Source organism: Sphingomonas faeni (genome assembly GCF_040407565.1).
Lineage (GTDB): Bacteria > Pseudomonadota > Alphaproteobacteria > Sphingomonadales > Sphingomonadaceae > Sphingomonas > Sphingomonas faeni_F.
In genome coordinates, this window is the sequence record NZ_JAPZPR010000013.1 from 55965 (window position 1) to 98574 (window position 42610).

The 42610-nt window shown below is 60.8% G+C and carries 45 protein-coding genes and 1 pseudogene (1 of these 46 running past the window's edge); 17 read left to right on the forward strand and 29 right to left on the reverse strand.

Annotated features, from left to right (window positions below; genetic code table 11):
* Positions 1 to 37, forward strand: partial view of a 30S ribosomal protein S21 gene (gene rpsU / locus O6Y00_RS20310; RefSeq protein WP_056483632.1) — the end only. The gene continues 164 nt to the left of window position 1, outside the view; 37 of the gene's 201 nt are visible here — the last part of the coding sequence; the start codon falls outside the window, past its left edge; it ends in the stop codon at positions 35 to 37.
* Positions 38 to 453: 416 nt separating this feature from the next.
* On the opposite strand, the gene O6Y00_RS20315 is transcribed toward rpsU, so the two are convergent.
* The 4 genes from O6Y00_RS20315 to O6Y00_RS20330 form a co-directional block, all read right to left on the reverse strand.
* Positions 454 to 885: a DUF3768 domain-containing protein gene (locus tag O6Y00_RS20315; RefSeq protein ID WP_353444344.1), complete on the reverse strand. Its 432-nt coding sequence runs from the start codon at positions 883 to 885 to the stop codon at positions 454 to 456.
* Between the two features lie 142 nt (positions 886 to 1027).
* Positions 1028 to 2320, reverse strand: a complete 1293-nt coding sequence (locus tag O6Y00_RS20320; RefSeq protein ID WP_353444345.1) for a hypothetical protein — start codon at positions 2318 to 2320, stop codon at positions 1028 to 1030.
* A gap of 376 nt (positions 2321 to 2696) precedes the next feature.
* Positions 2697 to 3017, reverse strand: a complete 321-nt coding sequence (locus O6Y00_RS20325; RefSeq protein WP_353444346.1) for a DMT family transporter — start codon at positions 3015 to 3017, stop codon at positions 2697 to 2699.
* Between the two features lie 155 nt (positions 3018 to 3172).
* Positions 3173 to 3646: an Lrp/AsnC family transcriptional regulator gene (locus O6Y00_RS20330; protein WP_353444347.1), complete on the reverse strand. Its 474-nt coding sequence runs from the start codon at positions 3644 to 3646 to the stop codon at positions 3173 to 3175.
* 107 nt (positions 3647 to 3753) lie between these two features.
* On the opposite strand from O6Y00_RS20330, the gene O6Y00_RS20335 reads away from it, so the two are divergent.
* Together O6Y00_RS20335 and O6Y00_RS20340 are read left to right on the forward strand one after the other, a co-directional pair.
* Complete coding sequence (locus tag O6Y00_RS20335) at positions 3754 to 4623, forward strand: EamA family transporter (protein WP_353444348.1); 870 nt, start codon at positions 3754 to 3756, stop codon at positions 4621 to 4623.
* A 10-nt stretch (positions 4624 to 4633) separates the two neighbouring features.
* Complete coding sequence (locus O6Y00_RS20340; RefSeq protein ID WP_353444349.1) at positions 4634 to 5314, forward strand: B3/B4 domain-containing protein; 681 nt, start codon at positions 4634 to 4636, stop codon at positions 5312 to 5314.
* Between the two features lie 367 nt (positions 5315 to 5681).
* Here O6Y00_RS20340 and O6Y00_RS20345 read toward each other — a convergent pair whose 3' ends face one another.
* From O6Y00_RS20345 to hmpA, 5 genes are read right to left on the reverse strand one after another with little or no spacing between them, the layout of a single operon-like run.
* Entirely contained in the window at positions 5682 to 6407 is a 726-nt protein-coding gene (locus O6Y00_RS20345; RefSeq protein ID WP_353444350.1) for an HPP family protein, read from the reverse strand.
* Positions 6408 to 6444: 37 nt separating this feature from the next.
* The gene (locus O6Y00_RS20350; protein ID WP_353444351.1) at positions 6445 to 7362 is read right to left on the reverse strand and encodes an EamA family transporter; all 918 of its coding nucleotides are present in this window, start codon (positions 7360 to 7362) and stop codon (positions 6445 to 6447) included.
* Positions 7359 to 7748 carry a tautomerase family protein gene (locus O6Y00_RS20355; RefSeq protein ID WP_353444352.1) on the reverse strand — a complete coding sequence of 130 codons (390 nt, stop codon included), beginning with the start codon at positions 7746 to 7748 and terminating at the stop codon, positions 7359 to 7361. Before O6Y00_RS20355 ends, O6Y00_RS20350 begins: the two co-directional genes overlap by 4 nt.
* A complete protein-coding gene (locus O6Y00_RS20360; protein WP_353444353.1) occupies positions 7748 to 8821 on the reverse strand; it encodes an NAD(P)H-dependent flavin oxidoreductase in 1074 nt (357 codons plus the stop codon). Before O6Y00_RS20360 ends, O6Y00_RS20355 begins: the two co-directional genes overlap by 1 nt.
* 10 nt (positions 8822 to 8831) lie before the next feature.
* Positions 8832 to 10025 carry an NO-inducible flavohemoprotein gene (gene hmpA / locus O6Y00_RS20365; RefSeq protein ID WP_353444355.1) on the reverse strand — a complete coding sequence of 398 codons (1194 nt, stop codon included), beginning with the start codon at positions 10023 to 10025 and terminating at the stop codon, positions 8832 to 8834.
* An 86-nt stretch (positions 10026 to 10111) separates the two neighbouring features.
* Between hmpA and O6Y00_RS20370 the strand changes: the two genes are divergently transcribed.
* Positions 10112 to 10603, forward strand: a complete 492-nt coding sequence (locus tag O6Y00_RS20370; protein WP_353444356.1) for an RrF2 family transcriptional regulator — start codon at positions 10112 to 10114, stop codon at positions 10601 to 10603.
* Between the two features lie 148 nt (positions 10604 to 10751).
* On the opposite strand, the gene O6Y00_RS20375 is transcribed toward O6Y00_RS20370, so the two are convergent.
* A complete protein-coding gene (locus O6Y00_RS20375; RefSeq protein WP_353444357.1) occupies positions 10752 to 11060 on the reverse strand; it encodes a hypothetical protein in 309 nt (102 codons plus the stop codon).
* Positions 11061 to 11217: 157 nt separating this feature from the next.
* Positions 11218 to 12207 (reverse strand): alpha/beta fold hydrolase, encoded by a 990-nt coding sequence (locus O6Y00_RS20380; RefSeq protein WP_353444358.1) that lies wholly within the window; start codon positions 12205 to 12207, stop codon positions 11218 to 11220.
* Between the two features lie 107 nt (positions 12208 to 12314).
* On the opposite strand from O6Y00_RS20380, the gene O6Y00_RS20385 reads away from it, so the two are divergent.
* Positions 12315 to 13235 carry a LysR family transcriptional regulator gene (locus O6Y00_RS20385; RefSeq protein WP_353444359.1) on the forward strand — a complete coding sequence of 307 codons (921 nt, stop codon included), beginning with the start codon at positions 12315 to 12317 and terminating at the stop codon, positions 13233 to 13235.
* Between the two features lie 192 nt (positions 13236 to 13427).
* Here O6Y00_RS20385 and O6Y00_RS20390 read toward each other — a convergent pair whose 3' ends face one another.
* The 8 genes and pseudogenes from O6Y00_RS20390 to O6Y00_RS20425 all read right to left on the reverse strand — a co-directional run.
* Positions 13428 to 15389, reverse strand: a complete 1962-nt coding sequence (locus tag O6Y00_RS20390; protein WP_353444360.1) for a hybrid sensor histidine kinase/response regulator — start codon at positions 15387 to 15389, stop codon at positions 13428 to 13430.
* Positions 15390 to 15775: 386 nt separating this feature from the next.
* Complete coding sequence (locus tag O6Y00_RS20395) at positions 15776 to 17185, reverse strand: hypothetical protein (RefSeq protein WP_353444361.1); 1410 nt, start codon at positions 17183 to 17185, stop codon at positions 15776 to 15778.
* Positions 17186 to 17197: 12 nt separating this feature from the next.
* Entirely contained in the window at positions 17198 to 17713 is a 516-nt protein-coding gene (locus O6Y00_RS20400) for a hypothetical protein (RefSeq protein WP_353444362.1), read from the reverse strand.
* Positions 17714 to 17789: 76 nt separating this feature from the next.
* Entirely contained in the window at positions 17790 to 18089 is a 300-nt protein-coding gene (locus O6Y00_RS20405; protein ID WP_353444363.1) for a hypothetical protein, read from the reverse strand.
* 19 nt (positions 18090 to 18108) lie between these two features.
* Positions 18109 to 18405, reverse strand: coding sequence for a hypothetical protein (locus tag O6Y00_RS20410; protein ID WP_353444364.1), 297 nt, complete (start codon positions 18403 to 18405; stop codon positions 18109 to 18111).
* Positions 18406 to 18418: 13 nt separating this feature from the next.
* Complete coding sequence (locus O6Y00_RS20415) at positions 18419 to 19063, reverse strand: hypothetical protein (RefSeq protein WP_353444365.1); 645 nt, start codon at positions 19061 to 19063, stop codon at positions 18419 to 18421.
* A gap of 231 nt (positions 19064 to 19294) precedes the next feature.
* Positions 19295 to 19900: a DUF7007 domain-containing protein gene (locus O6Y00_RS20420; RefSeq protein ID WP_353444366.1), complete on the reverse strand. Its 606-nt coding sequence runs from the start codon at positions 19898 to 19900 to the stop codon at positions 19295 to 19297.
* A gap of 158 nt (positions 19901 to 20058) precedes the next feature.
* Positions 20059 to 20283, reverse strand: a pseudogene (locus tag O6Y00_RS20425) (thermonuclease family protein); the annotation flags it as partial.
* A 135-nt stretch (positions 20284 to 20418) separates the two neighbouring features.
* Here O6Y00_RS20425 and O6Y00_RS20430 point away from each other — a divergent pair.
* Genes O6Y00_RS20430 through O6Y00_RS20440 form a run of 3 tightly spaced genes read left to right on the forward strand, consistent with a single transcriptional unit; the run spans position 20419 to position 23809 of the window.
* Positions 20419 to 21564: a tyrosine-type recombinase/integrase gene (locus O6Y00_RS20430; protein WP_353444367.1), complete on the forward strand. Its 1146-nt coding sequence runs from the start codon at positions 20419 to 20421 to the stop codon at positions 21562 to 21564.
* Entirely contained in the window at positions 21557 to 23002 is a 1446-nt protein-coding gene (locus O6Y00_RS20435) for a hypothetical protein (RefSeq protein ID WP_353444368.1), read from the forward strand. Before O6Y00_RS20430 ends, O6Y00_RS20435 begins: the two co-directional genes overlap by 8 nt.
* 36 nt (positions 23003 to 23038) lie before the next feature.
* Complete coding sequence (locus tag O6Y00_RS20440) at positions 23039 to 23809, forward strand: site-specific integrase (protein ID WP_353444369.1); 771 nt, start codon at positions 23039 to 23041, stop codon at positions 23807 to 23809.
* 54 nt (positions 23810 to 23863) lie between these two features.
* Here O6Y00_RS20440 and O6Y00_RS20445 read toward each other — a convergent pair whose 3' ends face one another.
* Positions 23864 to 24274 (reverse strand): MerR family transcriptional regulator, encoded by a 411-nt coding sequence (locus tag O6Y00_RS20445; RefSeq protein WP_435368657.1) that lies wholly within the window; start codon positions 24272 to 24274, stop codon positions 23864 to 23866.
* 69 nt (positions 24275 to 24343) lie between these two features.
* On the opposite strand from O6Y00_RS20445, the gene O6Y00_RS20450 reads away from it, so the two are divergent.
* The 6 genes from O6Y00_RS20450 to O6Y00_RS20475 all read left to right on the forward strand — a co-directional run bounded on the left by O6Y00_RS20450 (position 24344) and on the right by O6Y00_RS20475 (position 31785).
* Positions 24344 to 25006: a cation transporter gene (locus O6Y00_RS20450; protein ID WP_353444371.1), complete on the forward strand. Its 663-nt coding sequence runs from the start codon at positions 24344 to 24346 to the stop codon at positions 25004 to 25006.
* A gap of 19 nt (positions 25007 to 25025) precedes the next feature.
* Positions 25026 to 25361 (forward strand): hypothetical protein, encoded by a 336-nt coding sequence (locus tag O6Y00_RS20455; RefSeq protein ID WP_353444372.1) that lies wholly within the window; start codon positions 25026 to 25028, stop codon positions 25359 to 25361.
* Between the two features lie 65 nt (positions 25362 to 25426).
* Positions 25427 to 26692, forward strand: coding sequence for a TolC family protein (locus O6Y00_RS20460; protein ID WP_353444373.1), 1266 nt, complete (start codon positions 25427 to 25429; stop codon positions 26690 to 26692).
* Entirely contained in the window at positions 26689 to 27858 is a 1170-nt protein-coding gene (locus tag O6Y00_RS20465; protein WP_353444374.1) for an efflux RND transporter periplasmic adaptor subunit, read from the forward strand. The genes O6Y00_RS20460 and O6Y00_RS20465 overlap by 4 nt, the downstream gene beginning before the upstream one ends.
* 3 nt (positions 27859 to 27861) lie before the next feature.
* The gene (locus O6Y00_RS20470; RefSeq protein WP_353444375.1) at positions 27862 to 31095 is read left to right on the forward strand and encodes an efflux RND transporter permease subunit; all 3234 of its coding nucleotides are present in this window, start codon (positions 27862 to 27864) and stop codon (positions 31093 to 31095) included.
* A gap of 3 nt (positions 31096 to 31098) precedes the next feature.
* Positions 31099 to 31785 (forward strand): ZIP family metal transporter, encoded by a 687-nt coding sequence (locus tag O6Y00_RS20475; protein ID WP_031393017.1) that lies wholly within the window; start codon positions 31099 to 31101, stop codon positions 31783 to 31785.
* Positions 31786 to 32028: 243 nt separating this feature from the next.
* Here the strand turns inward: O6Y00_RS20475 and O6Y00_RS20480 are convergent, their stop codons facing one another.
* The 6 genes from O6Y00_RS20480 to O6Y00_RS20505 all read right to left on the reverse strand — a co-directional run bounded on the left by O6Y00_RS20480 (position 32029) and on the right by O6Y00_RS20505 (position 37640).
* Positions 32029 to 32217 (reverse strand): hypothetical protein, encoded by a 189-nt coding sequence (locus tag O6Y00_RS20480; RefSeq protein ID WP_041394287.1) that lies wholly within the window; start codon positions 32215 to 32217, stop codon positions 32029 to 32031.
* A gap of 1163 nt (positions 32218 to 33380) precedes the next feature.
* Positions 33381 to 33536, reverse strand: a complete 156-nt coding sequence (locus tag O6Y00_RS20485; RefSeq protein ID WP_353444376.1) for a hypothetical protein — start codon at positions 33534 to 33536, stop codon at positions 33381 to 33383.
* Positions 33527 to 33718: a hypothetical protein gene (locus O6Y00_RS20490; protein WP_353444377.1), complete on the reverse strand. Its 192-nt coding sequence runs from the start codon at positions 33716 to 33718 to the stop codon at positions 33527 to 33529. The genes O6Y00_RS20485 and O6Y00_RS20490 overlap by 10 nt, the downstream gene beginning before the upstream one ends.
* Before the next feature lie 11 nt (positions 33719 to 33729).
* Complete coding sequence (locus O6Y00_RS20495) at positions 33730 to 34353, reverse strand: DUF6927 domain-containing protein (RefSeq protein WP_353444378.1); 624 nt, start codon at positions 34351 to 34353, stop codon at positions 33730 to 33732.
* 30 nt (positions 34354 to 34383) lie between these two features.
* Positions 34384 to 35292 (reverse strand): ArdC family protein, encoded by a 909-nt coding sequence (locus tag O6Y00_RS20500; protein ID WP_353444379.1) that lies wholly within the window; start codon positions 35290 to 35292, stop codon positions 34384 to 34386.
* Positions 35293 to 35387: 95 nt separating this feature from the next.
* A complete protein-coding gene (locus O6Y00_RS20505; RefSeq protein WP_353444380.1) occupies positions 35388 to 37640 on the reverse strand; it encodes a ParB/RepB/Spo0J family partition protein in 2253 nt (750 codons plus the stop codon).
* A 190-nt stretch (positions 37641 to 37830) separates the two neighbouring features.
* On the opposite strand from O6Y00_RS20505, the gene O6Y00_RS20510 reads away from it, so the two are divergent.
* On the forward strand, positions 37831 to 38328 hold the full coding sequence (locus tag O6Y00_RS20510) for a MucR family transcriptional regulator (protein ID WP_353444381.1): 498 nt from the start codon (positions 37831 to 37833) through the stop codon (positions 38326 to 38328).
* Positions 38329 to 38569: 241 nt separating this feature from the next.
* Here the strand turns inward: O6Y00_RS20510 and O6Y00_RS20515 are convergent, their stop codons facing one another.
* Positions 38570 to 39298 carry a hypothetical protein gene (locus tag O6Y00_RS20515; protein WP_353444382.1) on the reverse strand — a complete coding sequence of 243 codons (729 nt, stop codon included), beginning with the start codon at positions 39296 to 39298 and terminating at the stop codon, positions 38570 to 38572.
* 320 nt (positions 39299 to 39618) lie between these two features.
* Here O6Y00_RS20515 and O6Y00_RS20520 point away from each other — a divergent pair, with 320 nt between their 5' ends.
* Positions 39619 to 40038 carry a DUF6386 family protein gene (locus O6Y00_RS20520; RefSeq protein ID WP_353444383.1) on the forward strand — a complete coding sequence of 140 codons (420 nt, stop codon included), beginning with the start codon at positions 39619 to 39621 and terminating at the stop codon, positions 40036 to 40038.
* Positions 40039 to 40169: 131 nt separating this feature from the next.
* Here O6Y00_RS20520 and O6Y00_RS20525 read toward each other — a convergent pair whose 3' ends face one another.
* Entirely contained in the window at positions 40170 to 40742 is a 573-nt protein-coding gene (locus tag O6Y00_RS20525; RefSeq protein ID WP_353444384.1) for a hypothetical protein, read from the reverse strand.
* 63 nt (positions 40743 to 40805) lie between these two features.
* Entirely contained in the window at positions 40806 to 41681 is an 876-nt protein-coding gene (locus tag O6Y00_RS20530) for a hypothetical protein (protein WP_353444385.1), read from the reverse strand.
* Between the two features lie 376 nt (positions 41682 to 42057).
* On the opposite strand from O6Y00_RS20530, the gene O6Y00_RS20535 reads away from it, so the two are divergent.
* Positions 42058 to 42390: a hypothetical protein gene (locus O6Y00_RS20535; RefSeq protein ID WP_353444386.1), complete on the forward strand. Its 333-nt coding sequence runs from the start codon at positions 42058 to 42060 to the stop codon at positions 42388 to 42390.
* The last annotated feature ends 220 nt before the right edge of the window (positions 42391 to 42610 follow it).

Consider the following 42610-nt stretch of genomic DNA (forward strand, 5'->3'; position numbering starts at 1 on the left):
CAAGGCCGATCGCAAGCGCGCCGAAAAGGATCAGTAAGACCGGGGCCTGGTTAGACCGTCACCGTGTGAGTGCGTGCTGTTTGCTCAGGCGGCGAACGACGGAGACGAGCTTCGCCATCGCGGGTTCGCGGATCGGCTCGGTGAGCCGCATCTCCCGGCTTCGTCCGTCGATCGTCAGGCTAAGTGGACGGTCTGCAATTCTTTACATCCCGACCGACCGTTTCGCCGTTTTAAAGCATCAACCCTACTGGATCCCAACTTCGGGAGGCAGCGTCGTAACCGCGTTGCCACGCAGCGCGCAGACGACTGCCGCGCCGTCCGCTGGGGTTATCATTGCCCATGACGAAGCAGCGCCAGCCTGCTTTCTCGGCTTCCCAGTTTTCGTCGACCGGTCCGGGCGTCAGCAATGACATTAGATCCAGGCGGCGATTCTCCGGTGTTGGCGTGACCATGTCAGAGGTCCTCTCGAACTATGATCGTCAGCACACGCCGAGTGATGCTGGCATCGGCGGGATCTTCCGAGCCGTACTCGAACGCAGCGTCATAATAGTCGATCTTGAAGTAGACCGTCGTCCCCTCGAACTCGAAGTTGCCCCGGTCCCGTTCTGCCGCATCCGCATCGGCGAACACATGGTGGCGGATGGCGGCGTAGAGTCTCGCTTGAACGACGATCTCCATGGCACCGTCACCAGAAGCGAAGGTGCCAAGGCAGCTCCTCGTCACCATGATCCGAGCGGTACGGTCGAGGCCATGGCGACAACGGTCATTCAGACGGCCGATGGACGCCAGACGCGCTTCGGCGCTCGCCAGCGATCCGTTGAGCAGCCGGCCAACCTTGGCGGTGGTTTCGGGCGCGACGCTGGTAGCGATTGTGGCAGGGAGCATGCCGGTGTCCTCAGGCTCGGCAGGGCCATTCCCCGCATCTGCCTGTCACCTCCCCCTCCCTCTTTGGGCCTCGGGCCTACTTGGTCGGCCTGGGTAAACACCAATCGCGGCCTCTCTACCCGTTGCGCGGACGTTCCACCGCTCAGGCGTAGCGACACTCGTCGGATGCGAAGACCGACCAGAGGTGAGCCTCCGCATCGATCAGGTGGTCGAAGCTCCGGCTGGTGTTCCCGACGTCGACGATCCAGTCGGTCCCATGTGCTCGGACGAAGCCGACCGAGTAGACCCGGCCTGGGCTATCCGATGGTGGGATTGTCGCCAGATTGTGACCCGCCGCGGCAAGGCTCTGCACATCGCGCCCCGTTACACGCCAGGTGTCGAACCGGGCCGCCTCGTCCGAGGCCGTCAGGTAATAGCGGGTGGCGACTTCCCAGGCGGCGTTGACGTGAGCGAGGTCGGTGCCGAGTGCATCGGCATCGCCATTCCCGACGATCGCGGGCGGGCGTGTAGCTTGCCACGCCGCCAACATGACCATGTTGGCGTCGAGGAAGTCGTGCGACGCACAGACACCAGCTGCGATCGTCTGGTTCCGTAGGCGCATCTGGCGCCACTCATCCGGATCGAGCTGTTCTGCGAGACCGTGTGCGAATGCGCAGGCGAGTGTCTCGATCGCAATATGCCTAAGGGCCTCGGCATAGTCGTCGCCCGCATAGGCGACCGTCAGTTCGCCGACTGCGTCACGACGGCTAAAGGTGAACCTTGCGCTCTCCGGGAATTCGCGCATCGCCGCCTGTTCGTAGTCGATCCAGATCTGTGCGGCCTCGCCCATCGGACCGACGCAAGGTCCGAAGCTCGGTGCCGTTTCGTGCCGCCAGCTCATCTCGGACCATTCCGGCGGTATCGGCACCATCGTGTCGATCGCATAGTCGGGAAAGAACGACGGCCACGTCGGGATCACCTCATGGATGGTGAACCCGTGGGACAGGCAAACCAGACCTTCGGTAATGCCTAGCCGTCGGTATCCCTCGATCGTCTCGGCATCGCCATCCGCGCCGTCGATCAGCTCGGCCAGCACGTAGGGCCATGCCGAGACCGGCACCCTGACGTTGAGGAAGCCGTTCCAGTTCGTGTCATCAGTGACGCCGGGGAACGTGGCTCCCTCCCCGAACGACCACGCGATCGGGCGCAGATGATTGTCCTGTCGCGTTGTGTCCACGGCCTCTTGGCGGACGTCGAACTGGGCAAGCGCGCGGGCAAACGCCGTCCGGTGCTGAAAGTAGCCGAGCGCCGACAGGACGTCGACATAGGCAGAGCGTGCCTCGTCGGTCTGAAACTCGTGTTCGGTTGCATCGCGGGCGGAGAGATATTCCCGCGCAAGCGTCACCGGGTCGGTCCGGATCGTATCGGCGAAAGTTGCTATGTAGCGAGTGCGCATGGGGGAAGGATCCTGTCCGGCCTATTCCGGTCTCCCTCCTCTCACCCCTCTCCTCTCCTGCGCCGCCTTGGCTGATTAGCCGGGCGTCTCGCTCTTCAGCACCGCGGCGCGTGCGCGTTCTTCCTCGGCGGTGTCCATCACCAGCACCAGTATCGACGGTCAGTGAATCATCTTGGCGTCTCGAAGCCGGCCATCTGCCGTGCAGAAATATTCCCGCTTTCCCATATACGACGGCCTGTTTTGAGAAAACTCAATCGGGAACAGATTTCGAGAAAGTAGCTCCCCTGGGCGCATCAAGAGAACGATTCTGCCCGGCTTTCTCGCTGCGCCTTCCTTTTCGAGAAGCTTGAGTAAGCCGCTTGTTGAACGTCGAAGATCAAGCAGCCGAGGACAGCTTCATCAAGACGAGGCCACTGACGATAAGCAAGGCAGCTAGGAGGCGCATCGCGGTCATTGCCTCGCCGAAAACCATAATGCCGACAACAAACGCGCCAACCGCGCCGATGCCGGTCCAAATTGTGTAAGCCGTTCCCAACGGTAGAACACGCATTGCCGATGCAAGAAGGCCGAAGCTGATCAACATGCCTGCGCCGGTAATGAGGCTTGGCCAGAGCCGGGTAAAGCCATGAGATTGCTTCATGGCCGACGCCCAGACAATCTCGAACAAACCAGCAAAAACAAGTGCGATCCACGCCACAGCAGCCTCCATAAAAGCTGCCGGGCCGTCCCGGACTTCTAACCCAACTTCTGGGCCGGGAACGTTGTCACCGCACATTTAAATAATTGCAGATTCACGATATTTCAACGGCAGCTAGCAGGCACGGCTTAAGAGAAGCGCCATCATCAAGCTCATCACTCGACGGGAATGGGGCCGAGCGCTTTCACCTGCCGGATCACCACGAGAGTTTTGAAACTACGCACGCGCTCGTTCGCTGAAAACAGACGCTGCGCCAGTTCGTCGTAACTCTCCATGTCGCGAGCGACGATCCGCACTGCCAGGTCATGGTCGCCAGTGACGTTCCAAGCTTCGACCACTTCCGGCTCCCGGTCCAGTAAGTGCATCATTTCGCCAATCGTGCTCGGGCCTTCACGTTCGAGCGTGACCATTACAATCATGGACAGCGGCCAGCCAAGCGTTCGCGGCCGGACGATCGCTACCTCGCGCTCAATCACGCCTGTTTCGCGTAGGCGACGCAGGCGGCGGTAACAGGCCGGCGTCGAGAGCCCTATCGCCTCAGCAATTTCCGCCACGGGCTGCTGCGCGTCGATCTGTACCAGTTTCAGAAGCTTGAGATCAAAGCTGTCGAGTGAAACCGGTTTTTCCATCCCATGAAACTTAGTCGATAATCTTTATCGTAAGCGAGCCCATTTTGATCACCTTCGTTGACGGTTCTATTTAAACTCCTGGGCTCCCGCTTCTTCGTGAGACCTGCATGACCACATTCTCCATCGCGCGGCCGATTGGTCCGCGCGCTGATCTCGGCGCTATCGTCGCGCTGTTCTGTTCGCTTCTGTCGATCAGCGTCGGCGCGTCGTTCGCGAAGTGGCTTTTTCCTGCCATCGGACCGGAGGGTGCGACTGCCCTGCGCCTAATCGTAAGCGCGTGCGTCCTGACAGTCGTATTTCGGCCGTGGCGCGTCCTTAGCGCGTCGGATTGGCGTTCGCTCATACCTTACGGGGTCGCGTTGGGTGTCATGAACCTTGTCTTTTACAAGGCGATCACGTTCATTCCGTTGGGTATCGGGATCGCAATCGAATTCACCGGACCGCTAGCCGTCGCGCTGCTGACTTCGCGGCGCAAGACGGACTTCCTGTGGATCGCGCTTGCTGTTGCAGGCCTTGCCCTGCTGCTGCCCATCTGGGGAGGTGCCGCTCACCTCGATTGGCGCGGCATAGCCTTGGCGGGTGCCGCAGGAGCCTGCTGGGCTGTTTACCTCCTTAAAGGGAAGAAGGCAGGCGAAGATCATGGGATTGCCGCTGTCGCAGGCGGCATGGTGATAGCCGCTTTGGTCACTGCACCGGTCGGTATCCTTCATGCCGGAACCGCCATGCTTCAGCCCGAAGTGCTGGCGCTCGGATTGGTCGTTGGCATCGTATCGAGTGCGCTCCCCTACACTCTAGAGATGATCGCTCTGCCGCGCCTGCCGACTAATACTTTCAGCACACTCTTGAGCGCGGAACCGGCGGTGGGTGCGCTTGTCGGCCTCGTAGTGCTCGGCGAAACGCTAGCGATCTCACAATGGCTCGCGATTGGGTTGATCGTTTGCTCCTCGATTGGCGCTGCCACGACGGCGAAGAAGTAGGAACTGAGACATGCAGGATATCCCGATCATCGATCCCGCCGTCATTCGCTTGGCACCAGATTTTCGTGCGCTTCATCTGTTTGTCAGCACGCCAGACGCGCCGGCTATCGCTAATCCTTCGTCTGCGCTGGTCGAAGCCTGCCAATTTGTACGCGATGGTGGTCCACCATGGGTGGAAGCACACTTAGCCGCTTGGGCGGACACCTATGCCCAGTTTGGCGCGAAGCCGAACCGAACGCCTTGTTCAGCGCAGGCGCTCCGTAAGCGCGTGCTGAAGGATGGCGTGCTCCCGTCGATCAACCCGGTGGTGGACCTGTATAACGCAATCAGCCTGCGCTACGCTGTTCCGGTCGGAGGTGAAAATCTGGGGGCCTATGTGGGCGTGCCACGGCTCACGATCGCGGACGGCTCAGAAGCCTTTGACACCATGTCCAACGGCGAGCCTGCGATCGAGCACCCGTTGCCCGGCGAAGTTGTCTGGCGCGATGACGTGGGTGTGACCTGCCGACGCTGGAACTGGCGGCAGGGGACGCGCACTCGGCTGAACGGCAACGAGCGATCCATGTGGTTCGTTTTGGAAGCCCTTGCTGGAATGCCGAACGAAGCCTTGCAAGAGGCCGGGCACGCACTGTCGAGCGGCCTGACAAGCATCTTACCGTCTGCGTCCGTCACGACGATAAAGTCGGCCTGATTGACCCAACAACCGACACCCTGAGGAAAGGCCTTTACGAGTTCTCGAAAAACCATCGATTTCGGGAACGCCGCGCCTTCTCGCTGGCGGTTCCTCTTCGGGAAGAGCATCAAAGCCGCTTGCGCGCCGACATTCTATTTCGCGTTGAAGCCCGCATGGTAGGCCACGACGCCGGCAGGCATTGTACCGGTGAGGCTTAGAGCTTGGAAATACTCGCTCGGCACGCCGGGATAGGTGAGAGCATCGTTCGATCTGAAGTCGAACCTGCCGTAGTACGCCGGATCACCAAGGACGACGCAGCCCCGTGGCCCGACCCGCAGCGACTTGTGTCAGGTGGCGAAACGGTGACCGCTCGCAAGGCTTGATGCTACCGCTTTGGCGGCTGCCGGTTTCGCTTATTTTGATCGTTTATTTCGGCGACGTTCGTGTGCCGGCTCACTGCATGAAATTCGGCACGAAGAAATAGCGTTTCCAGATCATCGCGACTGATATCGAAAGTCTCGTGCATATCGGCCAGAGCCGCATCGATATCCTCTGACGCAAACCCGATCGTCGCTTGTGCGGTGGTGACTGTATTGTGCGCAAGCGTAGACAGGTGAGGATAGGAGTGACGGCCCATTCGGTGAAATACCAAGCCCAGCCCGACTAGAATAAGCGAGTTGATGCCGACCGGCGTAATCGCAAAGGCGTAGCTGGCGGCGTGGATGTCGGGAGCACCGATCACAGCGGTAAGTGCGGCCGCACCGCCAGGGGGATGCAGGCAGCGAAGCAGCGACATGATGAGTATCGCGCCTCCTACCGCAACACCGGCTGCTAGCGTCGCATCCGGTATGACGTTCCACGCCGCGACACCGAACAGCGTGGAGATGACATTGCCTCCAATCACCGGCCAAGGCTGTGCCAATGGACTTGCGGGCACAGCGAACACCAGTACCGCGGAAGCGCCCAGGGGCGCCACGATCGCAGGTAGATCGGCCGCTACGAGTGGGAACGTCATGTAGATTGTGAGGGCAATGGCGATCAGTGCCGCAATGGACCCGATCAGCCGGTCAGGCAGCGTTGCGCCGGCGAGCAGAGGTTTGAAAAATGGCACAGGGGTCTCAATGCATACAGGGGATAGCAGCCTTTTTTCAGACCGGTTCGCCAAGCACGTCCTCACGTACTCTACGGTCGGACCACCGCGTTGCAATCACGTTGACCACAAGCCCGCCCAGCACCAGCCCCGCAGCTCCAAGCTTCCAGAACGGCAATGGCTCAGCCAATACGATTGCAGCGGTCCCGATGCCGAACACAGGTACCAGCATGGCAAGCGGAGCAACCGTTGCGGCTGGATGCCGGGACAAGAGCCACGCCCAAAGACCATAACCAAACAGCGTGTTTCCTACCGACTGCCAGACGACAGCGAACCAAGCGCCAACGGATGCAGAGGCAAGCGAACGTTCGATTACTCCCGGTCCTTCGATCAACAGCGCTGAAATGCCCAGCAATGGCGTAGCGAACAGGCAGGCCCATATCGTCAAGCCAAGGACGTGGTCCTTATCGATCGTACGCGCCATATGGTTGCCGCTAGCCCAACACAGTCCGGCCGCGATCACCATCGCAAGTCCGACTAGAGTAGTGCCCCCGTCAGCGCGCGCGACGAGAAGAGCCATGCCCGACAAAGCGAGCAGAAGCGCAACTATCGCGGGTGGACGCAGGCGCTCACCATTTAGCACCACGGCTAGGAGAATCGTAAAAAACACCTGGCTCTGGATTACAAGCGAAGCCAGGCCCGCGGAGATCAGTCCGTCCATGGCGTAAAACATCAAGCCGAACTGACCGACGAACAGCACGCCACCATAGATCGCGATCGTGCGCCAGCGGATCGCCGGACGCGGCACGAAGAATGCCGCCGGGACCAGCACAAAGGCAAACCGCAACGTTGCGAACAGAAGGGGCGGGAAATCGTCCAGCGCCAACCGCACGATAGCGAAGTTGGTCCCCCATATCGCGACGATCGCCAGCGCCAGTGCGAGATGGCGGGGCGGCAACCCGCCCTGCGTACTCATAGGTCGCCGGTCAGGAACTGCGCCTTACCAAATCCGAAGCTCCAGTCGGCGTCACTGTTCTCGATCACAGAGAACATCACGTCTTGCGGCGCGACGTCGCAGCGTTCGGCAAGGCCGGTCGTGACCAGTCGGTAAAAAGCCTGCTTCATGTCCTGCGAGCGCGGGCGCGTCGTCATGTGGATCAGCACACGCTGTTCGCTGCGCTCGAAGCCCAACCCGGTATCTTCCATGACGAGGTGGGAAGGCGCGTGTTCGGTGACGATCTGATACCGATCGCGAACCGGCACCTGAAATGACTCGACCATCGCTTCATGGATGACTTGCTGTAGTTCAGCGACGGCCTCTGCCGAACGGCCCTTGACGATATGGATGTTGAGCAGTGGCATTACGCGTCCTTCCGATTGCGAATGGTGTGTAGTTCGTCCACGAGTGTCCTGATGAGGCTGGCAGCGGGCATGGCACGCGACAGTGGTGCGCCTTGCCCGGCCCATTGCGCTCCAAAGCCATGTTCGCCCCGCGCCTTGGCGGCAGCATGAAGGGCTTTGCCGGCGTCATAGGCGATCGGGTAATCAGGCGGCAGGCGTTCGGCGAGCTTATCAACCAGCGCGGTAAAACGGTTGGCAATCGCTCGTGCAGGACGCCCCGAAATCAGCGGCGTCAGCGTCGTGTGATACGCACCCGGCCCGGCAAGCGCAGCACGATAGGCATCGTCAGCGGCCGATTCCGGACAGGCCACGAAAGCGGTGCCGAGTTGTGCCGCGACAGCGCCCAGGTCGAGCGCGGCAGCGATGCCTGCACCGTCCATGATCCCGCCGGCAGCAATGACAGGGAGCTTCGTTTCGCGCACCAGTAACCGCGTTAGTGCCACTGTCCCAAGCGCGTCGTCGGGCTTTGCCGGATCGAACACGCCCCGGTGTCCGCCTGCCTCGATCCCCTGTGCCACGATCGCGTCGATCCCGGCCGCCTCGATCTCGCGCGCTTCCTCCAGGCTGGTGGCGGTTGCGAGCAGATAGATGCCGCGTGTCCGCAGCGCCGATAGCGCATCGGCGGACGGCAAGCCGAAATGAAAGCTGACGACGGGAGGATTCAACGCCAGCACCATCGCCAGCATGTCCGCGTCGTCGACAAAGCTCTTGTAGATCGTGCGGAGCGCCTTGGGGGGCTCTGCCTCGAACTCGGCGAACAACGGTGCCAGCCATTCCAGCCATGCCCGCTCCCGATCCGGATCAGCCGTAACGCTACTATGGACGAACAGGTTGACGTTGAAAGCGCCGTTGGCGCGATCGATGCGCGTGCGTGTTTCCTCGATCATCGTGCGTGCGCCATCGGCGTCCGTCGCGCCGACCCCGATCGACCCAAGACCGCCTGCATTCGATACGATGGCGGCGAGCGTCGGCGTTGAGACGCCGGCCATTGGCGCTTGAACGATGGGGAGTGTCATCCCGAGCCGATCTAGCATCGGTGCCTCCTTATGCTGCGAGTGCTTCATCGGTCGGACCAAAGAGCTCGTAATGAACCTGTGCCGAAGGCACGCCAGCACCGATCAGGCCTGGCACGAAAGAGCGCAGGAACGGACGTGGGCCACAGAGGTAGAAGTCGGCCTGATCGAACGGTGTGTTCGCCTTTAGCCAGTCGACCGTAACGAACCCGGCCTCGGCATCGTCCGCCTCGCCGCGCCGTTCGTAGAAGGTGTGAACCTTCGTCCCGCCATGCTTGCTGGCCAGTTCGCGGATATGCGCGTCGAGGGCGTGCGCCTCGCGGCTCGCCGTGCCGTGGACATACCAGACGCGCGCGGTCGGATGTGCTTCCGCGATCATCTCCATCATGCTTACCATCGGAGTCAGCCCTACACCGCCGGACAATAGGACGATCGGGCGCTCCGGCACGTCCGCGAGGAAGAAGTCACCAGCGGGCGGCGTGGTTTCCACGATCACGCCAGGAAGCCCCTTGTCATGGAGGAACGCCGAAGCTCCACCGTCTGCCTGCCGCTTTACCGTGATCCGGTAATGATCGTCGCTCGGGCCGGACGAAATCGAGAAGTTGCGCTTTAATCCGGGCGGTCCGGCAACGTCGAAGCGCAAGGTGAGATACTGGCCGGGCAGATGCCGCAGCACCGCCCCCCCATCGGTGGGCTTGAGGATGAAGGACACGATGCCTTCGCTTTCCTGCCGGCGCTCGGCGATAGCGAACGTCCGCCAGTCAGTCCAACCGCCCTCATGCGTCATGATCTCGGTCCGGATCGTGTCCTCACGCCCGATCAGGATATTAGCCAGAAACCAATACGCCTCGCCCCATGCGGTGAGGATTTCCGGAGTAGCGGCGTCGCCCAGCACCTCCTCGATCGCGCCAAGCAAAGCAGTCGCGACATAGGGGTAGTGTTCGGCCTGAATGGCATAGCCGATATGCTTCTGCGCGATCCGCTCGACCGCAGGCCCAAGTGCGCCAAGGTTCTCGATGTTGCGTGCATAGGCGAGGACCGCGGTTGCCAGTGCGTGGACCTGTGCGCCGTTCTCCTGATTGGCGGTGTTGAACAGCGCTGCGATCTCCGCATCCTCGAAAAGCCGACGATACATCGCGCCGGTTATGGCGCTGCCATGCTCGGCAAGCGCCGGGACGGTGGCCTTCACGATGGCGATAGTTTGGGGTGACAGCGACGCGGACACGGGCGACTCCTTAAAGAGGTATTTAAAATGCCTCTATTCCCGCAGCCATATACATGCAACCCAGATACTGGTATTTGGTCCGTGAAATGAAGCTCACCCGGTACACCGATTATTCGCTGCGCGTGCTGATCCACCTCGCTGCGCACGAGAACGAGTTGACCTCGATCGGTCGGATCGCGTCACGCTACGTTATCTCGCAAAACCACCTGATGAAGGTGGTACAGGACCTTGCAGGTGCAGGCTTTGTGGAGACGGTCCGCGGGCGGAACGGCGGGTTGCGGCTTGCTCGGCCGGCAGCGGAAATCAACGTGGGCGACCTGGTGAGGCACACAGAAGGTGGCTTCGATCTTGTCGAATGCGGTGGGTGTGTGATCGCGCCGGCTTGTGGCTTGCCCCGTATTCTGGCGGAAGCAACGCGGGCGTTCCTTGCCACGTTGGACCGCTACACGATCGCGGACCTCTCCAGCCGGCCAGCCGATCTTCGCGCACTGTTCGCACTGAAAGATACCGATGCTGCTGTGTCGGATGGCATTCTGGACTCGGACGGCATCACCATGAGCGATGATCCACACTCCTGACGGGATGGCCCTACTTGCGCGATTGCTCGGTTCCAGCCTTCCCGCAAACGATCCCTTCGGGAAAGTACTGATGGCCTCGATCGCCGTTTCGAAACGGCGATGCCACCTATCCGGCCTGCGGTATCCATCGCTGGCCGGCAGGGCGTTCCTACAAAGCGGTGACGAAAGCCGCGGCAGCCAGGATGATACCCGGGACGTTTGCCCAGACCAAAGGCAAGTCCCATTTGGCGCGCAGGGCACCGTAGAGAGTCCACAGGGTCGCCGCAACGAATGCAGCCGCTGGTTGAATGACCGAACCCTTCACACCGTCCAGATTGCGCGAGATCTGGTCGATATAGGCGATGTACATCGAGACAGATGCCGCCGTTGCCACCCAGCCAATCATTATCGTTGAGCGGCGTAGTGCGGTGATTTCGGCGGCAGTATCCGGACTCGAAGTCGTATTTAGTTCTGACATGGGATTCCGTGAGGTGCTAATGGCCGGGGGTGGAACGGGCGCCACTTGAGGGTCATATTCCCGTTCCGCCAAGTGCAACGAACGAGGCGGCCATACGAGCCTTCATGTAGTGCGCTATCGCAGCCTGCCCTAGCCAGGACCATCAGATCCTCATTGGTCAGGCGGCGACCTTGCGTTCCAAAAAGTCACGCATGTGACGCGCGATTTCCGCGTGGTGCGTTTCCAGTGCGAAGTGCCCGGCATCGAGCAAGTGTATTTCTGCCTCAGGCAGGTCTTGTCGATAAGCTTGTGCACCGGCCGGGATAAACGCCGGATCATGCCGCCCCCAAACCGCGAGCAGCGGCGGACGATGTTTGCGGAAATAGGCGTGAAAGGCGGGGTACAACGCTACGTTGCTGCGATAGTCGAGGATGAGATCGAGTTGGATTTCATCTGCGCCGGGGCGCGCCATATAGGCGATGTCCAACTCGTAACCGTCCGGCGACAGCAGCGCTGGATCCGCCCCCGTGGCGTATTGCCAGTTGCGGATCGTGTCCGGCGACAAAGAAGCGCGGCAGGCGTCGCGGTGCGCGTTGGTGGGGTCGCGCCAGTAAGCCTGCCACGCACCCCATTGGTCGCTGAAACCCTCTTCATACGCGTTGCCGTTCTGGCTGATGAGCGCAGTCACGCGTTCGGGATGCTGCATGGCCAACCTCAAACCGACAGGCGCGCCATAGTCAAAGATGTATAACGCATAGCGCGTCAGGCCGATCGCATCGACGAAGCCCCCCAGGACCATGGCAAGCTGGTCGAAGCTGTATGTGAACTTGCCCCGCGGAGGAGCCTTGGTCTGACCGAAGCCCGCCAGATCGGGGGCGATGACGCGGTAACGATCCGCCAGCAGCGGGATCAGGTCACGAAACATGTGGCTCGCTGAGGGGAAACCATGGAGCAGCAGCAGGACTGGAGCGTCAGCGGGGCCGGCTTCGCGGTAGAAGACCTCAACCTCGCCAACCTTCTGGCGGCGGTAGTGAATAGTGGACACAGACTGTTCCTTTGATCGCAGTGGTTTGGCCGTGAGAAGGCCCGGAATGATCGCCAGTACCGGTCCCGCTACAAGTGACGAGAGAATGGTTCTGCGTGGGTAGTTGGTCGGCTTGCGGCGCATAGGGCCTCCTTGCTGACCACAATTTAGGAGTTGCAGGTTTTCGCCATAAGGCTTGCAAACCGACAAGCTTGATTGCAATTTCCGAAACGATGGATCGTCTTGAGGCCATGTCACTGTTCGTCGCTGCGGTGGAAGGCGGATCGCTTGCCTCGGCTGCCAAGCGTTACGGCCGATCGCCCGCGGCAGTGACACGGGCGGTGGCGTTACTGGAGCTGAACGCTGGCGAAACCCTGTTGTTACGTTCCACCCGCAAGCTCAGCCTGACCGAACCTGGCGAGCGTTATCTGGCGGTTTGGCGTGACGTGTTAGCGAAGCTGAGCGAACTCGGACCGGCTGAAACTGGCGCGGCTCTTCATGGACGTATCGTCCTCACGGCGCCTGAGCTCTTTGGTCGCATCGCTGTCCTGCCGCTCCTCGAAACGTTCCTCGAAAAGCATCCGTTGGTATCTGCGCGGGTCCTTCTGGTGAACCGGTTGGTCAATCTCGTTGGCGAAGGTGTCGATCTTGCAGTGAGGTTGGCGCCGCTTGCTGACTCATCGCTTAGCGCGATCAGGATTGGCGAAGTCCGAACGCTACTTTGTGCCGCACCAACCTATTTGAAAAACGCGGGGGCTTTGACCAATCCTGCCGATCTTACGAACCACGCCTGCATCGGTCTTGAGGTAGAAGCCGAGGGTGAACTCTGGGCGTTCGCCAGCCCGGTCGGCACCACTCGGCAACGGCGGTCGGTTCGCGTCCGACCACGGCTCAGCATTAACAATGCAGCCGCTGTCATCGATGCATCCATGCGCGGGCACGGCTTGATCCAAGCCCGTTCCTATCAAGTCGCCGATGCTATCGCAGAAGGACGGCTGAGCCGGCTTTTGCCGGAATGGGAAGAGCCAACCGTTCCTGCCAATCTGATCTTCCCAGCCGAACGCGCTGCGAGAGGGCCTGTGCGCGCATTGGTTGACCATCTGGTGCCCGCACTTAGACGTCTACTAGCTGACGTCGACGCTTCAATTACTCCAGCGTCGATCCCATCATAAACAGCTTCGATGGCCAACGCCGTGTTTCTTGTAGTCGCTGGTGCTCGACCAACGGTTCGGCGACGGTGGTCGCCATGCGCCCATTTCAAGCATCCCGCCTCGAGGATATCCGATGCGCGAGCGGGTAGGTCGATTCTCGAAATAGCATCCTTTTCGAGAAAAACGGTGGAAGCGGCATGCGTAAAACGGCCGTTAGGTAGATGGCGATAGTTTCAATATATCCGCTACCTTCATCGACAGAGCCTCAATTGTGAACGGCTTGGTCAGCAGCTCCATACCGGGTTCCATATAGCCGTTCCCGACCGCTGCGTTCTCGGCGTAGCCGGTGATGAACAACACCTTCAGTCCGGGCCTGAGCGACCTTGCCGCATCGGCCACCTGGCGGCCGTTCATTCCGTTGGGCAAACCGACGTCGGTGATCAGCAGGTCGATCCTGGCGCCGGATTGCAGGACTTTGATCCCGGCCGCGCCGTCGCCCGCACCGATCACGGTATAGCCCTGTTCGTCCAGCACCTCGTCGATCAGATGACGGATGGTCGCTTCGTCATCAACCACCAGCACGGTTTCCCCGCCGGCTTTGATCTGCCCGGACGGTGAACCGTCCGGCGCGTCATTCACAGGCTCGCCATGATACCGGGGAAGGTAGATGCAGACAGTCGTGCCCATTCCCACTTCGGAATAGATGCGAACCTGACCGCCGGATTGGCGGGCGAAGCCATACACCATCGAGAGACCAAGCCCGGTGCCCTGCCCGATAGGTTTGGTCGTGAAGAACGGCTCGAACACACGCTCGATCACCTGCGGCTCCATGCCGGTGCCGGTATCTGTGACGCAGATCGACAGATAATCGCCGGGGTCCATGTCGTGCCGGAGAGCGCCGCGTTGATCCAGACGCTTGTTGCCGGCCTCGATCGTGATGCGGCCACCGCCAGGCATGGCGTCACGCGCGTTTATGCTCAGATTGAGCAAGGCATTTTCCAATTGCGCGGCATCGATCATTGCCGGCCAGAGGTCTGAGGCGTCGGCAACTACGATGGCCGTTTCTGGACCAACCGTGCGCGTAAGCAAGTCCTCCATGCCACGGATGAGGCGGTGAACATCCGTCGGCTTGGGATCGAGCGTCTGCCGACGTGAGAAGGCCAGCAAGCGTTGGGTCAGGGATGCGGCGCGGCGACCCGCCCCCTGCGCAGCCGAGATGAAGCGATCGAGATCGTCCGTGCGTCCACGTGCAACGCGCATCTGGAGCAATTCCAGATTGCCCATCATGCCGGTCAGCAGATTGTTGAAATCGTGCGCCAGGCCACCGGTAAGCTGGCCGACGGCCTCCATCTTCTGGCTTTGGCGCAGCATCTCTTCACGGTTCTGATCCTCCGTGATGTCGCGCCCCACCGTATAGAAGATGCCACTGCCCGGAACGGCGTCGGGCACTGCCGACCATGCAAAAGCGATCGGAGTGCCGTCTGCCTTTAGCAAACGCACATGGAATTGGTGGACCGGCTCGCCCCGCATCAGGGTTTCCACCACTTCGGCCGTGGTCGCAAGGTCGTCAGGATAAATGATCTCCGCAAAGGGGCGACTGGTCAGCTCCTCATGGGTACGGTCGAGGACAGTGGCCCAGGCTGGATTGATCGTCTTCAGGTTCCCCTCGAAAGTCGCCACGCCAAAGAGGTCACGGGTCATCGCGAACAGCCGGTCGCGCGCAGCCGAAGATTGGCGCTCGGCAATGACATGCTCGGTCGTCTCGGTGCAGGCGCAGAACAGCCCTTCTACGGTGCCCGCCTCGCTTCGGACCGGCGTGTAGCTGAAGGCAAAGTGCGCCTCCCTGCCCCTGCCGGGACGATCGAGATCGAGCGAAAGGTCTGACATATGAACCGGCTCGCCCCGGCTCACCGCGTCAAATAACGGCGTTAATTCCGTCTGCACCTCGGGCCATACGTCAAAAAACGGCCTGCCAAGGGCCAAGGGATGACGATCAGCCAGCATGGGCGCGTAGCCATCATTATAGAGCAGGATGTGATCCGGACCCCAGCCAATGAACATGGGTTGATCAGCCGCAAGGAGGACACCCACCAGCGTTTTGAGTGGCTGCGGCCAGTGATCGGGCACGCCTAGCGGTGAATTGGTCCAGTCGTGAGCGCGCATCGCTGCGCCCATGCACCCGCCGCCCGTCAACACGTCAAATTGCAATGACTTACCTCGTAAGCGGTTCACGTACCTCAATATAGGCGTGCTACCAGTAGAACGAAAAGAGCGTGATGCGAGACGCACCGCAAGCAGTACGTGATGGGTACAAGCTGCCTAAACGTTTCGGTCGGTTTCGACGATCGAGATCAGTTTTGGGAATGCCTGGGCCTTCCCATTTCTCGATCGTTTTCGAGAAAGGCAGCAGCGCGACACGGTGGCATCTATCAAACCTACCTCCCGGAAAGCGGTCGGATTGCTTCTCTCCAAGTGTCGTCGTTCGTTGTCCGTTCGCTCCTAGCGTACGCAGAATCCACTTTTGTCTTGTGCCCCAAGTTGGAAAAGCGGGTGCCGCGGCGTCAGCCGCAGACGTCCATCAGGCGGGTGGCGCCGCCAAAGGCGCGCAGGGCCGCTGCCATTTCGCGGCGGATGTTCGTCTTGTTAGAGACGGTGATCTCGGTCGCGAGACGTTCGCCGGTGGAGGTGGCGTAGCCTTCGGCGAGCGTGCCTCCTTCGGCCTCGATCCGGATCAGGTGGCCGCGGCGCGGCGCTGGACCGACGTGGCGGGCTGTGAACTCACCGAGCTTGCCGGTCAGGCCCTTGATCGCCTTGCCCCAACGGATGTGGCCGGCGCCAAGATTGTCGGTCCCGTCATAGCCGCGGTCGAGCCAGCAGCGCAGATGCGCCCGCTGTTGAAGAAGCGAGTTTTGCGATCGCTCCATGTTCGCACACAGCGGCAATGCGCTTGCGAAGGCGTCGACGATGCGAAGGTAGTCGCCCTGAACCGCTATCAGGACGTCATCGATCTCGTGTCCACTGAGGATGGCGCGGAGGGCATCGCCGTGGCTAGGATCCGCGATCATTTCGTCGGCGCGGGAAGCCGCGATCGGCACTTTCGTCTCAGCCGGGCAGCCATTCACGACGAAGCCGTCATGGCGGTCGATCGTGACGATCGTCATGGCCTCGGTGCCGGGTCGGGCGCGGATCTCATCAACGAGGCGCAGACTCGAGACACGCATCAACCCCGGCGTCACCTCTTCGATCGTTGCGTCAGAGACAATCAGCAGACGTCTAGACCACCGCGTTGGGCGGGCATGATCGTTCGGCTTGGGCCAGCTGCTCGGCGCCGGTCGTGCCCTCGGCGGTAGCGGCGCTACCGGGCGTTGATTATCCCGGCGAATGGCGGCGAGGTTGCTGCGGCGCGCGGCGTCAAACAGGTCGGTCTGGTCACCGCCACCATCGGCAAAACCACGGTCATAGGCCTCGCGCTTTGCGTCCTGCCGGCGCGAGCCATCGGCGCAAAAGCGATGCTCCCAACCGGCGTCGGCCGCGGTCCACCCGCTCGCGTAGGCAACGGCAAGATCCCAGTCATAGCCGTAGCGATCCCGACCACGCAGGATCGCAATCTCGCTATCGACAATCGTCCCTTCCCGGGCGCGCAATTCCATGAAGGCGAAGTTCCGTGTCTGCCGGTCGGCCTCCGTCCTGGCAGTGATAGCGTCGTTCAATGGATTCATCGCCGCGATACGTTCGCGTCCCCGCGCCATCCGGTCCTCCAGTGGCGCCGTGAGTGGCAAATCCGGATAGGATCGCCAGATCAGGGCCAGCTCGGTTGCCTGTTCGACCGACCGGCCACGCGTCAGCCAGCAACGCATATCGGTGGAATCAAAATAGTCCGGCTCTACGGCCTCGGCGTCACGCGGTGACCGGACAAGGGTGAACGCTCCCGCCGGGACGATCCCGGTGGGCTGCGATTGCAGCATCAGCATTGGCTCAATCCTTCAGAGGATGGGCGGGATTACGCTGCAATCAGACGTTGGCGCGGCCTCCGCCTGTTGCGGAAAGGCCGCTGCGAGGTGGCCGTGAAGGATACCGAAGTCAGCGATTGGGAACGTCTCGTCGGCGTTCGGCCTCGTCGTCAGTAGCGCACCGATCACCAGCTCGACGTGGTCGAGGCGTTCGATCTTGGCGACCGAACCAGCGTAGATGACCGGGGGCGTAAATCCGGCCTCGAGCCATGACCCCAGACCTTCCTCTACCGCCTCGGCATACGCCTGAACTTCTTCGTCTTCCTCGTCCTCGATGTGGAGGGCAAGCGTCCGATAGACGCCAAAGTCATGTCGGTTCGTGTGCGGTCCAAGCTTGCAGCCGGCGGGCGGCATGCCGTGCCGCGCGATGATCGCCAGCTTGTAGGCCAAGACCTCGAACGTGTTCACGACCTTGAAGTCCGGCGTCTGGCCGAGTTGGGCGCAGTCCTCGTTGGCCGGTGCGCCACCAATATTGATAATGTAGGACATGGGGTATCTCCATCGATCCACCTGGATCGACCTAAACCCCATCCCCCTTCTCTTTAACCGCCGCGAAGCGTGGTGCTCAGGATCGATAAAGGAACCGCTGCGCCGGTCCGTCGACAGATCCGAGCGTCTTGAGGCGGTCGGTCTCAAGCGTAGCGCCGAGCGTTTCAGGCAGGTCGGCATAGCGGGCGGCAATCTCGATCGCCGCTGATGCGGTCGGTAGCTCGTCGGGCTCAGTACCCTGCCATTCGACCATGTCTTCCTCGCCTTTCATGGTCGGGTGAGGACGCAGGACCTGCACGAAGAACGTCGCCAAGGGACGATCCCAACCGATCGCTACGGTGGTGCCGGCGTTGCCGGTGAAAGTATGACGGCTCATCAATTAATCCCCCAGTCGGTCAGGAAGCAAGCGTGATCCACGCAAGCTGCCACGGGTGCGGATGCGGCGTAAAGCGGAGTACGCCAGGGACCTGTTCAGCATCACCAGCCAGCCGCTCGACAAGCCAGTCGATATAAAGGACGGCATCGGCCATATCCCCCTCGAGCAGATCGTCGATCATCGCCGACTGCCGTGCGTGATCCTCGGTGAGCATCGACCAGTCGAGGGCATCTAGGAAACGCTCCCGTCGCTCCATGAAGTGCGCAATGCGCGTGGCGTCAGCTCGTGCAACCGCGAGCGCGTCATGGATGTGCATAGGCATCACTCCTTCAGGCGGCGATCAGGACCGGGGCGGCAGGCGCGACCGGTCGGACGGCGATCGACAGATCGCGGCGCAGGCGATCAGCAAAGCGGTCCGGCTTCAGCAGATCGGCTATCGGCGCGTAGTGGTCGGGCGGGCTCGTGCTATCGCAGACAGCCCGGTACGCTACCTCGCGACCCTCGTGGCGGGCGCCGATCCTGACAGTGACGGCAAACTCGCCGGCCGCCAGCGTGACATGGCCGGATTGATCGCGTTCCCCCTGAAGCGACACTACCTCGAATGTCCCCGGTGCCAAGCCGATGCAGGCGGCGAGGGCGTTCATCGCCTCGGTCGCTTCGATATGGAAACGCTCCTTGGCGCCGGCATCATATTCCACGCCGCGGATTGCGAGCGCCAGCAGTGTCGGGAACCGCTTCAGGTCTGCGAGGCGGCGCGTGCAGGCGTGGCGAAGTACGTCGCGGGCCGCCCGATTGGTCGACACGGTTGCCATGTGACGCGCCAGCAGCACGACAGCGGGGTCGCTGTTGGGATCGACGCCGGCATTGCGGCAGTCGTCGACCGCTTTTTCGATCGCGTGCAATGTCGCGACGACGGTGTTGAGGGCGCTCGGGTCCAGCGCTTGTTGGTGGCGGAAAGGCACATCGTAAATCATCGACGCATGCTCCGAATGAGGACCGTGCGCTCTTTCGGCGCACACTCTTCACCCCCCTCTCTTCTCCCGCGACACCCGGTTTGCGCTCGTATCGTCAGCCCCTCAGGGCTGGGCGCTTGGGCACGTCTCGGGAAAGATGTTGCCGGATTTTGGCAACATCTTTCCGGCCTTTAGTCGGCCCCCTCCCCCTCCGTTGGCCAGAGGGGGGTAGGGCGACGACGTTCCCGATCGTCACGGCACCAGTTCGACATGAAGAGCCGCAAAGGTGTTGATCGGGCGTGAGCTGTCGTAGTGTGCTGCATCACACAGGCCTTTGAAGTCCGGGCCTTCATACTGTGCAAAGCCCAGATGATCGCAGCCGGTGATGCGTTGCCCGGTGACGCCGATCTTGCCCTTGGGCACCCAGTCGGCCCAGTCTCCGGACGCTGAGCGTACCCCGATCTCTCCGATCGCGGCCTCGTAGAGCGTTACCTTCTTCAGGACGTAGCTATCGCTTGGGCTGATAACCTCGCCGGTGAAGGCACCGTACTGCATCGGTCGCCAGTGACGTGCGGTCTGATGGGCAAGGTCGCGCTCGATATCGAACAGCGGGTCTTTCAGCGCTGCGAACTCGGTCTCGAACCCGATGACTACCAGCGACCAGTTGACGTCCTCCTCGTAGTAGATGCTGTCGAGGCGCAGCGCGTCCGGCATCGCAGCCTGACGCTCATCCGACAGGACGAAGCCGCCATGCGAGGGGGTGGTAACGAACCAGATGCCTGGCAGGCGCTGGATCGCGGTATCGGGGGTGTCCCAGAGCGTATGCACGGGCGCGGGAGTCGAAGTGAAAGCGAGCATGATCGTCTCCTTGATCGATACCCTTCCCCTCCCCCCTTCTCTCCCAAGCGATTTAGCGCTCTCGGCTGCTTTTGCCCCCGGGCTTCGCACGAGAGGCGTTCGCCGCGACGCCATTTTGCCGGATCGATGAAGTAGCCGGCATGCACGCCGGCATGTCTGGCCTCGGCGTTTTCATAAGCGGCGAGATAACGCTGGGCACGCTCAGGGTCACTCTTCAGGTAGCTGGTCGCCGGCACGGCAAGGCCGGCAGCGATCATGCTCTCGCCAAGGTCCTGGCCTCCGATCTCGACCGTTCCAATCGGACGACCGTAGCTTTGCTTGCCCGTCAGGCGGATCGTACTGCTTCCCGATTTCAGCAGCTTCGACGCATAGTCCTGTGCCGCCTTGCCGCACGGCCAGCAGCCATCCGTATTTCGACATAATTGCCTTTTTTCAAAGGCATCAGCCCCTTATCTCGTGTTTTCTGACATCGTGAGATCCGTTACGATAAGTGACGTGATTGGCGACGGAGTCGGCATATGCCCGAGTTCAGTGTTGTCCGTGAACCGGGGCTTGTTCCCTTCGGCGTCGTAGGCGCCGAAGGGAACAAGCCGGCGGACATCACCGCATATCTTCGCTGGCTCGTCCTCAACGGTCGTTCCCCGTACACTGTTCGAAGCTACGCCCTCGGCCTGGTTCACTTTCATTCGTGGGTACTGGCGAGAGGCGGACTGCCTGAGCATATGACCCCAAGCGATATCGCCAAATACATCGCCGCATATCGTAGTGAAGGGTCCTCGCCGGGGCCGGCGACGACCAACCATCGTCTCACTGTGCTGTCAGGCTTTTACCGGTTCTTGATCGATATTCACATCGACAACCCGGTTTGGGCCGGCAAGAGGAACCCTGTTCCAGTTGCTTTGCAGAGTGAACGAACCAAGCCGATGCACGTACGTCAAAGACTTGCTCGGGCTGATCTCAGACGACGCGTTCCGCGGCCAATCCATCGGCAACTCGATGCTTTCGAGATCGCGTCGCTTTTCAATTCCGCCCGGAGTTTGCGCGATCAAGCGCTACTGAAGCTTCTTGAGTGGTCCGGGCAGCGAATTGGCGACTGGAGCGACGTGAATGGTCGTCACGGCATCCTTGGCTTGGAGTTGGGTGATATCGACCCGTTCAGAAGGATGATAACCGTTCAGCTGAAGGGCTCGCGGCGTTCGCACATTATCCCGGTCGGCGAGGCCTTTTGGCCTATCTACAGTAAGTATCTCCGGACCGAGCGGCCCCCGGCGGATCACTCAGCGGCGTGGATCAGCTTCCGCAGAGGGAGGGGAAAACCCCTGACCTATGCAACGTTCGAAACGATGTTTCGAGACCTGCGGCAAAGATCCGGTGTACGCCAGGTAACAGCCCATTCCTATCGGCATACATTCGCCCAAGGATTACTTGATACGACAGATAACCTGGCGTTGGTGCAAACATTCCTGGCTCATTCCTCCCCGGAAACCACTGCCGCGACCTATGTCCATGTCCCGCTAGGGAGGATGGTCCGGGCGATCCACGATCTCGAACAGCGCACAACAGTAGCGCGAGAAGATCATGATTCAACGGCTTATGCTTTCGCCTATGATAGTAAGTCGCTGGCAGAACTGGAACTCCTCTTTAAGGACGCTGGGCATGAGTGAGCGGCAATGGCCCGATCGCGCATATGTGCAAAATCTCCGCTCGGCGTGTTACGATCGCGAGGTACTGGAACAGTTAGTGTCTGATTGGGCTAACCATTTGAATACGGCAGCGGTCCGGAACAGGCGCAACCCCCAGGCCTATCTAATCACCCAAGGGGTGGGCCATTTCTTTGACCATCTTGATCAACTCGAAGGGGAAACGCTAGCGGATCGCTGGATGAGCTTTGAGCCGTTTTGGATCAAGAACGTCAAAGGTCGGGATCTAACTGCGGCACGGTTCAGGAATAGCATATTCCTGACGCCACTAATGTTACGCTTGGTCGTGCCGTCAGACAACTTTCTTGGCGGATACAGAGCTTTGAACTGGGTCCGCCTGCTACTTCCTCCAGACGCCCCGCTGCGTGCATTGCTCGAGAAGCTTGCTGTTGCGGTCACTAACCTACCAAACATGTCGTATTCGCAAACAGTGCGCGCCAGCGCGTTGCATCTTGCAACCCGTACTGTCCTTATCAACGATTACTGGTCCCTAAGCGATTTCCAAGACTCAGATCTGCTCCACCGGCGTGGTGAGCATAAACGCCGCTTCAAGTTTGGATCAGATGCTCTCGATGCCGCCTTGTGCACGATGGGTGTCTTCAACCGAACACCGCTACGCGGGATTGTGCGTGAACGGCGTCCTGTCGTCGCACCCACCTTGGCGGAGATGGTACGCGCGCGACAACTTCCCGAAGAGTATCGCGAGGTTACCCGACTATACCTGGAGGCGTATCAGGTCCGCATCTCATCAAGATATTCGACATTGAGGAGCAAGCTGCAGGGACTTGCCCGATTTTGGCGCTTCATGAAGGCCTGCTATCCCCAGATAGCCTCCACAGCGGCCATCCGGCCCGAGCACATCCAAGCCTATATACCACACACCCTCGCATCCGCGCGGGCTAACTGCCGATCCAGCCCTAGCGGGGTGGGTCACGGCAGCACGACAGCCAATCACGATCTTGCTACCGCCCGCACATTCTTTAGCGACATCTCTACTTGGTCTAGTGAGGAGGAGTCCCCTTTTCGAGATTACGCGCCGCCCGCCCTGCCGCTAACCTTCCGGGAAACCCAGGTGCCGGAAATCTCGCAAGCTTTTCGTCAGCAAGAAGCCGCAATGACGCGCCGGATAATTGATCTGGAGAGGGAAATGCCGAGAGTGCGAGCCCTCGCGCACGAGCAATGGCAGGCGGCACGGGACCGGCTTCCCAATGATGACAGCCGAGAAGCCTTGCGGTCAGAGGCTGTAGCTTTCTGGAACTGGGCGTTCATCGAACTTCTCGTTCAAAGCGGTTTACGCATAGAGGAAGCGCATAACCTCACCGTCTTTGACATCCTCCGCCGGACCGATAACTCCGGGCGAGCCTATTTTCTGCTACATGTTGAGCCCTCTAAATTTGATTAAGCCAGGTTGATCCCGATCGGAGACTCTCTTGGCAAAGTGCTGTCGGAAATCATCATTCACGTGAAGCGCTTTTACGGTTTGGATCACGTCCCCCCGATCGATCATTTCGATTTCCATCAGCAACAGCCGCTCCCTCGAGCGCCCTATCTCTTTCAAGGCCGCACTCGGCCTCATATGATTGGAAGGTCCACCATCAGGGCCGGGCTGGTTGAGCTGTCTCGCAAGGCAGGAGCTCGCCGACATGACGGAAGTCGGCTCGACATCGCTCCACATGATTGCCGGCGCGTGTTTGCCTCGGAGCATCTAAATAACGGTACCCCGCCACACGTCCTGCGAGCACTGCTGGGCCACGAGCGGCTCGACACCGTGATGATTTATGCAAAGCTCTATCCTGGTACGCTTGTCGAAGAATATCGGCGCCACGTTCGAGGCGTTTATCAAACCGTTCACGGTCCAGAAGTCTTGAAAGCACCGACAGCGGAGGAATGGACCGCTCTGGAGCGGAGTTGCGGATTGCGTGACATGGGGACTCACCTCTGCGCGCTGCCAGCAGGCGATCATTGCCCAAAGGGCCTCGTTTGCCTCGGGTGCGTGCATGCGCAGCCGAAAAAAGCTGCCCTTCCCCTCTTCGAAAAGATGCGCGCCAATCACGCACGCGAGCTTGCTCGAGCCGAAGCTCGGCACGAGCCGTTAGGTCAGATCGCCTCCCGGCGTCTTGAACTGGCTCGGCTCGACCAAGCTGTGCGCCGCGCCAACGAGTTGTCGGTGGACGTTGCGCAGGCGATGGAAGTCGCTTTGATGACGTGAATGTCTCGCAAAACCTGCCGCCCGGTAAGCGAGCACAGGAAAGTTCAATGACAGTTATGCTGATGCAGCCGGACCGAGCGCTTCGATGATCCGACAGTCGGCGACGGTGTTCCGGCTACAGGAATCGATCAGTGCATCCAACTCGCCAGCCAAGGCTGTTAAATCCGCAATCTTGCGCGTGATCGCATCCCGGTGCTGGTTGGCAATCACGTCCACGGCTATGCAGGACTGATCGCGGCGGTCGGCAAGCCCCATCAACTCGCGCACCTGGTCGATTGAAAAGCCAAGATCCCGTGCACGCCGAATGAAGGACAGGCGGCGCAGATGCGTGCCCTCATAGGTCCGATAGTTACTCGCCGATCGCGCAGGTGCCGGCAGCAAGCCAATCTGCTCATAGTAGCGGATCGTTTCGACCTTCGTACCGGTCGCACCGGCCAGTTTTCCGATCGTCAGTTTCTCAGACACGACACTTGACCCTCTAGCGACTAGAGGGTGCATATAGGCTGTCAGATCGATTCTATCGAGGTGGCGAATATGGCCTGCACAAGCTGCGCGTCCGACAAGGCGGACACTCTCAACGACCCCAAGTGGCGGCGTGCGCTATGGATCGCGCTCGCCATCAATGGCGGCATGTTCGTTATCGAGATCATAGCCGGCATCACGGGTGGATCGAAGGCGCTGCAAGCCGACGCGCTCGACTTTTTCGGGGATACTGCGAACTACGCAATCAGTCTTGGCGTTGCCGGGATGGCGATAGCCTGGCGCGCACGCGCTGCGATGTTGAAGGGGGCGACGCTTGCTTTGCTAGGCGTCTATGTCCTGTTCGCAGCGGGATGGGGTGCGCTCCACGACGCAACGCCCCATGCCGAAATTATGGGCGTAGTCGGCATCGCGGCGCTGATCGCGAACCTTGTGGTCGCGGTCATGCTGTACCGCTTCCGAAGCGGTGATGCGAACATGAGGTCGGTATGGATTTGCTCTCGCAATGACGCGATCGGCAACGTCGCCGTCGTACTGGCCGCAGGCGGCGTGTTCGGCCTCAACAGTGCGTGGCCTGATCTTGCCGTCGCCGCCTTGATGGCGGTGTTGGGAATATCGGGCGGTTTTCAGATCATGCGGCAGGCGCGCGCCGAAATGCGTAGCGAGCCCTCACCCGCCCCCGCTACTTACCAGCAGTCGTTACATGGCAGTCGGTAAGCTGCTAAGGCGCGGGCCGATGCACCGCCTTTCCGCCATGTTCCTCAGTTTCATGCTCGTGCTTATGCTCGGGCTTGGATCAGTCGCGCACGCGACCGAAGGCGTGACGTGCGTTGATACCACAGCGGTCAGCTCCCTCGATCATTGCGACGGCGATGCCGACCAAGTGCCGGCAGACGCCGACAAGGCGTATCCTCACCATCATGGCGGTTGCCACGGCCATCATGTCGGCGTGCCGATCGCATCCGATTCAACCGGACCAGCCAGCAGCGTTCGTATGACTGCATCGGTGTGGCGCAATGCGGCCAAGGCCCCGGTAGCGTCGGACCCAGCCCTACGTCCTCCTCAAGCCTGACCAACGCCTAATTCCGCCGGGAAAGCCCGTGCGGACGCCCAAGGTTCGTCAGGAGTCCGTTACCCATGCACCGTTTTATTGCGGCCTTATTGGCCGTGGCGTCGTGCGCGTCGATCGCACAGGCGCAGTCAGCCGATCTAACATCGACCAGTCCCCCGCTCACCCTTGAGCAGGCGCTTTCACTTGCCGGAGCCAGCGCCCCAAGCCTTGAGGCTGCCACGGCTGGCGTCCGGGCAGCAGAAGCAAGCCGCACGGTTGCCGGCTACCGGCCGAACCCGTCGATCGTCGCCGAGACCGAGAACATTGCCGGCAGCGGTCAATATCGCGGTCTTCGCAGCGCCGAGACAACGGCAGGATTGGCACTACCGATCGAGTTGGGTGGCAAACGATCGGCACGGATCGCCGTCGCGGACGCGATTGGCAATCGAGCGCGGATAGGCACGGCGTTGGCCGAAGCTGATCTACGGCTTGCCGTCACTCAGCTCTACATCGAAGCGACAGCGGCGGAACGCCGACTTGTGACAGCGCGCGAGCAGGCCGGCATCGCCCGCGAGGCATCGCGCGCAGCCGGTGTCCGTGTTCAGGCGGGGCGAGCATCGCCGCTCGAACAGCAGCGCGCCGATGTATTGCGGATCAACGCGGAAACAGCTGTGGAGCGCTCAGAACGGCTTGCCGAGGTTGCGCGGAGCAATCTTGCCCGACGGATCGGCCAACCTCTCACAGGACCGTTGGATTTGGCGTGGTTCGGCCGTGTCGAGGGCTTTGGTCCAGCGCGGCCGATTGAGACTGCCGGGACGCTGGCATTGGCGGCGACGCGCGCGGACGTGACAACGGCAGAGGCACAGGTGCGGCTTGCCAGGTCGCAGCGCATTCCCGACGTGACACTGAGCGCAAGCGCACGCCGGCTTGAGGCTACGAACGACGTGGCAGCAGTGTTCGGGCTGTCGATCCCGTTTCCGCTGTTCAACAACGGCAAGGCGGCAGTGGCGCAGGCGCGGGCGCAGACCGATCAGGCGCAGGCGCTACGTCGCGTCGCCGAGCTGGATACCGCGCAGGATATCGCAAGCGCACAGGCGAACGTCGCGAATGCCGCGACGACCGCTCGTAACGCCAGCGGGCCGGCATTGGCATCGGCAAGCGAAGCCGCTCGTATTGCCCGGATCGGCTACCGGGAGGGCAAGTTCGGGCAGCTCGATTTGCTCGATGCCGAACGTACCCTGTCCGAAACACGAACCGCCGCGATCGATGCGCTCGCCACCTATCACGACGCCAAGGCACGCCTCGAACGGCTCGTTGCCGCTGCGCCCTCGCCCGAGGAAACCAATCAATGACGAAGATCATCATACGGGCGCTCGCGCCTGTGACCCTGGCTATCCTCCTTGCCGGGTGCGGCGGGGGTGGCAACAGCGAGGCCGGTGAGAAGGCCGGAGCCGAGAAGACCGAAGGTGTCGAGGCCGGCGAAGCCAAGGAGAGTCCAAAGGATATCGTCACCCTGTCCGCGCAGCAGATCGCGGATGCCGGGATAGAGGTTACGCGTCCTACAGTAGGCGGCGTGTCCGGAGCGATCGAGCTATCGGCAACGATCGAGGGCGATCCTCAAGGTGTGCAGGTTGTGTCCACCTCCGTAGGCGGTCGGCTCGTTTCCCTTACCCGCAATCTCGGGCAGTCAGTCAGCCGTGGAGACCCGCTGGCTATCATCGAAAGCCGGGAAGCGGCATCACTGAAAGCGGAGGTAGAGGCCGCGCACGCGCGGTCCGCACTCGCCCAATCGAACCTTCGCCGCGAACAGCGCCTGTTCGCCGAACGCGTTTCCCCGGAGCAGGATCTGGTCGCAGCAAGAACGGCCGCAACGGAGGCTAACATTGCCCTTCGCCTGGCGCAGCAGCAGTTGTCAGCGACGGGCAGCGGAGGCGGCGCGCTCAACCGCATCGCGGTCCGCTCGCCGATCGCCGGCCAAGTGATCGCGCGATCGGCGACCCTCGGGCAGGCAGTCGCGGCCGATGCAGAACTGTTCCGCGTCGCCAATCTGTCGAAGGTCACTGTCACCACATCACTCGTCCCCACCGATGCCGGTCGGGTGAAACCCGGCGTGCGTGTCGAAGTGACAGCGCCGGGGCGGCGTCAGGAGGGACGTGTCACGTTCGTGTCCCCCATTCTGGACGAGACGACCCGATTGGTGCCGGTGATCGCCACCCTCGACAACGCCGGCAGCACATGGCGCGTTGGTGAGACGGTCAACGTATCGATCCTCGTTCCTGCGACCGGGGACCGCACCGTCGCCGTGCCATCGGCCGCAGTGCAGATGATCGAGGACAAGTCGTTTGTGTTCGTCCGGACGGCGACAGGTTTCCGGGCAATTCCGGTGACGCTTGGCCGCACCAATGGCGGGCAGGTCACCGTAACGGCAGGCCTTACCGGCTCGGAGCGCATCGCTTCCACCAACAGCTTCACGCTCAAGGCCGAACTCGGCAAGGGTGCGGGCGGGGATGAGGACTGAGCCATGATCGGTCGCATCGTCACCCTCTCCGTCGAGAAGCGCTGGCTCGTCCTGCTTCTCACCATCGCGGCTGCATTGCTCGGGATTGGCGCGCTACGTCAGCTTCCGATCGACGCCGTTCCCGACATCACCAACAATCAGGTGCAGATCAACGTCGTTGCGCCTGCCCTTTCCCCCGATCAGATCGAGAAGCAGGTCGCGTTTACGGTCGAAACCTCGCTCGCCGGTATACCCGGCCTTGAATATACCCGCTCGCTAAGCCGCAATGGCTTCGCTCAGATCACAGCTGTTTTCAGCGAAAAGACGGATATCTACTTTGCACGGGCACAGGTCGCAGAACGCCTGCGAACCGCTGAGGAAGACCTTCCCGAAGGCGTGAACCCGGAAATGGGGCCGATCGCTACGGGCCTTGGCGATATCTTCATGTGGACCGTCGAATACCGAGAGCTGGATCAGGTTCATCACCGCAACGGCGAACCCGGCCTGCAACGCGATGCCAGCTATATCACCCCCGAGGGGGATCACCTCGTCAGCGACGCCGACAAAGCGACCTACTTGCGCACAGTGCAGGATTGGATCGTCACGCCGCAGCTCAAAAGCACGGGCGGGCTTGCTGGCGTCGACTCCCTTGGTGGCTACACCAAGGAATATCTCGTTATTCCAGACATACAGCGCATGGCGGCAATGCGGCTGACGCTTCAGGATCTCACCACCGCCCTTCAGCGCAACAATACCAGCGCAGGCGCTGGCGTGGTCAACCGCAACGGCGAAGGGTTGGCGGTTCGATCAGATGGGCGTGTCCGTAACGCCGATGAGCTTGCCCGTACCGTCGTTGCCACGCGCGAGAGCGTTCCGATCCTGCTCAACCAGATCGCGACGGTTCGCACCGGGCAGGCACTACGCATGGGATCGGCGTCAGAAAACGGCCATGAGGTTGTCGTCGGCACCGCGGTTATGCGGATCGGGGAGAATAGCCGCACGGTATCGACGGGCGTTGCCGAACGGCTGACGCAGATCGGCCGCTCGTTGCCGGTCGATGTTGTTGTGAAGCCGGTCATGAACCGGACCGAGCTGGTGAACTCTACGATTTCGACGGTTGCCCGCAATCTTGCCGAAGGTGCGGTGCTGGTGATCGTCGTTCTGTTTGCGCTGCTTGGCAATTTCCGTGCGGCGCTGATCGCGGCCTGCGTCATTCCAATCACGATGCTGCTGACCAGCATCGGCATGTTGGAGGCGGGCGTTTCCGCCAATCTGATGAGCCTTGGTGCGCTCGACTTTGGTCTGATCGTGGATGGCGCGGTAATTATCGTGGAGAACGCATTACGGCGTTTGGGCGAGGCGCAGCATGGTCGGGATGACGTGCTGACCATCGAGCATCGTCTGGGGATTGTCGCGGCATCGGCGCGCGAGATGATCCGCCCATCGGTGTACGGGCAGGCTATCATCATCCTTGTCTATGCGCCGTTGCTCACCTTCACGGGTGTCGAAGGCAAGATGTTCGAGCCGATGGCGCTGACGGTCATCATCGCTCTGGTGTTTGCCTTCATCCTCTCGCTGACCTTCATACCGGCAGCGATTGCGATCTGGCTCAGCAAGCGGGTCGAGGAGAAGGAAAGCCGCGTCGTCACGTTCCTCCGGCAGCGCTATGAGCCGGGACTCGATGCGGCAATGCGCCGACCCACCCTCACCATTGGCGTCGCGATCGGTGCGCTGGCACTCGCCGGGGCCGCTTTCACGACATTGGGGCAGGAGTTCTTGCCGCAGCTCGATGAGGGCAACATTCTCGTGCAGGCGGTCCGCATCCCCGGCACATCGGTCGATCAGAGCCAGGCAATGCAATTCCAGGTGGAAAAGGCACTCGCCAAGGCCCCTGAGGTCCGTTTCGCCTTCTCCCGCACTGGCACGTCCGAAATCGCATCGGACCCAATGCCGCCTAACGCGACTGACACGTTCGTCATTTTGAAGCCGAAGAAGGAGTGGCCCGACCCCGGTTTATCGAAGGAAGAGCTGGTGGAGCGGCTGGAAAAGCGCCTCTCCACTTTGCCGGGCAACGCCTATGAGATCACTCAGCCGATCCAGATGCGGTTCAACGAGCTGATCGCGGGCGTGCGCGGCGATATCGCGATCAAGGTCTTTGGCGATGACTTTGGAGAGATGAACGCGACCGCAGATCGGATCGCCGGCATCCTTCGAAAGACGCGGGGTGCAGCAGACGTGCGGGTTGAACAAACCGAAGGTTTGCCGATGCTCGATATCCGGCCAAACCGTACTGCCATGTCCCGCGTCGGGGTAACGGCCGGTGACGTGCAGGACACGGTTGCCGCAGCCATTGGCGGCCGACAGGCTGGCGTGATCTTTGAAGGCGATCGTCGCTTCCCCGTCGTGATCCGGATGGCCGAAAGCTCGCGATCCGATTTGACGGCGGTTGCTCAGGTCCCGGTGCCGACCGGCAGTGGCGGCTTCGTACCGCTATCGACTGTGGCGGATATCGCCGTGGTCGATGGTCCCAACCAGATCAGCCGCGAGAACGGCAAGCGGCGCGTCGTGGTGCAGGCCAACGTGCGCGATCGAGACGTGGCCGGCGTCGTGGCTGATGCCCGGTCAGCCATCGACGCTCAGGTGAAATTGCCGGCCGGCACGTACCTCGAATGGGGCGGTCAGTTCGAGAACCTGGCATCTGCCCGCGATCGGCTCAGCGTTGTCGTGCCGATCTGCTTCGTGGTCATCATGTTCCTGCTCTACGGCGCGCTTGGCTCCGTCAGGGATGCGCTGATCGTGTTTACCGGCGTTCCGCTGGCGCTGGTCGGAGGCATCCTTGCGCTGGTGCTAAGAGGGATGCCGTTCTCCATTTCCGCGGCAGTCGGCTTCATCGCGCTATCAGGGGTCGCGGTCCTCAACGGGCTGGTCATGGTGTCGTCCATCCATGATCTGATGCGGCAAGGCATGGATGGTGCGGTAGCGGCGCATCAAGGCGCTCTGGCACGGCTCCGGCCGGTTGCAATGACGGCCCTCGTCGCGTCGCTTGGCTTTGTGCCGATGGCGCTTGGGCATGGGGCTGGAGCCGAGGTGCAAAAGCCGCTGGCGACCGTCGTGATTGGTGGCCTGATATCCGCAACCCTGCTCACCTTGTTCGTGCTGCCGACGCTCTACGCTCGCTTCGGACGGCGCGAGCTGCCAGTCCCATCGGGGGGATACATCGAACTGCCGCCTTTGGCTCATGACAGCGTGAGGGCCTAAGCTATGCAGGCCGTTGCCTTCACGCTTATTCCCGTCGTTGCCGTACTGATCGGCTCGCTATTCGCGGTATCGAGACGGCCAAGCGATGCCTTCGTAAGCGCCATGCAGCACTTGGCGGCAGGAGTCGTGTTCGCCGCAGCGGCTGCCGAGATCCTGCCGCAGGTGATGCACGAAGGCTCGCCGATCGCGACATTCACAGGCGGCGCGCTAGGCATCCTCGTGATGCTGTCGCTCAAAGCCCTTGAGGGTCGCGCCAGTGGACCGATCGCGATGCTCGGGGCAGTTGCAGTCGATATCCTGATCGACGGGCTTGTTCTCGGATTGGCGTTCGTCGCGGGCGGGAAGGCCGGGGTGTTGCTGACGATCGCGTTGACGTTGGAGGTGTTGTTTCTCGGACTGACCGTAACGACCGAATTGGGCGAGACGATCAAGTCCAAGGCGCGGATCATCGCGATTACGATGGGGATCGCCTTGTTGCTGCCGATCGGTGCGGCGATAGCGACCCCCGTTGCGACGTTTCCGCCCGTCGTCATCGCCGGGTTTCTCAGTTTCGGTCTAATGGCGCTGCTCTACCTCGTGACGGAAGAGCTGTTGGTTGAAGCGCACGAGAAGCCAGACACCCCGCTTATCAGCGCGATGTTTTTCATCGGGTTTCTGGGATTACTCCTGATCGAGGAGGTATTGGGCTGACCACTCGACGTGGAACGTCCTGGACCGATGATGATGACGCCGACCTTCGTTGGCGTGTCGAGGCCAGGCAGACTCTGCCGATAATCGCACGCGAGATGGGACGAACGATGGATGCGGTTCGGGGAAGAGCTTCAACCCTGAGGGTAACTCTCCGCTCGCCGCAGCGGCCGTGGCGGGACGGCGTGCCGCGCCGCGTAGATGCAGACTAGAAAATAGGGGCGGTTGCCCGCCCCTATCCATCCTTTAGCCGTGCTTCATGCCGCCCTTGGCATGATCGCAGCAGTCAGCAGCCTTGGCTTTTGCGCCATCCTTGCAGCAGTCCGCACCGTCCTTGCAGCACGCCATGTCGGCGCAGCAATTGGCGACAGCGGCAAATGCGCCAGTCGACAGTGTAAGGGCGAAGGCAGCGCTGATGAGCTTGAACTTGGTCATGATATTCTCCGAAATTTGCGTGTGATGGTGTTCGACGTCACACGGTTTGCGGAGGGGGTGTCGCCGGAGCGTATGCCATGCCCAAAAGGCCGGTCTGTGGAGCCGGCCAAGGCGATAGACGGGAGGACGGAACCAGCTCGATATGCTCGACGGTTTCGCCGGCAACTGCAACGCAAGGTATGGCGCAGGCCGACGCAGGCGCCTTTTTGATGGGAGCGCCTACTGATTTGCTGGCGCAGTCCATCATCGCGGACGCAGCCGGAGGCGCGGCCATCGCCATTGTCTCGCAGAGCGGGCCAAGCCGGACCAGCAACATCACTGCCAGGACGAAAAACGCCATGGAATGCAATATCTTGGATAATGGGCGAGCCCGGCGTCTCATTGGATGCATCTAGAAGCACACTTCGTGATGCACAATGTCGCAGGAGCGGTTTGCCACACTAAGCGGACTTTACTCACCTTTCCGGTACGTTGGCGAGATTGCGATGCGCACAATTGACCACCTGGACTGCTTCTGCCGCTTCTCGTTCAGAACGGAATGTAACAGGTAGCCAGCAGTCGCCATCAACTGAATACAAGCTCCAATATGCCTTTGATTCAACGCCGTGGCGTTTCGCCGGGACATATGTACGCTTCAACATCGACAGATTTTAAAAGGACCGAACCAGATTGAAAACCTGGCAGATTTCCGTTCAACGCAAATCGCTTCCGCGCAATGCCAGTAATGACGATCGCAGCGCGATAACCCGATCCACGCTCGCGGGAGGTAACCCGTTCCACGAGAATGCCGAACGGCTCGTTGCCCCCTCCGTCCAGATGCGCTCGGCAAGACCTTCCAGTTCAAAAATGGAAGGATCACGCCCTGTCGCTATGCAATCGACTAGCTGGTGAGGGAACAGTGGAGTCGAGCGTTGCATTGTTTGAGTTCCAAAGTGGCATTTCCGTCTCGCACGATATGGAGGCACCGTGATGACATCGGGATCTCCAGATTCACTGCCAGTGATCGGCATCCCGTTTCTCAACCCTCGCGGGACGGCGCGGTGCTAAGCCGGTTTCCGACTTCGCGTGAAAGCTGATGAGGCGGTTCAGGCCGGCCACCGCCAGCTTTTTGGGATAGCGCGGCGACCGGCCTGAACCGCCTCATCAGCAACCACAGAGATAAATCACGAGATAAACTTGCCAAAAATCCTGACGTCGAACGATACGGTGTCACCGTCGATCGCGCGTCCGTCGGCGCGGATCAGCGCTGGGTCTTCGGCCTGGGAGGCGGCTCTTCCGCAGGCGGCAAGGGCAAGAGCGATGACAAGGGTCAGGCGCATGCGCGGGTGTCCTTGATCAGTCCGACGGTCGTGTCGACGATCAGCCACGGCTGCAGCGGCTCGTCCGTAGCGACGATGTCGGTGTGGATCCCGTCAAGGCGCATCCATGCGGCGACCCTGACGGCGTTGGACCTGCTGCACAGGATACGGCGCAGCGGCGAGAGGGGAGTGTCGGCAGACATCGGGATATCCATTATGCTGGTGTCGCATACGCGGTAGGGGCCGCGAAGACGGTGCGGTGAACTTTGGTTTCGGGGACGACAGACCAGGCCAGGTCGCGGAAGTGCGAGATGCGGTAGTGGCCGTGCCCCTTGTCACTCCGGAAGGTGATCTTCTCGCCGCGTTTCACGACGATGAACTCGGTGCCGGTATGGCCATCGCTGAACGAAACCGGGCGGGGAAGTTTGATCCGCATCCCGTTATCGATTTTGCGGACGTGCAGCCTTAGCCGAGCGAGGCAACGGCGCCGCCAATCCAGCGCGCTCTCTTTGCTGGTCGGCGACAGGAGACGCAGAATCCGGGCAGGGCATCCGGCCTCGCAGGGGCCCATAGATTCCTCCATGTCCTTGTACGCAAAGACGTATCCGTCCCTGGCCTTGGGGTTCCAGCGGACCAGACACACCAGTGCGATGACGTAGAGCGGCTCGTCGTCTGAAATGATCTCAGCTGCTGCGTACCAGACGCGGTTTCCGACGAACGCGCTGTCGATAACGCGCAGCCCTCGCGTGCCGCCACCATCCAGCGCACGGCTGTAGGTGAACTGGTCGTCGAGATAGGCCTTGGGGTTCGGGTGGCCGGCCATGCCGGCGCTGGTCATCGAGAGCCAACCCATGTCGTGTTCTCCGGTTCATGCGGCGAGCCGCGTTTCTGCTGCAGCCTCGGTCGAGAAGGCGCGAAGGTAGGAGAAGGCCTGTTCGGCCTTAGTCGCGGCCAGGAAGATCGCGGTCTTGTCGGCGCGCAACACCCCCAACCAGTTGGCGAGGTAGGAGGCATGGCTGTCGTGCAGCTCTGTCGGGAGGCCAAGATCGCCGCAGATCATGGCCGAGCCGAGTTCAGCGACCAATTCTTCGACGCAATATGCGTTGTCGCCGAAGCGCTTCCCGAAGGTACGATCGAGCCGGGAGGCATGGCCTGCCCAATGGACGGTCTCGTGCGCGCGAACCGATGCGTATGCGTCGCCTGACTTGAAGCTACCGGTGTGCGGCATCTGGATATAGTCGAACGTCGGGTGGAAGAAGGCACGGTCACCACCGTGACGGACCTTGGCCGGGATATCGGCAAAGAAGGCGTCGATGCGATCCTGCCGTTCTGAGATCAGCAAAGGGGTCGGTGCGACCTCGCGTGGATAGTAATAGTCCGGCAGGCCAACGATTTCGTCGGCGTTGAAGACGACATAGGAGCGCAGAAAGCGGATCATCTGGTCGGCGGTAGCGCCGAGGAGATTGGGCATTCCGGCCTTGCGGAAGGTCGATGCATAGACCGAGAACGATGGTCTCGCATCACGGTTGATCTCGCCGCCCAGTTCGTGGGCCTGACGGGCGGTCATCCAGTAGCGGCTGCGATAGCCATAGGTGTCGGCGGTCGCCCAGAGCCACAGGGCATTTATTCCGGTGTACGGAACGCCCTCGTGGCGCAGTGGCCTGCCGCCCTCGCCGGTAACCGACCAGGAGCGCTGCCACGGCAGGGTCCCGGCTTCGAGCCGTGCGATGATGGCGGCGGTGATGTCGGCCGCAATGTCGCGGGTTGTAGCGGTCATGACGCTGTCCTCGTTAGCGGTGAGGAAAAGGCACTGCCGGCGCCGCGAGGTCGCGGGCCGGCAGTGAGGCTGCTCAGAATTGAACCGTCGTGCCGCTATTCGGCCGCGACGATCTCGTTCACATCGTCATCGTTCTGGTGATCGAGTTCGGTCTGGGCGCTGCCATTCGTCTCGACCCCGTCCGTCCCGACATCGTCCGGGCCGTCACCGACCAAAGCGGCAAGATCGTCCTCGCCGGTGTCGTCGCTGTCCGCCTCGATCAGGTCCGCGAGATCGCCCTCCCCGCCGTCGTTTTCGCTCTCACCCGCGACGACAGTGTCGCTGAAGCGCATCGCGGTCGGCACCCATTTCAGGGCAGCTTCCTTGACGTCGGTCTCGACGATCGCTTCGCCAGCGAAGAGCTTCTGGCAGGATGCCGAGATCTCGGTCTTCTTCTCGCTGGCGTGGCGGCTCGACAGCGCTGGGCCTCCGACCTCGTGAAGCAGCGAGATCAACGACCCCTTGGAAACCCGGTCGAAGAAGTTCTCCGACGTCGGACGCCACCAGCTGGCGACATCGACCTCGAGGATGCTGGCCATGCGGCCGTGGAGCGGGTTCTGGCGATTGGAGCCGTAGGACTCCTTGGCCTCCAGCGACGTCGCGACAATGTACGCCAGCCATGCGCTCTTCACCTCGTCCCCGAGCGCGCGGAATGCCTCGAACCGCATGACCTTGTTGTCGGACTCGCCCCACGATTCATCGAGCCCGTCCCGTACCTCGGCGAGGTAGTCGCGCGCGCGCGATCCCGGCATGTTGGTCGACAGGATCGGATCCTGCGGGGCATTGGCGCTGATCGTCGTGCCGTCGTTCGACGAGGTGCCACGCCGTGCATCCACCATAGCGAACAGCATATAGTCCAGCGCCAGGCCGGGACTGGCGATCAACGACGCCGCCAGGACATCGCGACGCTGCATCGCGAGTTGGTCGCTCAGGACCTGGCTGAGTGCCTTGCCGCCCGGCGCTGCGTTATCGGGGTCGACCTCCTTGGGACTGCCTGCCGTCACCGGCGGAGCCGCGCCTTCCTCGATGCGGAAGGTCGGCTCCGCCCGGACCCGTTCCGAGCCTTCGCCCTCGTCGTCGGCAACCCCGTCGTCCGTCTCGTCGGTCTCCCCGTTATCACCTTCGACCGGCTCCGGCTCGACCACCGTCACGCGGATCGGTGTTTCGCTGTAATAGGTCTCATCCAGGACCATCGTACCGGTCTGCGACAGCGTCAGAAACGCGCCGACCCGCGACACGAGTTCAGCGGGGAGTACCGAGGGGCGACGTTTCAGCGCTTCGAGTTCTTCGCCAAGCGCATCATGCTCAGCGTCGCAAGCGGTGAACGCCTCTTCGGTGAGCTCGTCGTTCTCCATCTCCTGCTGCAGTTCGCCCATGCGCTGCTCGATCTCGTCGACGCGCTGTGCCTCGGCCGGCGACATGGGCTGGACCGGCAGGGCGATGCGGTGGAGGCTTCGAGCCGCATCCCAAGTGCTGTGGCTGGCGACAGGCCGGATCCAGGCAAGACCGCGTTCCTCTCCGATACGCTTGGCTTCCGCTTCCATCATCGCGGCCGCGAGGGTCTGTGCGATCTCGGGGTTGGTCCAGCGCTCGCCGGCGTTGCTGAACAGGTCGCGGTCGACGACGCCGCCTGCGGCCTCGTAGGATTCGACGCCGACCAGGAGGGCGATCGGATCGTTGGCCCGCATCGTGTCGTTGGCGATGACGCGGCGGATGGCGTCGGCATTGTAGTGAACCATCGAGCTATAGGTCTGCCAGACGCGCAACTGACGCTCGTGACTGCCGGTCGAGGCGTAGGCTTTGGCCATGTCGAGGGTCAGCTCGCCGTTCGCGAGAGCAGAGAAGATCGGCTCGGCAAGATCGGCCAGGCGGAGCCGACCGTCGATGAAGCGGCGGGTAACGCCAAAGCGCTTGGCCACAGCGTCGATATCGGTGCTGCCGTTCAGGAAATGCTGGAAGGCGCGGCATTCCTCGGCCGGGCTGAGCTTCATGTGATGGAAGCTGACCGCGAGCGAGGTTTCGGTGAGTTCGGCATCGTCACCCTTCAGGACACGTACCGGCACGTCATACTCATCGGGATTGATGACGCCCCGAGCTACCAGCATGTTGAGCGCACGCCAGCGCCGTCCGCCATCGAACACCTCGAACGTCCCGCGTGGCCGCGAGACCGGAGTAACGAGCAGGTTCTGGAGGACGCCGCGGGCTTCGAGATCGGCTGCGAACGGCTCGATCTGCAGCGATTCATCGGGCGCGGTGCGGACGTTGCTGGCAGAGAGGCGGAGCTTCGAGAGTTTCACGGACTGGATCATGGGAAATCACCCTTCGTTTCTGAGCATCCGATTTCTTCGGACACCATCTCCCTCCCCCCTTCTCTCTCCTTGCCGCTTTGGATAACTCGGTGCAGCTCTATGATATTGCTTGATTAAGTATTGTCTGAGATCGCAATCGCACTATCTAGCATCGATCCCCAACAGCCTTCGATCTACGTCCGGAAATATGATGACTGATGATACCAACTCTATCGAACTCGCAACTGAGCTGACCATTGCGTGGTTGAGCAATCCAAATACGCGGACATCGGCGGATGATGTCCCCGCCTTTCTGCAGTCGATGCATGCGGCTGTCTCCAAGCTCGGCGGTGAGCAGAGCGTAGATGCTCCGGAAGCGCCCGCGCAGGAGTACACGCCTGCTGTGACTTCGCGAAAGTCGCTCGCGAGCAAGGATCACATCATCAGCATGATTGATGGCAAGCCTTACAAGACGCTGCGCCGTCATCTCGCTACCAACGGTATGACCCCGGCGGAGTACCGCGAACGGTATAATCTCAAGGCGGATTATCCCATGGTTGCGGAAACCTACAGCGAGAGCCGTCGCGCCATGGCCAAGAAGATCGGTCTGGGTCGTAAGCCCGGCCAGACGGTTCAAAAGGCCGCTGAACCTGCCGCTGCCAAGCCACGCCGTAACACGAAGCCCGCGGTAACGGGCGACGCTGAATAACCAGGTGTGAGGATCAGCGCATGGGAGAATACCATGCGCTGAGACCTTCAGCCGTTTCACGTCGATGGGGTCAGATCACGAACGTGAGTTGCGTGTACGCCGGGAGCGAACGGCAACGACGGGTGAGTGCGGTCCGTTCGGCTTGGAGAGGAAGGTAGGATAGATGCCGTCGAGTGACGTTGCTGGCTTTCTCGAAAAGGATCGAGTTTCGGGAATGGCCCTGTTTGCGTCTAACGCAAAATTACTTGGTCCCTTGTTGAAAGTCGAAAAGATAAAAAGCTCGCGGATCACCGTAAACCAGATTTCTGAACCATTCATCAGAAACTGAATCGTACGAAGGCAGCCGCGCACTGATCCCCGTCGTGACCGCATCATTAGTTACCGCCACAGTAATTCGCTTGAGCCGCACCCCGGGCCCGAACGTTGCGGCAAGATCGGTCGGCACTACTTGTTCAACACTCCTAGGATCGGTCGGGTCTGCAAACGTTACCAACGTCGGATACAGATTTCTCGGCAGGGTCAGGTTTACTTTCGCTCGCTTGGCGGCTGCGCGTGCCTGCATCAAGTTAAGTCCTTGAACTGGCACCCGCACACTTGCTTGCGCGCCAGCCCTAAGTGCGTCGGACAATAGCCGGACTTGATAGCTCGCTGGATCGTCTCGAAATGTATCACCGCTTCCGTGCAAAACCGCGAACAGCGTCCGCCCGCCTGGTAAACTGACTGCCACCGCCTCGCCCTTGAGCGTGAATTGAATACCTGACGCATCGCCCCAGCTTTTGCCTTCCTGCACTTCGGTTTCGACCACCGAACTGCCCGTACGCACGCCCTGGGGTGTTTCGACCTCCACCGTTATTCGCTGCCGCAGTCGGTCCGATGGGTAGATCAGGCCACATCCAGCCAGCATTGCCACCACACTTCCGCAGAGGACCATAAATACAAGACGCATCAAAACGCTCTTGCTGGTGTGCATCGTCGGATTGCTACAATCAGCCAAACGGTATCACTCATCATTGCCCTCCATCCGCACCACGGTGCCGATAAAGCATGATAAATTATTAAAAACCGACATTCCCTCAAACGAACGGCGATCAAGAAGACCAGAGCGTTCTCGGAATCGATCGAGAAATGGGAAAATGCCGCCTCGCCCTATTTTCTAATAAAGTTTCCGCGAGTCATTGCGATCAATGTCTCATCGTCATTGACGATCATTGGCGGTGCGTTGACGTACGAGGGATTGTCCAACCAAGGTAATATCGCAGATATGCCTGTCGTCACTGGCTCATCAACTATTTGCAGGGTCACGCGAGCACCATCGTCGTTTACGATCTGGGAGGGTTGAAGCATCGGATTGACGACGATGTGGATTGGTGGGCTGATCCAGTGGAAGAACTAATCGAAATCAGGAGACGGAACCTGCTTATAGTGGGCCTAGGAAGCGATGGTTTTTATGATCTAGACATCGTTGAGGGGTTTGACCTTGCTCAAAATTACTCACTTTCATTTCCTAGTGGCCGCATCTTCGTAGGGCCGAGAGAGATGTTGACGGGTGGCGGGGATGAACCAGAGCCGCGATACGGTGGCATGTTCCTCGATTTCGAGCCCGGCGATTACACGGTAGGCATAGAACGGAGCGACGATCGCCTACGATTCAGCTTCACCCGCTCTCTCGCGTTTGAGAACAATGTCTCGGAACCAATCAGCATATTCTAATGTTGCTTGCGCGATTCTACCGATTCAAGCTTTTCTCGATTGGGGATGACGATGAAGGCGGCCCAGGCATTCCCGGAATCGATCGAAAAATGGGAAAGCGGCGGGTGTCTCCGCAAGTGCCCCTTCTTGCATCAGGGGGTCGGCACGGGACAGCGATATGCGACCTTGTAGCTCTGCCCCCAGCAGTGGAGGAAGCCATCGAGAACGCGAATGTTCATCGGCCAGCGAACCGCTCTTGGTTTGCCGTCCGGGCCGACCGCGTCCTTTACCTCGGCCGGGCGGGGCAGACCTGCGAGTTTCGCACGAGCAGCTTCCAGCTTCCGGCGATCTCCTCGAAGAAAAGCGATGCTTCCGTCCACGTAGAGGTTCCATCCCCACTTCGCATCGTCTGCTGCGGGATGCCTTCCCGTTTGGAAAAGCCTGATAGCGTCAGCATACTGGCCAACGTCGGCCCGTAGCTGGCCCTCATGCCAAGAGAGGAGGGTATCGGCAGGTCCCATGCTTCCATGCGCCTCCCGCCAGACCCGGATCAGATCAGCAGCTTCCTTGGCACAGCCTTTTGCTTCGAGCGTCCGCCATCCCCCATTCATATCCTGATCGAACGCGGGAAGATCGAGCGCCAACATGGCGGATCGATCATATTGGCACTGGGTCGTACCATCGGCGGGAGCCAGTACGGCAAGAGCAAGCGCTGCTACGATCATCGCATATCCTTGTTTATTGCAGGTTCGCTTAGGGACGCCCAACATGTTGCTGGACGGTCAACCTCATTTACACATCAAATGAATGAGATGCCGGGGCTTGTCGTACGTGATTGACGTGCAACCGCGAAGTACGTCAGCACCAACATAGACGATGTATGCTGCCCGAGATGGCTTGCGCTTCCCGTTGACGACAATGTCGTCGGTCATTTCAGACGGATCAGGTTCCTCGTCTCGTATGGAGTTGGCGCTTCCGAAATCAGCGGTGCGTACCAACAGCCGATCAATGCTGACCGGCCCTAAATCCAGCGTTCGGCTCAATCGCATCACGCGAGCCGGACGTTCGACGCCGTGCGAGATCATAACTCGCTGCGGCGTACCACTAAGGGCTCCGTCAAGTTCCTCACTGATGGCGGCTCCGGCAGCAGCGCTGGCAACGGTGGTGGCAAACTGAGGCGCGAACGCGAACTTGATCGACTTACCCCCGATCATCTTGGACGTTGCAGCGACCCACCAAGTGTCGGGCAGCAGAGGAATTGAGCTTGTACGTTCCGCCCCGTTCGCCTCCCGCAACCGGTATCGCACGACAGGTGCCGGCAGCGCATAGGGTCCCGCCAGCCCGTCCGCAAAATCATACGCGTCTGCCTGCGACCATTTTGTGGCCACTCTGCTTGTATGGGAGCCGACGGTCAGATCAGCGTTCTGCGTGTAGCCTTTGACCAGAATCGGACCGACCTTGTTATCCGGATTCCGAGATACAGATATCAACTGGAAGCGCCGCGCGGCCTTGGCTCGTTCTTGCTCTGCATTGGGACCAAACAGGCCTAAGGCGACGGAGCGTCTCAGCGACAGCACTGACGGCATTCCAGAGCCGGAAAAGGTGTCTAGGGTTTGGCCGTTTACCGAAACCTGCAACTTGCCATTTGGCGGTACGTCGATCACATGCCCCGCCTCGCTTGCCATGACGGTAGGCGCAAGCGTGCCTACCGCGATCGGGGCAAGAACCGCCCATTTTCTTCTCATAGTAAGCGATGCGCCTCTACTTTTTAGCGATGGGTCCTGTGGCCACGTGCTCGGAGCTCTTCATCGACGAATTCTATGGCCGCTTTTAGGCGGCCATCCGCTAGCTCACGAATAGGAACGGCGATCCGGAGCATTCCCAGAGGGATCGAGTTTCGGGAATTTTGAACGAGAGGCTTATTCAGCCCTCGGCTTCGACAAGAAAAACGCCAATCATCTGGTCGTCCATCGAGACAAACATAGCTTCGACGGTCGATAAGGCGATCGGGTTGCGCCGGCTATGAAAAGAGGAATATGAGTGACCAATCAGCTTTATGAGTTCACGATGAAGGTCACCCGTGGTGACGGGTGTGATCTGCCTGAGGGTAAGCATGGTGCACTTGTTCCGACGTATGTTGGAGCTTCTGATTACCTCACGGCCGTCAAAAAGGGTGTCGACGCGATAAAGATCAGAAAATACGTGTTTGAGGACATCGAAGGCCAAGTCCGTGAAATCCCAACCGATCGTTGGGGAGAGTATGTTGCTCAGGTCTGGCCGGAGTTCGCGCTGTCGCTTCCAACAAAAAATCAGATACCGGCTTTAGTTGAGAGCGGGGCTGTGTTTTTCGGGCCGTTCGCCGCTTATAAGTAGCAGCCGCGCGACTGTCCGCCAGCGGGGCGTTACCCACCAATCCGGACTTCCCGACTATGAACCGTCAGTGAGAAGGCACCGGCGTTCTCGGAATCGATCAAGAAATGGGAACGCGAGCAGCGTCTTGAAAACCGGGCGCATGCCGAAACGGGAAGCAATCAGTGCCGACCGCGAACGGCAATGGTAGGATCTTAGACGAATGGAATCTCGGCCCCTGCCG

Coding starts and splice junctions, on each gene's coding strand:
- O6Y00_RS20510 (WP_353444381.1), top strand. CDS start 37,831: ATGACTGATGATACCAACTCTATCGAACTCGCAACTGAGCTGACCATT.
- O6Y00_RS20480 (WP_041394287.1), bottom strand. CDS start 32,217: ATGACCAAGTTCAAGCTCATCAGCGCTGCCTTCGCCCTTACACTGTCG.
- O6Y00_RS20415 (WP_353444365.1), bottom strand. CDS start 19,063: ATGATTTACGATGTGCCTTTCCGCCACCAACAAGCGCTGGACCCGAGC.
- O6Y00_RS20430 (WP_353444367.1), top strand. CDS start 20,419: ATGCCCGAGTTCAGTGTTGTCCGTGAACCGGGGCTTGTTCCCTTCGGC.
- O6Y00_RS20385 (WP_353444359.1), top strand. CDS start 12,315: ATGTCACTGTTCGTCGCTGCGGTGGAAGGCGGATCGCTTGCCTCGGCT.
- O6Y00_RS20375 (WP_353444357.1), bottom strand. CDS start 11,060: ATGTCAGAACTAAATACGACTTCGAGTCCGGATACTGCCGCCGAAATC.
- O6Y00_RS20330 (WP_353444347.1), bottom strand. CDS start 3,646: ATGGAAAAACCGGTTTCACTCGACAGCTTTGATCTCAAGCTTCTGAAA.
- O6Y00_RS20350 (WP_353444351.1), bottom strand. CDS start 7,362: ATGAGTACGCAGGGCGGGTTGCCGCCCCGCCATCTCGCACTGGCGCTG.
- O6Y00_RS20465 (WP_353444374.1), top strand. CDS start 26,689: ATGACGAAGATCATCATACGGGCGCTCGCGCCTGTGACCCTGGCTATC.
- O6Y00_RS20525 (WP_353444384.1), bottom strand. CDS start 40,742: ATGATCGTAGCAGCGCTTGCTCTTGCCGTACTGGCTCCCGCCGATGGT.
- O6Y00_RS20470 (WP_353444375.1), top strand. CDS start 27,862: ATGATCGGTCGCATCGTCACCCTCTCCGTCGAGAAGCGCTGGCTCGTC.
- O6Y00_RS20390 (WP_353444360.1), bottom strand. CDS start 15,389: ATGGGCGCAGCGATGCGCGCTCACGACTGGACCAATTCACCGCTAGGC.
- O6Y00_RS20435 (WP_353444368.1), top strand. CDS start 21,557: ATGAGTGAGCGGCAATGGCCCGATCGCGCATATGTGCAAAATCTCCGC.
- O6Y00_RS20405 (WP_353444363.1), bottom strand. CDS start 18,089: ATGAGCCGTCATACTTTCACCGGCAACGCCGGCACCACCGTAGCGATC.
- O6Y00_RS20410 (WP_353444364.1), bottom strand. CDS start 18,405: ATGCACATCCATGACGCGCTCGCGGTTGCACGAGCTGACGCCACGCGC.
- O6Y00_RS20335 (WP_353444348.1), top strand. CDS start 3,754: ATGACCACATTCTCCATCGCGCGGCCGATTGGTCCGCGCGCTGATCTC.
- O6Y00_RS20380 (WP_353444358.1), bottom strand. CDS start 12,207: ATGCGCCGCAAGCCGACCAACTACCCACGCAGAACCATTCTCTCGTCA.
- O6Y00_RS20515 (WP_353444382.1), bottom strand. CDS start 39,298: ATGCACACCAGCAAGAGCGTTTTGATGCGTCTTGTATTTATGGTCCTC.
- O6Y00_RS20340 (WP_353444349.1), top strand. CDS start 4,634: ATGCAGGATATCCCGATCATCGATCCCGCCGTCATTCGCTTGGCACCA.
- O6Y00_RS20455 (WP_353444372.1), top strand. CDS start 25,026: ATGCACCGCCTTTCCGCCATGTTCCTCAGTTTCATGCTCGTGCTTATG.
- O6Y00_RS20355 (WP_353444352.1), bottom strand. CDS start 7,748: ATGCCACTGCTCAACATCCATATCGTCAAGGGCCGTTCGGCAGAGGCC.
- O6Y00_RS20315 (WP_353444344.1), bottom strand. CDS start 885: ATGCTCCCTGCCACAATCGCTACCAGCGTCGCGCCCGAAACCACCGCC.
- O6Y00_RS20370 (WP_353444356.1), top strand. CDS start 10,112: ATGAAGCTCACCCGGTACACCGATTATTCGCTGCGCGTGCTGATCCAC.
- O6Y00_RS20320 (WP_353444345.1), bottom strand. CDS start 2,320: ATGCGCACTCGCTACATAGCAACTTTCGCCGATACGATCCGGACCGAC.
- O6Y00_RS20395 (WP_353444361.1), bottom strand. CDS start 17,185: ATGCTGATGCTGCAATCGCAGCCCACCGGGATCGTCCCGGCGGGAGCG.
- O6Y00_RS20460 (WP_353444373.1), top strand. CDS start 25,427: ATGCACCGTTTTATTGCGGCCTTATTGGCCGTGGCGTCGTGCGCGTCG.
- O6Y00_RS20485 (WP_353444376.1), bottom strand. CDS start 33,536: ATGCGCCTGACCCTTGTCATCGCTCTTGCCCTTGCCGCCTGCGGAAGA.
- O6Y00_RS20505 (WP_353444380.1), bottom strand. CDS start 37,640: ATGATCCAGTCCGTGAAACTCTCGAAGCTCCGCCTCTCTGCCAGCAAC.
- O6Y00_RS20400 (WP_353444362.1), bottom strand. CDS start 17,713: ATGTCCTACATTATCAATATTGGTGGCGCACCGGCCAACGAGGACTGC.
- O6Y00_RS20490 (WP_353444377.1), bottom strand. CDS start 33,718: ATGTCTGCCGACACTCCCCTCTCGCCGCTGCGCCGTATCCTGTGCAGC.
- O6Y00_RS20360 (WP_353444353.1), bottom strand. CDS start 8,821: ATGCTAGATCGGCTCGGGATGACACTCCCCATCGTTCAAGCGCCAATG.
- O6Y00_RS20450 (WP_353444371.1), top strand. CDS start 24,344: ATGGCCTGCACAAGCTGCGCGTCCGACAAGGCGGACACTCTCAACGAC.
- O6Y00_RS20475 (WP_031393017.1), top strand. CDS start 31,099: ATGCAGGCCGTTGCCTTCACGCTTATTCCCGTCGTTGCCGTACTGATC.
- O6Y00_RS20420 (WP_353444366.1), bottom strand. CDS start 19,900: ATGCTCGCTTTCACTTCGACTCCCGCGCCCGTGCATACGCTCTGGGAC.
- O6Y00_RS20500 (WP_353444379.1), bottom strand. CDS start 35,292: ATGACCGCTACAACCCGCGACATTGCGGCCGACATCACCGCCGCCATC.
- O6Y00_RS20495 (WP_353444378.1), bottom strand. CDS start 34,353: ATGACCAGCGCCGGCATGGCCGGCCACCCGAACCCCAAGGCCTATCTC.